The following is a 54,119-nucleotide window of genomic DNA, read 5'->3' as shown; positions in this document are numbered from 1 at the left end:
GGCAGGCGCCCTGCTTGGAATCAAGCCGATTATCACTCTGAAGGAGGGAGAAATATTTCCTTCGGGAATCGGTCGGGTGAGAAAGAAAACCATGCTGAAAACAATTGATCTGCTCCTTGCCTATCTGCATGAGAGGGCTGCGAATATCAGCCGCTATTCCATCGCCGTAGGTTACGGCTATGACATGGCGGAAGCGCAGGAGTACCGGGCGCTTGTCCTGGAACGCCTGCGCGGTGAATACGGCGAGGTGGCTCTGCCTGTTTACCAGATTGGGGCTACGATTGGAGTGCACACCGGCCCTTATCCGATTGGCCTTGGCATTGTGGAGAAAGCCCTGCTTTAAAGAGCGGCTAGAAAGCCGTGAGAGACGTAACAGGCATCTGGCCTGTTTGACGAATCGGGATGAAGGTACGTAAAAAAGAAAGGCATGGAGAAAATGAGTTCAATAAAAATTGTGGCGGACAGTACCTGTGATCTGTCATCTGAACTGATCCGGGATTATGGAATTACCATTCTTCCTTTGAATATTGTGCTGGATATGACAAGCTACAGTGATGGTGAAGAGATTTCCCCGGATGAGATTTATGTCTGGGCACAGGCCAATAAACGGACGCCGAAAACAGCGGCTGTCGCATTTGACAGGGCGCTTGCGCTTGTAAAGGGCATGAAGGAAAATCAGGAGGAAGTGATTTTTATCGGAATTTCCTCAGAAATGTCCACGACCTGCAATGTGATGCGGCTGGTAAAGGAGGAGCTGGAATATGACAGAATGTTTATCATTGATTCCAGGAACCTTTCCACAGGTATCGGCCTGCAGGTACTTCGGGCTGCGCAGCTGGCGCAGGAGGGCCGGAGCGCGGAAAAAATAGTAAAGGAAATCGAGGAAGCCCGTGACAAGGTGAGAGCAAGCTTTGTCGTGGAAAGACTGGATTACCTGGCAATGGGAGGAAGATGTTCCACTGTAACAGCCCTGCTTGGCGGAAAGCTGAACCTGAAGCCCAGGATTGAGGTCAGCCAGGGAAAAATGTCCGCCGGGAGGAAATACAGAGGCGCCCAGGATAAGGTCATCATGAAGTATGTTCAGGATATGCGTGACAACCTTCTGGCGGCGGACGGTCACAGGGTATTCATTACCCATTCCGGCTGCCCTGATGAGGTAATCCGGCAGGTACGGGATTTCCTGGAGGGGCTGGAGCATTTTGAAGATATCCGGGTGACCAGGGCTGGCGGCGTAATTTCCAGCCATTGCGGGCCGGGAACGCTTGGCGTTTTATATTATGAGAAATAGTTACGGTAAATAAAAATATGGCGCGATTTTTGCATTACATATGAATGAAATGTGCAAAAGGGGATACGGCTTCCGGGAAGGAAAACCATATCCCCTTTTGTAATACAACCTTTTGCACAACGGCATCAGCCATTGTTTGCAAATATGTAATTTGCCAGCCAGAACAGCAGGAAGGTATGGGCGGGATAGAAAACATAGAAGAAATATTTCAGCCCGGGCCCCTTCTGCCTGTTATATCGCAGCATGAATGGCAGCGCAATGATCATCATCCACTGGGTAGCATTTCCTGTTCCTGATGTAAACATTTCCGAACTGAACTGGTAAATGCAGAATATGCTGTATACAACGCAGAGCCAGTCTTTCTTTTCACGCAGGAAGTACATCAGGACTCCCAGGACAATAAAGTCAAAGCCGTATTCATTCAGAACGAGGCTGGGGATGATTCCTGTCAGGGTATCCCCGCTTAAATTACCGGCAAAAGGAATAATGAAAGGAATAGTGTAATACAGGAATTGCACAAGGAATATGGCGATGAGCAGAAGCGTTCCCTTTTTTCTGTCCCGGAGGAACAGCTCAATCGTACTGATAATGACCCCGGTCAAAAACAAGGGGAGGAAGATGTTATGATTGCCATAGCCGTTTTCCGTTACCATGAGACAGTTATCCAGGGCATAGCCAAAAACGGTCATGAAAATGCTCATCAGGTACAGGCGCAGCAGATAACGCTTCCTGTTTTTCGTATAGTGATATCCCCACACCATACAGAAAAGAAACAGGGGATAAGAGCCTCTCCCGAGCCACCGGAACCAAAAGGGGGCGGAAGGAAAATAATAACTGATGTGGTCGAGTACCATAAGGATTAAAGCAATCATTTTCAGTGTAAAGGTGGTCATGGCATCTTCTCCGATCTTTTTTCCGATGGCGGCAATCGCTGTATGAGATATTTTCACCGGTTTTTATTAGAGTATATCCCGGAAAAATGAAGAAGCGGCCCTGGAAAAACCAAAGAATTTCTAAAGAAACTCTTTGATTTTCCGGAAAATTGGAACAGGGCGGTCAGATATGTATTTTTTTTCGCAGTGCAAACAGTGCCAGCACATTAGGGAAGACCATGATTCCATTAATCAGATCCGTAAATCCCCAGACCAGATCCATGGGGAGCACCGCGCCGATATAAATCATGACTATATAGCACAGATGATAGGAGATAATCCCTGTCTCCCCGAACAGGTATTCCACGGCGCGCTCCCCGTAGTAACACCAGCCGATGAGGGTGGTAATGGCGAAGGCCACCAGAGCCAGGGACAAGAGCGGCGCGCCGCCGAAGGGAAGGTAGGTAAAGGCGGCGGAGGTGAGGCTGGCGGAGCCAAAGCCCCGGATGGATGCCGGGTTTTTCTGAATGTTGGTGACGATAACCAGCCCCGTAACCGCACACATGACTACAGTATCCCAGAAAACCGCCGTCATGGAAATCAGGCTTTGTCTTCTGGGATCCCTGGTTTCGGAGGAAGCGGCGGCAATGGCTGCGGTGCCGATGCCGGCTTCATTGGTGAACAGTCCCCTGGCAATGCCGAAGCGGGCGGCGCTTTGCAGCGTGCTTCCGATAAAACCGCCTGCGGCCGCTTTTGTCCGGAAGGCGCTGCTTACAATCAGCGATATTCCGGAGAGCAGGAAATCCCTGTTCAGGACAAGCAGATACAGACAACAGGCAATATAGAAGAAGCCCAGAGCCGGAACCATGCGGGTACAGAATTTGCCGATGGATTTGACACCGCCCAGAATGACCAGGCCGGCGGTAAATGCTGCCAGAATGCCAATGATATGCGGTGATACGGGAGCAATGGTGTTTACCGCCTCCGTGATTGCGGAGGACTGTGTGGTGCAGCCCACCCCAAATGCGGCAAAGAGGGCACAGAGGGCGTAAACAATTCCCAGCCCCCGGCAGTGCAGCCCTTTTTCCAGGACATACATGGGACCGCCCACATAGGTTTTGTCAGGCTTCTGCTTTTTAAAAAGTACGCTGAGATAGCATTCCGCATAGCAGGTAGCCATGCCAAGAATACCGGTTATCCAGCACCAGAACAGCGCGCCGGGGCCGCCGATGGCAATAGCGGTGGAGACGCCCACAATATTACCGGTTCCAAGTGTCGCCGCCAGTGTTGTGGCAAGTGCTGCAAAACCGGACAGATTGGCGCCCTTTCCCTCTTTTTCCGGGGTTACGGACAGGCGTATGGCCTTCAGGGTGAGTTTTTGGGGGAACTTCAGTTTCGTGGTAAAATACAGATGGGCGGAGGAGAGGAGTATAAGAACGGGAAAACCCCACAGCAGTTGATTGATGTATTCCAGAATGGAAAGCATACGGGCCTCACAGTTTTTTCTATACTATATGCGGCCGGGGACAGGGATATGTATGCAGGCTGAGCGGCGGGAGGGTCTGCCAAGCCACCCGCCTGATGAGGGCAGAGCCCATCCTACAGAAGGAAAAGGGCAAGACAGGTAAGGGCTGCCAGGAAAACAAGGTTCAGCCCGGTGAAATGGGAAAGGTAGCGTCCTTTTTCGCATCCTGGCGTCTGTGCATATTGTTTATAGGAAATCAGGCTGGCCAGGGAAGCGATAAGCGTGCCCAGCCCTCCGATGTTCACGCCTACAAGCAGAGGCAGATAATTTTTCGTAAAACCGGAAAGCAGGATGGCGGCCGGTACATTGCTGATGCCCTGGCTGGCAAGAATGGCCACAGGAAGCTCATGGCCGGAAAGCACTGTGCGCAGAAGGTCAACGATCACAGGCAGACGCCCCATGTTTCCGATGAAGATAAAGAAAAATACAAAGGTCGCAAGCAGTCCGTAATCAGCTCTGCGCAGAAGCCCGCGGTCAGTAAAAAGCAGTACAACGGTAACGATGACAAGAACCGCCTGCCAGCATATTAAATGAAGCACACAGCCAAGGCACAGGAAGAACAGCAGCGTATATGTGATCAGGGGCCGCCGCCGCATCGGCCCGGTTTCCGCGAAAATCTCCTGCACATAAACCTTTTCTCCCGGCTTTAGGAACAAGAAAAGAAGAAGCAGCAGCGCGGAAAGCAGTGTATAGGGAAGCATGATTCCCAGGAATTCGGAAAAGCTCATGCCGGACAGACTGTAAAGATAAAGATTCTGCGGGTTGCCGATAGGAGTCAGCATACTGCCCAGATTGGCTGCAATGGTCTGCAGGACGATGACAAAAACCATCAGCTTTTCCTGTCCTGTAATTGTGAGAATCAGCACGGTAAAGGGGACAAAGGTAATCAGAGACACATCATTCGTAATAAGCATGCTCATAAAAAAACACAGGAATACAAGGACGCCCGCCAGCTGCCTTGTATTTTCCGTTTTAGACAGTACAAATACGGCCAGCTTCTGAAAAAAGCCGATTTGCTGGAAGCCGTTCATCACGCACATCAGGGAAAAAAGAAGGGCGAGAACGCGGAAATCTATGTAGGAAAAATAGGCGGTGTCCGGAGGAACCAGAAATGCGGAGATTATGGCAAGAATACCGGATATGTAAAGTACAGGATCTTTTTTGAATGCAGTACGTATTTTTTTCATTGGGAAACCTTTCTTCTGCAGGGGACCGGGGCTTATCCATCCCGTTTTTTTCGTTAAAAATTACAGCTGCCTGGTTACTTCACAGTTACTGCGCCCGCATCCAGACAGTTGCCAAATATTTACCATTGCCAATCATAATCCACAGAGAAAGGTTCGTCAATCGGCTTTTTGCCGAAAAAGCGACCACAAATTTGACGCATCGCTTATGGACAGGGCAATCATTGTAACGTACAATAAAAAGAACAGGAGTTTCAGGCGTGGTAATGCATAAATATTCATATGAGCTGTGGTTGTACGCATGGCTGCATTCCTCGCCGGAACGCAGATAATGGGGGGAGAAGATGAAAAAGTACAGTAAGGAAAATATACAGACGGTGCTGAAAATGGCATGGCCGTCCGTACTGGAGTCGTTTTTTGTTGCGCTTGTGGGAATGGTGGACTCTTTGATGGTAAGCCGCGTGGGCGCGCATGCGGTGGCTGCGGTGGGGTTGACTACCCAGCCGAAATTTATCGGACTTGCCATGTTCATTGCGGTGAATGTTTCTGTATCCGCACTGGTTGCCAGACGCAAGGGGCAGAAGAACCGGAGGGGCGCCAATGAGGTTTTGTGCGCGGCGAGTGTGTTTGTTCTGGTGATGTCGGTGGTGGTCAGCCTGATCTGCGTGGCTTTTGCAGATCCGATCATCCGGCTGTGCGGTTCGGAGGAAGCTTCCCATGCGGAGGCCGTGCAGTATTTCAGAATCATTATGGGATTCATTATTTTTACTGTTGTCTCTCTGGTGGTTAACGCGGCGCAGAGGGGGGCCGGAAATACAAAAATTGCCATGAAAACCAATGTGGCGGCCAATGTGGTAAATGTTATTTTTAACTATCTGCTGATAGAGGGGCATTTCGGCTTCCCTGCGCTGGGAGTTTCGGGAGCGGCCATCGCCACGGTAATCGGCAGCGTGGTGGGCTGCGTCATGAGCCTTGTAGCCGCCTGCAAAGGGGACTTTATCAGTATTCCTTATATGTGGAAGGAGAAAATACGGCCGACGCTGGAATCCGCAAAGAGCATGATAAAAATCGGTTCCAGTGTCCTGGCGGAACAGCTTCTCGTAAGAGTCGGCTTCCTTTCCGTGGCTGTAATGGCGGCAAAAATGGGAACAGCTGCCTTTGCGGCCCATCAGGTGGGAATGAATGTAATGAGCCTTTCCTTTTCCTTTGGGGATGGCATGCAGGTAGCGGCTGTGGCGCTTATCGGCCAGAGCCTTGGGGCAAAGGACGTGGAGATGGCAAAAAAATACGGAGGGATCTGCCAGAATATCGGGCGGATGATCGCCGTTGTGCTGGCGGTAATCTATCTGTCCTGCGGCGCATTCCTGTACCGGCTGTTCTTTACGGAACCGGAGATCATTGCCATGGGAGTGGAAATCATGCGGGTTATCGTGGTAGTGGTGCTGCTGCAGATTGCCCAGGTTATCTATATGGGCTGCCTGCGGGGCGCGGGAGATGTGATTTATACCACCATCGCTTCCACCATCAGCGTAACAATTGTAAGGCCCATTGCCAGCTATCTGCTCTGCTATACCGCCGGGCTGGGAATTATCGGTATCTGGTTCGGTGTCTGCGCCGATCAGCTGGTGCGGTTTATATTGACGAGCCTGCGGTTTAGATCGGGGAAGTGGACGAAGATTAAGATATAGGAAAAAGCTGGTGAACCATGCTTTGGGAATTACAGGTGAAGCGGGTGAAGAGGCAGGTATAGGAAAAAAATATGGATAAATTCATTTCCCACGGTAATAATGTGAATCTGCGGCAAATCCGTGAAGCGGAACGCTTTTCTCATATAGAAGTTTATAAAAGCAGGGAATTATTCCGCGAAGGCTCGTGGCTGCAGAAGCCTGTCCGTACAATTACTGACTTATATCCCTGTTTTGAAACATGCAGGGATATCCGCATGCTGGATTTGGGCTGCGGTGTGGGCCGTAATTGCATCCCTTTTGCCATGAGGTTCCCTGAAACCTGTAAAATAGAAGGCGTTGATATCCTGGAAACAGCGATTACAATGCTTCATGAAAACTGCGTAAAATACGGGGTGGAAAAGAACATCACGGGCCATATCGCGCCGTTGGAATATTATCCTATCCGGAAAAACTCTTATGATTTTATTATTGCAGTTTCAGCATTGGAGCATGTGGAATCGGAAACGGCATTTACAGACATTCTCTGGAAAATCGGGAATGGAATTAGCAAAAATGGGATGGTTTGCCTGATTATAAATTCAGATATCACGGAAATTGATCTTGAAAGAGGATGCCAAGTGACTCCTCAGTTTGAAGTAAACATGAAAACAGAAACGTTAATAGAGTTGATAAATGCAGTATTCTGCGGCTGGAAAACGGAAAAATTGACCGAAAAACAGCAAAGCTATGAAATACCAAGAGCTTTTGGAACAGTACAATTGAATACGTGCGTTGTGACTTATGTGGGAAGAAGGATGGACTGATTAATTGGAAAATAAACCAACACAGGATGGGACATTTAAAAAATTGTATCATATTGATAATTTGCCGCAGGATGCCGTATGGAGGGACAAAATTGGCCTTTGTACCCGTTCCCTGGGGCAAGCGGCAGGCAGCAGGAACCTTTATGTGAATATAGACAGTGTGCCGCCTGGCGCTTACAGCACCCGTTTTCACAGCCATTCCCAGCAGGAAGAGTTTTTTCTGGTTCTGGAGGGATGCGGAACACTGCATCTTAATGATGATTGTATTCCGGTAAAGGCGGGAGATTTCTTTGCCAAGCCGGCGGGAGAGGGAATTGCGCATACATTTTACAATTCAGGGGAAAAACCGTTGGTTCTGCTGGATGTGGGAACTGTGGAAAAGGAAGATACCTGTATATATCCAAGGGATAATATGCTGATGCACAAGTCCAATGGCATAACAAGAGTTTTCCGCCTTGACAGCGAAGAACATACCTGGACTTCAGAACCGAATGAGGAAGTTGTAGATGAAAATGGCTGTACGACAGATTCTTTGCAGGTCCTAAAATGAACTTGCTGTCTCAGGTCTGCTATGATATCATGGCAGCAGGACAGACAAGGAATCAACAGGCAGGATTTGGGTAAAATGGTGATATACGCATCAGCTTTACTGTTACCCGAAATTGTATAATATAATCCTGATGAGCAATGGATAGACATTGCAATGATGTTTGGATTTGCAAAAAAAAAGCGGCGGGAATGTGGAAATTGCAAACCGTATTTTTGAGGTACGCCTGTATAACTATTTTTTAGCTACGGCAGAGGCACAAAGCAGTAAAATTGGTATCAGGGAAATACAACTCGGTGACAGGATTTTGATAGAGGCCGTGGTTTAACATATCTGTGAAAATCCTGGACCGTTACTACAGAAAAGAGGAGTCTGTTTTGGAAAAGAAATTTAAAGAGCTTTATCTTGCGGGAGAAATTGAATTTGAGGAAATCGATGATTATGTTGAAAAATGGAATAACAGTGACGAACCCTGTACGCTTCGTGAATACCTCGGACTGAATGCACAGGAAGAGGATGTATGGATTGAAGACAGCGACGAAGCGCTGCAGGAGCTTCTTGACAGTCAGAAAAAGGGAAGCAGAGCATGAGCTGGCTGGATTTGCACATGCATTCGGAAGTAAGCCTGGACGGGGAATATTCTCCAAAGCAGCTCGCCGGGCTTTGCCATGAGAAAGGCCTGAAGGTGGCGGCGCTGTCTGATCATAATTCAGTCAGGGGCGTGGAAGAAATGATGGTATCCTGCGCCCGTTTCGGTATCCGCGGGATACCGGCGGTGGAGCTGGACTGCACCTTTGACGGCGTGGACCTGCACCTGCTGGGTTATGGAATCGATTATCATGACAGCAGATACGCAGAACTGGAAAACAGGATACTTTCCCGGAAAAAGGAAAATTCCTTTCGTGCAATGAAGATACTGCGGGACATAGGGATTATTTTTGAGGAAGAAAAGGTTCTGGCCCTTTCCCGGAATGGAATTGTGGTGGGAGAAACTATTGCGGAAGCGGCACTGGCAGATGAACGCAATCTCAACAATCCCCTGCTTCTTCCTTACCGGCCGGGCGGTGAGCGGGGAGACAATCCCTATGTCAATTTTTTCTGGGATTTCTGTTCCCAGGGGAAGCCGGCCTATTTCCCGGCAGATTATCCTGCTTTTGAGGAAGCGCAGCAGCTGATAGAGGATACAGGCGGAATATCGGTGATAGCCCATCCGGTCAATACCGTAGGCAAAAACCGGGACAGAATACGCACGATGGTGAAAATGGGCGTATCAGGGCTGGAGGTCTACAGCAGCTACCATACTGCAGAGGATGTAACCTGGTTTCATCAGCTGGCAGAGGAACTGGAGCTGCTGGAAACGATGGGAAGTGATTTCCATGGAAAGACCAAGCCTTCTGTCGTATTGGGAGGGACAAATGCCAGGCTGCTGAAAACGAATGCGGCGCCGGGAGAGGAAAACGGTCCTTCTCAGGAAGAGCGCACGCTCGCTTTGCTGGATTATCTTCTGAAAATCCACGCCACCTTTCGGTAACCGGATGGAGTAAAGCTTCAGCCCCGTCTGAGCTGTTACAATAATTCAGTTACCGGAACGAACTGGCAGGAAAAAACATTGATTTTGTTTTCATAAAAATATTGACAAAAGAAAAAAAACTCATTACATTATAAATATCCTTTATAAAGTATCTTTTTAAAGTGCTGCCGAAAAATACAGGGTAAAGAATTAACCTCAGGGGCACGGGAATAAGAAGCAAAACAGATATTGGGAGAATGGATGAAGGCAGATACCAGATTAATGAAGCAACTGAATAAAAGTACGCTGCGGAACATCCTTTCACAGAAAAGGACGGCTACCAAGCCTGAGCTGGCAAAATACAGCGGCCTGAGCGTGGTGACAGTGAATGCCCTGCTCTCTGAAATGCTTTATAGCGGTGAGGTGCAGGAAGGCGGAAACGCGCCCTCCGGCGGCGGGCGTCCCTCCATGCAGTACCGCTATAATTACGATTACCGCACAGTAGCTGTGGTATACGGGCATCAATTGGAGGGGCGAAGCTACATACATACGCTGGCCGTTAATCTGGACGGTAAAAAGCTGTGGGAACGGCAGGAATACATGGAGGAGATCGGTCCTGAGAGCTTTGACTCCGCTCTGGATGAGGTATTTGCCGCCTTCGGCAATATCGGGCTGATTGCTTTTGGCCTGCCGGGGGAGGCGATTGGCAATGAGGTAATCATCAACGATTTCAAAGGGCTGGAGGGACGCGTATTTCTTCCCCGGATCAGGGAGCGCTATCAGGTTCCTGTCCTGTTTGAAAATGATATCAATGCCATGACCTACGGCTATTATCAGTCAAAATGCGCAGAAGGAGAAGCCTGTGTGGCAGGGATTTATTTTCCGCGATCCTTTTTTCCCGGGGCGGGCCTGGTCCTTAACGGCAGCATTTACTATGGCGCTTCACATTTTGCGGGAGAGATGGGAGCTATGTACACGCCGGTGCCGTGGGATAAGCTGGATTATTTTGATGGAGAGCAGGTGCTTCACCAGCTGGAGGAGGTCCTGGTTTCCTACAGCTGTATCGCCGCACCGTCCCGTTTTGTCCTGTATGGTGATTTTTTCACTGCTGATATGTCCCGCCTTCTGGAACAGCGTGTGGGAAGCCGGCTGGGCGGAAGCTTCCGCGTCCGTGTGGAGACCTCCGAAAAGCTGGAGGAGGATTACGAAACCGGCATGATAAGCCTTGCTCTGAAGCGTATCGTAGAGGATATGGATGCGCTGCAGGACAGGGAAGTAAAGCTTTAAAGGAGCTATAAAGGATAATCAGCAACCGGAAAAAGTTACGGTAAATTATAAGAAATGAGGATGGATACAGCGATGAATCAGAAGGAAAGAATGCTGGCCGGGCTGCCTTATAAGGCATGGCTGGACGGCCTGACGGAAGAACGTGAGGAGAATAAGAAGCGGATCTACCGCTATAACAATACGCCGCCGGAGCAGGGAGAAGAGCTCGGTGCGCTGATCAGGGAAATTATCGGAAAATGCGGGAAAAATATTTTCATTGAACCGCCGTTCCGCTGCGATTACGGCAGCAACATTGAAGTGGGTGAGAATTTCTTCGCCAACTATAACCTGACAATCCTGGATGTGGGAAAGGTGACCATAGGTAAAAATGCACAGATCGCACCCAATGTTTCAATCTTTACCGCAGGCCATCCCGTACATCCTGATTCCAGGAATTCAGGCTATGAATATGGCATCAGCGTGACCATCGGCGACAATGTATGGCTGGGAGGCAATACAGTGATCAATCCGGGCGTAACCATCGGGAACAATGTGGTAATCGGCGCCGGGAGCGTTGTGACAAAGGATATTCCTGATAATGTGATCGCAGTGGGCAATCCCTGCAGGGTGCTGCGCGCAATCACGGAGGAGGATCGAAAATACTATTTTAAAGACCGGGAATTTGACGTGGATGATTATAAACCGGAGTAAAAGGAACCGCAGATGAAACAGTCCAGACCCTTAAGAGAAAACAGAAAGCATGGAGATTTACTGTTCCCTGTCAGCGCATATGAGACAAAAATGGAAGAGGATTTCCAGATGCCGCTGAGCTATCACTGGCATCCGGAAATTGAGATTTTCTTCATTACTTCAGGCAAGGCCAATTTTCAGGTGGAGGCGGAACAGTTCGTGATTGAGGAGGGGGATGTGCTTTTAATTAAGCCCAATACCCTCCACGGCTCCCATGACTGCTTCGGGACAAAGCTGGAATTCAGGGCGGTGGTTTTTGACTACAGCTTCCTTTCCGGGATGGCCAATGACAGAATTGAACAGAAATATCTGCAGCCCTTGCTGGCGCAGGAGCAAGGCAGATATATCCTGCTGCGGGAGAAGAACAGCATTCAGAAGGCGCTGTTTGAAATGCTCAATAAAACCTTCTTTGTTTTCGATGAAAAGGAAAAGGGCTATGAGCTGCTTGTCCGCGCTTACCTTCTTCAGGTGGTTTACGATATTATCATGCTTCAGAAGGAAGAAATCCAGCCGGTGAAGGCCAATACGAGAAAGAGTGAAATGATCCGGAAAATTGTAGGTTTTGTGGAGGAAAATTATACCCAGCGCATCGTCCTGAACTCTCTGGCAGCCTACCTTTCCGTAAGCGAGGGCTATCTGTGCCGTTTCTTCAGGGAAAATTTCCATATGACCTTTGTGGAATATGTGCAGCGGGTCAGATTCCGGAAAGCGGAACGCCTTTTGAAGGAAACGGATGATCCGGTGGGAAAGATTGCGTTGGATGTGGGCTTTGGAAGCGGGAACTATTTCACCACAGAGTTTGGGAAGCTGTATCATACCACACCGCAGAAATACAGAAAAGGTCAGGATACTTAAAAAACTGGTCAATATACATAATGAATCCATAAAAAAGAATGAATATAATGGTGGCAGACAGGTGAACAGCCTGTTTGCCATTTTTTGGATCTGTCCAAGATATTGACAGTTCCTTATCCAAACAGAGGAGGATTTGCTATGTATACAATGAGTCAGGAAGGAAATGCCCTCGTTTACCGTTATGATGGTGAGGTGCTTTCCGTAGAGCCCTGGGGAGCCAACAGCTTCCGTGTCCGTTCCACGATTCTCGGAGAACTGGAGGATACGGATTATGCATTGCTTAAACAGGATGAAGTGAAAGCTGAAATAACCGTGGGTGAGTATCGTTCGGAAATTGTGAACGGGAAAATCCGTGCGGTCCTTGAAGTGAGCAACTGGTCAAAGAAGTGTGATATTTCTTTTTACAACCAGAATGGGAAGCTTCTTTTAAAGGAAGCGGGAGAGGGCGGCGCCCTGAATAAGAAAAACCGTTTCTTCAAACCCATCATCGGAGGAGATTTTCACCTGACCGTGACCTTTGCTTCCGAGCCGAAGGAAAAGCTGTTCGGTATGGGACAGTACCAGCAGGATATCCTGAATGTAAAAAACTGCAATCTTGAGCTGGCCCACAGAAATTCCCAGGCAAGCGTTCCCTTCGTGCTGTCGGATCAGGGCTATGGCTTCCTGTGGCACAATCCGGCTGTCGGCCGTGTGAGCTTTGCCTCCAACACCACAGAGTGGTATGCGGAAAGCACAAAGCAGATGGATTACTGGATTACCGCAGGGGATACGCCGGATGAAATCGAGCGTGCCTATGCGGATGCTACGGGCAAGGTGCCCATGATGCCTGAATATGGAATGGGCTTCTGGCAGTGCAAGCTGCGTTACTGGAATCAGGAGCAGCTGCTGGAGGTGGCCAGGGAATATAAAAAGAGAAATATTCCCATTGATGTCATCGTCTGTGACTTTTTCCACTGGCCGAAAATGGGTGATTTCCGTTTTGACGAGGAATTTTTCCCGGATCCGGACGCTATGGTCAGGGAGCTGAAAGACATGGGAATCGAGCTGATGGTTTCCGTATGGCCCCAGATCGACTGGAAAAGTGAAAACTATGAGGAAATGAAACAGAAGGGGCTTCTTGTAAAGGCGGAAAAGGGTGTGGACATCGCCATGCTTTACAATGGCAACAGCACCTTCTATGATGCCACCAACCCCCGTTCACGCGCATATGTATGGGACAAATGCAAGCAGAATTACTATGACAAGGGAATCAAGGTATTCTGGCTGGATGAAGCGGAGCCGGAATACAGCGGTTATGATTTCGATAATTACCGTTATTATCAGGGAACCAATGCCCAGATTGGAAACATCTATCCCCAGGCTTATGCGAGAACCTTCTATGAAGGACAGACGGAAGCCGGGCAGGAAGATGTGGTTAACCTGCTTCGCTGCGCATGGGCCGGCAGCCAGCGTTACGGCGCGCTTGTATGGTCAGGAGACATCCATTCCGACTGGGAGACCTTCCGCAGACAGGTATGTGCCGGCCTGAATATGGGCGTGGCGGGGATTCCGTGGTGGACCACCGATATCGGCGGCTTTTCCGGAGGAAACCCGGAGGACGAAAGCTTCCGCAGGCTGCTGGTACGCTGGTTTGAGTGGGGAACCTTCTGTCCGGTAATGCGTCTGCATGGTGACCGTGTCCCTTCTCAGAGAGTGATGAATCAGGCGGGAGAGGTGATGCAGCCCACCGGCGCTGATAATGAGGTATGGAGCTTCGGCGGTGAAAACTGTGAAACCCTGGTAAAATACATCCGTTTCCGTGAAGCCATGAGACCTTATACCAGAAAGCTGATGGAAGAGGCCCATACCCTGGGCAGGCCCGTAATGCGTACCATGTTCTATGAGTTCCCGGAGCAGGAGTGCTGCTGGGATATGAAGGAGCAGTATATGTACGGAAGCGACATGCTGGTTGCCCCGGTTATGTATGAGGATGCTGTGGAGCGTCAGGTATATCTTCCCGCAGGCGCAAAGTGGACGCTGGTTCATGACGGAACGGAATACGAAGGCGGGCAGACCGTTACTGTAAAGGCAGATCTGGATGTGATCCCTGTCTTTTTACGCGACGGAAAGCTTTCTGAGCTGGTGGGGCTGATTTAAAAAAGGAAACTGCGCAGCAGCCCAGTGTGGCTGCTGCGGCAGGAATTACGGCCATCCTGGCCCTGGCAGGCAGATGCCTGGAAAATAAAGCCGTAAGGAAGGTCACGCAGCCGCTTGCAGCAGTGCATTCTCTGTGCGCCCTGGCCTCCGTGCTTTAAGATCCCAGGTTCTCCTGCCGGTACTGGCTCGGAGACACGCCGTATTTCCTTTTAAAGGTCCGGCTCATGTGGAATTCGTCGCAGAAACCGAAATTCAGCGCTGTTTCATGAAGCTTGACCTCCGGCTGGCTTAACAGGAACTGGCGCACCATTTCCAGCTTTACATCCATCTGATAGGCATACAGCGTCTTGCCGTATGCCTTTTTAAATTGGTTGGAAAGCGTCCTTTCACATACAAAGAAACGATCTGCCAGGTCCTTCCCTGTAAAAAAAGTCTGGGGCGTCGTCTGAATCAGCCGTGATGCTTCTGCCAGAATATTGTGGGAGGAAGAGGCTGACACCGGCTTTTCCTGCTGCTCCTTCAGCTCGCAGAGAAGCAGGTTTATGAGAAGGGAAAGCTTATCCTCACGCAGAGAAGAGCCGTTCCACCGCAGGGAGATGATTTCCTGGAAAATCTCTTTTATCCGGGGATTATCCTGACAGTGAATCAGGGAATGAAATTCCGCCAGCCGGGAAGAGGAAGCATTCCCCATGCGTTCCGCCTCCAGCGGTTTTACATGAATATACATGTGTTTATTATTAGGGGTGCACAGCCCCTTCCCATAATGGTGCCTGCCTGCCGGCAGAATGAGCAAATCATCGGAATGCATTTCATAACAGGAGTTTTCCTCCATAATCCGCCAGCTTCCATCAAGCATATACAGGAAATCATGCTCGTCCATAACCCTGTCCGGATGAGACGTGGGGTTGATAAAGGTTATATAATTGGCCGAACTGACGCGCCGCGGGCTCATCAACTGAAAATAAGCGCTCATATTGCCCTCCGTTAACGGTTCATTCCCTTCACAGTTACTGTTAACAGCTGACTGAAGGGTTACCTTGCTTTTCCATATTATACATGCTGCTTTCCATAATAGCAATGGAAAAGCTTTGCTGTGCCTGTTAGGATAAATATAAATCAAGCGGCATTTGGAAAACTTCCCAAATGTGACGCAGCGCAGGAGGATAACAAATATGGAAAAAAACAGACAGAGCAGTCCGGTTTCCTTAAGAAAGGTACAGGTAACCGATGCATTCTGGAAGCATGAAATGGAGCTGGTACGCAGGGAAGTCATTCCTTATCAGTGGGAGGCGTTAAACGACCGCATTCCGGAGGCTGATCCCAGCTTCTGTATGCGCAACTTTAAAATTGCCGGAAAAATAACGGCGCAGAGAAAGGAAATGGGCGCGGATTATAAAGAAGTAAAGTGGCCTATTATTTTCCAGCCGCTGCCGGAGGATATGGAGCATATGGAGGATCGTTTTTACGGCTGCCTGTTCCAGGATAGCGATTTCTCCAAATGGATCGAGGCGGTGGGCTACTCTCTGACCCAGCATCCCGATGCAGAGCTTGAAAAGACAGCGGATGAGGCAATTGACATCGTATGCGCCGCACAGCAGGAAAACGGTTATCTGGATACCTATTACATCATCAATGATATGTCAAAGGTATTCACCAATCTTAAGGATAACCATGAGCTTTACTGCTTTGGGCACCTCACCGAGGGCGCCGTTGCTTATTACCAGGCGACAGGAAAGGATAAGCTTCTGAAGGCTGCGCAAAGATATGCGGATTATATCGCTTCCTGTTTCGGCCCCGAACCGGATAAGAAAAAGGGATATCCCGGCCATGAGATCGCAGAGATGGCACTGGTGCGTCTCTATGAAGCGACGGGCGATGACAAATATCTGAATCTGAGCCGTTTCTTTGTGGATCAGCGTGGAACCAGACCTTACTATTTTGATGCGGAGCATCCTGAAGCCGTGAAAAAAGGCCATGAGGATGAGCTGCGCTATCAGTACAACCAGGCCCACCTGCCTGTCCGGGAACAGGATGAGGCTGTAGGACATGCGGTGCGTGCGGTTTATCTGTATTCCGGTATGGCGGATATTGCCAGGCTGACAGGAGATGAAGCGCTCTATGCGGCCTGCGAGAAGCTTTGGGACAATATCACCCGCAAGAAAATGTACATCACCGGAGGTATCGGCGCCACCCATATGGGCGAGGCCTTTTCCTTCAATTACGATCTGCCCAATGATACGGCATATGCGGAAACCTGTGCTTCCATCGGACTCGTTTTCTTTGCAAGGAGAATGCTGGAAATCAAAGCAGACAGAAAATACGCCGACGTGATGGAACGTGCCCTTTACAATGGCATCCTCAGCGGCATGGCTCTGGACGGCAAAAGCTTCTTCTATGTGAATCCTCTGGAAAGCCTGCCGGAGGCCTGCCACAAGGACGAACGTAAATTCCATGTAAAACCCGTCCGCCAGAAATGGTTCGGCTGTGCCTGCTGTCCTCCCAATATCGCAAGACTGCTCAGCTCCATTGCATCTTATGCCTATACGGAAGCGGAGGATTCCCTTTATGTGCATCTGTATATGGGCAGCGTCCTGGAAAAGGACTGCGGCGGTAAAAAGCTGGATCTGCGAATTACTTCCGACTTCCCCTGGGACGGTAAGGTGACGGCTGAGGTCAATGCCGAGGCGCCGACAGCCTGCAGGATCGCTTTCCGCATTCCGGGCTGGTGCAGGGATTATACCATAAACGGGAAAAAAGGCCTCCGGGAAGGCGAGTCAGTAACCGAAAACGGTGAAACCAGAACGGTGAAAGACGGCTACCTTATCATCGACAGAGTATGGGAAGGCGGAGAAAAGCTGGAACTGGAATTCCCCATGGAGGTTCGCCTGATGCAGGCGGACGGCAGGGTGAGAGAGGACATCGGCAAGGCCGCCGTGATGAGAGGGCCTGTCGTTTACTGTATGGAGGAAGCGGACAACGGCAAAAATCTCCATCTGTGCTCCCTGGCAGCGGATCCTGCGCCGGAAGCAAAGGCGGAAGAGAAGCTTGGACAGCGCATGGTCACTGTGACAACAAAGGGAAAACGCCTTGTCATGCAGCCTGAGGAAGCAGGGGAGCTGTATCAGGAGTACAGCAGGCCTGAATATGAAGAAGTACAGCTTCAGTGGATTCCTTATTTTGCCTGGGCCAACAGGGGCGAGGGTGAAATGCAGGTATTTATTAAGGCGGAATAAACAGGTAAAGGTTTTGGATTCAAACCAATAATGTAGAAATATGCTGGATTTTCGGGAAGAAAAAAGATGCCTGTGGCGGACTTTTTCTTCCCTTTTTTTAAACATTATAATCTGCTGCAGGATTCGCCATGCCCCGTACAGCCCTGAAAAAGGCGGGTTTTCAGGTGATAGCCGCAGCTGCAAAGAAGACTGCCGGCTGCCTGAAGGCGCATTCTGTCAATTATCGCAGGAAGGGATTGCCTTTTCCTGAAAGTCAACGTATAATAAGGATGCTTGGTTGCAGGAAACTTGTTTTCGCAGAAAGGATTTAGTATGACGAAAAAAGTGAAAGGCAGGATACTGAAAGCGGCGCTGACGCTTGCAGCGGTATGTGCGCTGACGGTACCGTCCATGACAATACGGGCAGATAAAACGGCAGAGGCCGGAGATGATACACAGGTAATCCAGACGGCTGTACAGGTGCAGGATACGGTCCAGCCCTCCGGGACAGGACAGGCGGCCGGTGAAGAGGCGGTTCCCCTGCCTGTGGCAGATCCGGAAGAGTATACCGGACAGCTGCAGGACATCCGCCAGATTCTGCAGACGCAGCTGGAACAGGTACAGCTGCAGATCCAGACGCTTACCCAGCTTCAGGAAGCCTCCGTCATTGATGCGGCGCAGCTGCAGCTTCTGGGACAGCTGCAGGCGCTGGAGCAGACGCAGGTGCAGCAGATAGCCATGACGGATGCCCAGATTGAAGCGTTTATGGGACTGGCGGCCGTACAGGAAGAGCTTCCGGCAGGGCCGGAAATCATTTTCGTGGGAGATTCCAGGTTCGTGCAGATGAACAATGCGGTGGGCGACAACGGTTTTGTATGGATAGCCAAATCCTCCCAGGGTTATAAATGGTTTGCATCCGAAGCCATACCCCAGATCGATGAAGCGGTTGGCAATGGGACGAAGATCATTATTAACCTCGGCGTAAACGATGTGGCAAATGTGAATGCTTATGCCGAGCTGGTGAACAGGAAGGCCGCAGAATGGATGCAGAAGGGCGCAACCGTCTATTATTCCTCCGTGAACCCTGTGGAGAATGGAAAATACATAACCAAATCCATGGTAAGCAATTTCAACAGGAAGCTGCAGGCGCGCCTCAGCCCGGAAATCCACTGGATAGACAGCTATTCCTATCTTCAGGGGACAGGCTATACGCTTACGGACGGCCTCCATTTCAGCAATGGGACCTACAAGAATCTGTACCGTTATTATCTCTCTGCTTTGGGACGCGCATAATGTGGATGTTTTTTATTCCCGCAGGCAGTATGTTTAGACTAAAGAAGAAGGAAACAAGGTAAGGAAACACAAATGAAAATCATAATCGCCGGCTGCGGCAAAGTTGGATATGCCCTGGCCGAACAGCTGAATGAAGAGGGTCACGAGCTGACCATCATTGACATCAATGAAGAAAAAGGAAGGCTGGTGGGAAATGTGCTGGATGTTATGTGCATCCAGGGCAATGCCACCAGCTATCGCGTACAGGAGGAAGCGGGCGTTAAGGAAGCGGATCTCCTGATAGCGGTCACCAATAAGGATGAAGTGAATCTACTGTGCTGCCTGATCGCAAGAAAGGCGGGGCACTGCCAGACAATTGCCAGGGTACGCGACCCTGGCTATTATGCCGAAATAGGGTTTATTAAGGAAGAACTGGGGCTGTCCCTGGCCATTAATCCGGAGCTGGCTGCGGCTTCTGATATCGCCAGGCTGATCCGGGTGCCCTCCGCCATGGAGGTGGACGCCTTTGCCAAGGGAAAGGTGGATCTGGTGAGGTTCCGCATTCCGGAAAATTCTACCTGGGCGGATAAGAAGATCAGCGACGCAACAAAAAAGTTCGGCTTCAGCCTGCTGATATGTGTTGTGGAAAGAGACGGCAGCCATGACGTCATTATTCCGGACGGCAATACCATTCTTCATGAAGGGGACTATATTTCCGTAATCGTTTCCCCGGATAAAATGAAGGCGCTGTTTGCAAGCATCGGCATCGAGAGCAAAATGATTAAGGACGTCATGATAGCCGGTGGAGGGACTCTGGCTTATTATCTGGCAAGAAAGCTGCTGGAATCCAAAATTCAGGTGAAGATTATTGAAAATAACAGGGCCAGATGCGATGAGCTCAGCGAGCTTCTGCCCAAGGCAATGATTATCTATGGAGATGCCTCCGCGACGGATCTTCTCCGGGAGGAGGGGATTGAGAGCACGGATGCCTTTATTTCCCTGACAGGGCTGGACGAGGAAAACGTCATGCTTTCCTGCTATGTGGGAAAGGTGTCCAAAGCCAAGGTGATTACCAAAATCAACAAAATTAATTATGGCGGCATCATTGATAATTTTGATATCGGGAGCGTAGTCAGCCCCAAATATATTACGGCGGAGCATATTATCAAATATGTCCGCAGCATGCAGAATTCCATGGGAAGCGCCGTGGAAGCTGTTTACCGGATCATAGACAACAAGGTAGAGGCGCTGGAATTTTCCGTGAAAAAGGATTCCAGGGTGCTTGATGTTCCCTTAAGCCAGCTGAAGCTGAAGAAAAATCTGCTGCTGTGCAATATTATCAGAAGAGGAAAGATTATCCTGCCCTCCGGACAGGACATGATTAAGGCCGGAGATACCGTGATTGTGGTAACCACCCACAAGGGCCTGGATGATATCGACGATATTCTTGCCTAGAAGGAGCAATCGTAACCATGAATTACAAAAGTATTAGCTATATACTCGGCTGGATCATGAAGGTGGAGGGCGTATTCCTCCTCCTTCCTCTGGCCGTGTCTCTTCTTTACAGAGAAAAGACATGGCCGGTTTTTCTGGCCTGTGCACTGCTGTCCTTTATCCTTGGGACAGCTCTTTCCTTCAAGAGACCTGAAAATACGCAGTTCTATGCGAGGGAAGGGTATGTGGGAGTTGCGCTTGGATGGATTGTGATGAGCCTGATTGGCGCGCTGCCATTTTATTTTACGGGTGAGATCCCCAGTTTTACGGATTCCCTGTTTGAGATCATCTCCGGCTTTACCACAACGGGAGCCAGCATCCTGACCCGGGTGGAGGATCTGTCCCATGGTATCCTGTTCTGGAGAAGCTTTTCACACTGGATCGGCGGTATGGGCGTTCTGGTATTTGTTCTGCAGATCCTTCCTATGTCAAGCGGCCAGACAATGCATCTGATGCGTGCGGAAAGCCCGGGGCCTTCCGTGAGCAAGCTTGTGCCGAGAATACGTACCACGGCTTTTTTCCTTTATGGAATTTATGTGGCGCTCACCGTTTTGGAAATCGTGCTTCTTCTTTTAGGAAGAATCCCCATGTTTGATGCGGTCTGCACCGCCTTCGGGACGGCCGGTACCGGCGGCTTCGGCATCCGTTCGGACAGTATTGCAGGCTACAGCCCCTATATTCAGGTGATTGTCACCATTTTCATGATGCTGTTCGGAACCAACTTCGCTTTTTATTATCTGATCATTGCCAAAAAAGTGAAGGATGCCTTCTGCATGGAGGAGGTAAAAGCCTATTTTGCAATCTTTACGGCGGCCACGCTTCTGATAGCGTTTAATATCCTTTCCCAGATGGGAAATGTTGGGGACAGCCTCCGGCATGCGGCCTTCCAGGTTGCCTCCATCATGACCACCACAGGCTTTGCCACCACGGATTTTGACCAGTGGCCCGAATTTTCCAGGACGCTTCTTGTGATGCTTATGTTTATCGGAGCCTGCGCCGGCAGCACGGGCGGCGGCATTAAGGTTTCCCGAATCCTGATGTATATGAAAACCATCAAAAAGGAACTGGGGATCCTGATTCACCCCAGAAGCGTAAAGATTGTAATGATGGACGGGAAAAAGCTGGATCACCCGGTGGTGAGGGCGGCTAATATATTCCTGATTTCCTATGCGGGAATCCTGGTGGCGTCCATCCTTCTGCTGACCATAGACAATTTTGATTTTACAACCAACGTTACGGCGGTTATTTCAGCGCTTAATAATATCGGCCCCGGCCTGTCGCTGGTGGGGCCTGCCGGAAATTTCGCTTTCTTTTCCGGCTTTTCCAAATATGTGCTGATGTTTGACATGCTTGCAGGAAGACTTGAAATTTTCCCCATGCTGCTTCTGTTCGTTCCTTATACCTGGAAAAAATAGATTGCATATTGTGTGGAAAGAATGCTATAATTTATTCAATCACGGATAGGCCGGGCAGTCTGAAAAAAGACTGCCCGAATTAAAGGGGAAAAGATGGATGATACAATAAAAAAACAGCTGACTGAAGCTGGCGTGGATTTGGATAAGACAATGGAACGCTTTATGAACAACGAGGCATTATACCTGAAGTTCCTGAAGCGTTTTCCCGAGGATCCCAATTACGCGCAGCTGAAGGAGCATATAAGCACCGGAGATTACGAAGAAGCGTTCAGGGATGCACATACCCTGAAGGGCGTTGCCGGCAACCTGGGGCTGGATCCTTTCTATACGGTTGTGTCCGCACTGACTGAGGAGCTGCGGAGCCGGAAGTATGACCGGCTGGATGAATTTGTACAGGACGCAGAAGAAAATTACGAATTGCTGACACAGATAATCCGACAGCTGTAGGTAGACACAGGTCTGCAGGAAAGGTAAAAGTCGTGAAGGATAAGATACTTGTTGTCGATGATATGGAAATGAACCGGGAGATACTGCGGGGTATCTTTGAGGATGATTACGAAGTAATCCTGGCGGAGAACGGCAGAGAAGCAGTGGAGTATATTAATCTGAACAGAGGGAAGCTTGCTGCGATTCTTCTGGATATTGTCATGCCGGAAATGGATGGGTTCGGAGTCCTTGATTATATGCATGAGCAGGAGCTTATGATGTCTGTCCCGGTGATCCTGATAACCAGTGATACCTCAAGTGAATCCAGGAAGAGAGGCTATGATCTCGGTGTTTCCGATATCGTATCCAAGCCCTTTGAGGTACCTATTGTCAGAAGGCGTGTCAGCAATCTGGTGGACCTTTACCATCATAAGAACAATCTGGAAGCCATGGTGGAGAAGCAGACCGAGGAAATCAAGGAAAAGAACCGGGAACTGACGGAGATGAACTATCATATCATCGATACGTTGGGAACCATTGTGGAATTCCGGAGCATGGAGTCTGGCAACCACATATACAGGGTACGGTCCTTTACAGCGATTCTGTTAACCTATGTCATGAAGTACTATCCGGAGTACGGCGTGGACGAGGACATGGCTGATATTATTTCTCATGCGTCCACCATGCATGATGTGGGAAAGATTACGGTACCGGATTCCATTCTGTTAAAGCCGGGGAAGCTGACGCAGGAGGAGTTCGGGCTGATGAAAACGCATACCACGAAGGGTGCGGAAATCATAAAGGAAATTTTTGTTACAGATAACAGAGTATTCAAGGAATTCTGTTATAACATAGCGTTAAGCCATCATGAAAAATGGGATGGAAAAGGATACCCCCATGGACTGAAGGGGGATGAAATCCCGCTGGCCGCCCAGGTGGTTTCCATTGCTGATGTTTATGACGCGCTGGTGAGCGACAGGGTTTATAAGCCGGCCTTTTCCTATGATGTGGCCTATCAGATGATACTGGACGGGGAATGCGGCCAGTTTAATCCCAAGCTAATGGACTGCTTCCGGATGGCCCGGAAGGAATTTGAAAAGAAAGCAAAGGCTCTGCAGTAGTCCTGCGGATCTGTGAGCGTGCCGTAGCACGCAGATAGGAGCGTATTATAATGAAAAGAATTTTACTGAAATTGAGCGGAGAAGCTCTGGCGGGAGAAGAAAAGCAAGGCTTTCATGAGCCTACTGTAAGAAAGGTGGCCCTTCAGATAAAGCAGCTGGTGGAGGAAGGCGTCCAGGTCGGCGTTGTTATCGGCGGCGGCAATTTCTGGAGAGGACGCACCAGTGAAAATATTGACAGGACAAAAGCGGATCAGATCGGAATGCTGGCAACCATCATGAACTGCATTTATGTCTCCGAAATATGCAGGGCGGAAGGAATGCAGACGGCAGTGCTGACACCTTTTGAATGCGGCTCCTTTACCAAGCTTTTTTCCAAGGACAGGGCGAATAAGTATTTTGACAGGGGCATGGTTGTATTCTTTGCCGGTGGTACGGGACATCCGTATTTTTCCACCGATACCGGCGTTGTGCTGCGGGCTGTGGAGGTGGAAGCCGAGGTTATCCTGCTTGCCAAGGCCATTGACGGCGTATATGATGACGATCCCAAAAAGAACCCTGCGGCCAAGAAATATGATGAAGTGACCATTGATGAAGTCATCGCAAAGAACCTGCAGGTAGTGGATATGACAGCGTCCATCCTTGCCAGGGATAATAAAATGCCGATGTTGGTATTTGGCCTGAATGAAGAAAACAGCATTGTAAATACAGTAAAAGGTAAATTTAACGGAACCAAGGTTACCGTATAAAAAACAGGGAGGATATATCGATGAACGAAAAATTACAGCAGTTTGAAAACAAAATGAGCAAGGCCTATGAATATCTGGCTGCAGATTTTGCAACAATCCGTGCCGGACGCGCAAATCCCCATATCCTGGACAAGATTAAAGTGAACTATTACGGAAGCCCTACCCCGATTCAGCAGGTAGGCAATATCACGGTTCCCGAACCGAGGATGATCCAGATCTCACCCTGGGAGAAATCCCTGATTAAAGAGATCGAAAAGGCGATTATGGCATCCGATGTGGGAATTACACCCAACAATGACGGCAGCGTTATCCGTCTGGTAATTCCGGAGCTTACGGAGGAACGCAGAAAAGAGCTGGTAAAGGAAGTAAAGAAGAAAGGCGAGGAAGGCAAGGTTGCAGTCCGCAATATCCGCAGGGACGGCAACGATACCTTTAAGAAGCTGGCTAAAGAGGATGTTTCTGAGGATGAAATCAAGGAGCTTGAGGAAGCCCTTCAGAAGCTGACCGATAAATACGTAAAGGAAATCGACAAGCTGGTTGAGGAAAAGGCAAAAGAAATCCTGACCGTTTAAACAAAACAGGGATTACAATTGAAATAAGAGGGGCAGGCGTTACTTGGCTTGTCCCTTTTTACCAGTTTCAGGAACAGGACAGGAGAGATAGCAGATTATGAACATACCAAATCATGTGGCGATAATATTGGATGGAAACGGCCGGTGGGCCAAGGCCAAGGGGATGCCCAGGAATTACGGGCATGTGCAGGGGGCTAAGAACGTGGAGGTAATCTGTGAGGAAGCATACCGGATGGGAATCCAGTACCTGACGGTTTATGCTTTTTCCACGGAAAACTGGAAACGTCCCCAGGACGAAGTGGATGCTCTGATGACCCTTCTGCGCAATTATATGAAGACCTGTCTGAAAACCGCTGCGAAAAACAATATGTGCGTGCGTGTTATCGGTGACAAGGAAGGGCTGGATGAGGATATCCGTTCCAGAATCAATCAGCTGGAGGAAGCGACGAAGAACAATACCGGCCTGCATTTCCAGATCGCATTGAATTACGGCGGGAGGGACGAGGTCCGCAGAGCTGCGCAGAAGCTGGCCAGGAAAGCCGCGCAGGGAATTATAAATCCGGAGGAGCTGACGGAGGAGGATTTCAGCAATGCGCTGGATACCGCAGGGCTGCCTGATCCGGATCTGCTCATCCGTACCTGTAATGAACAGCGGATTTCCAACTTCCTGCTGTGGCAGCTGGCCTATACGGAGTTTTATTTTACGCCGGTTGCCTGGCCTGATTTTACAAAAGAAGAATTGTTGAAAGCCGTAGAAGCATATAATCATAGAGACAGAAGGTTCGGGCTGGTAAAGGACGTATAGCGCGGAAGGGTCCGCTTTAGCACCGGCAGAGGCCGGGCTGAGGCGCAAGGCTTCTTTGCGGATAATCATGGAGGTTAATTATGTTTGGTAAAAGATTGATGAGCAGCGTGGTGCTGGTGATTCTGGCGCTGGTTCTGCTGCTGACCGGAGACGGCGTACTCGCACTGGGGATGCTGATACTGTCCCTGATAGCTTTCCGGGAGCTGACGAAGGCCTGCGGCGTTATCGCAGAGGGACAAAAGAACAATGCGCTGGAGGCGGTGGGCTATGCAGGCATTGTCCTCTATTATCTGGTAGTATACGGTTCCGAGAACCCGGTTTACTGGGTGGGCATGCTGGCCCTGATTTTTCTGGGAATGATGTTCGTTTATGTTTTTTCTTTTCCCCGGTTCAGGGCGGAGCAGGTGATGACGGCTTTTTTCTGCGCTTTTTATGCGCCTGTGCTGTTTACCTTTATTTTCCTTACACGAAACCTGCCGAACGGTATTTACATGGTCTGGATGATTTTTATCAGTTCGTGGATTTGCGATACCTGCGCTTATCTGACAGGTATGGCTATTGGGAAGCATAAGCTGGCGCCCGTGCTCAGTCCCAAGAAATCCATTGAAGGGGCCGTGGGCGGTGTCGTGGGTTCCGCACTGGTGGGTGCAGCTTTTGGTTATTTTGCGCTGGAAAGAGTGTTTGCGGATCAGAATGTGACATGGATCGCCGCGCTTATCTGCGGCGTGGGAGCAGTTATTTCCCAGGTGGGGGATCTGGCCGCTTCAGGGATAAAGAGAAACCATGACATTAAGGACTACGGAAAGCTGATTCCCGGACACGGCGGTATTATGGACCGCTTTGACAGCGTTCTTTTTACGGCGCCTATCATTTATTATCTGGCTATACTGCTCATACATTTTGAATAACAGTTGTAACTTGGCGTAACGGTTCTGGCTTCCGGGTGGTTCAGGCTTCCGGCTATAGCTTCCGGACGGTTATAAAAAGTTACGGGAAAGGATACGGCATGAAAAAAATAGCGATTCTCGGATCAACCGGATCCATAGGAACCCAGACCCTGGAAATCGTCAGGGATAATCCGGATTTACAGGTAATGGGGCTTGCGGCGGGCAGCAATGCAGCGCTGATGGAAAAACAAATCAGGGAGTTTCATCCTGCCCTGGCGGTTATGTGGAGTGAAGAAGCAGCGAAGGAGCTGCGCGGCCGCACGGCGGATTTGCCGGTAAAGGTTCTTTCTGGCATGGAAGGCCTGTTGGCGCTTGCCTCAGATGCTTCCTATGAAATACTGGTGACGGCAATTGTGGGCATGATAGGCATCCGTCCCACAATTGCGGCAATTGAAAGCGGAAAAACCATAGCTCTGGCTAATAAAGAAACCCTGGTGACAGCAGGACATCTGATCATGCCTCTTGCGAAGAAGCACAAGGTTCCCATCCTGCCTGTTGACAGCGAACACAGCGCTATTTTTCAGTCCATGAACGGAGAAGACAAAAAGCAGGTTTCCAAAATCCTGCTGACGGCCTCCGGCGGACCGTTCCGCGGCAGAAGCAGGCAGGAGCTGGCAGGCATGCGGGCGGAGGATGCGCTGAAGCACCCTAACTGGTCCATGGGCCGTAAAATTACCGTAGATTCCGCAAGCCTGGTGAACAAAGCGCTTGAGGTGATGGAGGCGCGCTGGCTTTTCGATGTGGAGCTGGACAGCATCCAGGTAGTCATCCATCCCCAGAGCATCATTCATTCCATGGTGGAATATGTGGACGGCGCGGTGATTGCGCAGCTGGGAATGCCGGATATGAAGCTTCCGATTCAATACGCTCTTTTCTATCCGGAAAGAAGGCCGATGGCCGGAGAGCGGGTTGACTTTTTCAAGCTGGGGCAGATTACCTTTGAACGGCCTGATACGGAGGTCTTTACGGGGCTGAAGCTGGGAATGCAGGCGGCGCGCACGGGCGGGAGCATGCCCACGGTATTCAATGCGGCGAATGAAAAAGCGGTGGCGATGTTCCTGAATCACAGCATAGGCTTTCTGGAAATACCGGAGCTGATTGAAAAATGTATGAATCATCACCGGGTAATTGAGAATCCTAATGTCAATGAGATTTTACAGGCTGAGGCAGAGACTTACGAATATATTGAGCATATAAAGGAGAACTGAATCAATTGACTATTGTGTTATTTGTCCTGATATTTGGAGTGATTGTGATCGGGCATGAGCTGGGGCATTTCCTTCTGGCGAAGGTCAACGGGATCACGGTAGTGGAGTTCAGCGTGGGCATGGGACCGAAGCTGCTTCACTTTAACAAGGGGGGAACGGAATATTCACTGCGCCTTTTTCCTATCGGCGGCGCGTGTATGTTCGAAGGAGAAGACGGGCTTGATACTGACAAAGGGACTCCGTCGGAGGGCGCTTTCCCCAATGCCAGTGTCTGGGCAAGAATTTCCACTGTGTTTGCAGGACCCTTTTTCAACTTCATCCTGGCTTATATCCTGGCCATGATTGTAGTCGGCTATACGGGCAGCGACCGTCCGGTGCTGAACGGTCTGATTGACGGTTATCCGGCACAGGAAGCAGGGATGCAGCCGGGGGATCTTATTACCAGAATGAATGGGGAACGTATTTATGTAGCCCGTGAAATCTGGCTGAATACCTATGTGGGCGCGGGAGAAACCATGAACATCGAATTCCTGCGCGACGGGGAAAAGCACACGGTTACCCTGACACCCAAATACAATGAAGAAGAAGGACGGTATCTGCTGGGCTTTAACGGCTATGGAGAGTACGTGGACTGCCGGAATGCAGGAATTTTCAAATACAGCTATTATGAGGTACGCTACAGCCTTCGGGCAACCATCAAGAGCCTGGGAATGCTGATTCAGGGAAAAGCCACAAAGGATGACATATCGGGACCTATCGGCGTGGCGCAGGTAATCGGCGAGGTGAAGGAACAGGCGGAGCCTTACGGTATCTGGGTGGTAATTCTGAATATGATCAACATTGCGCTGCTTCTGAGCGTGAACCTGGGTGTGATGAATCTGCTTCCGCTGCCTGCTCTGGACGGCGGACGGCTTGTATTCCTTATTATCGAAGCGATCCGTGGGAAACCGGTTCCTCCTGAAAAGGAAGGCATGGTGCATTTCGCCGGCTTTGTGGTTCTGATGATACTCATGGTATTTGTGATGTTTAATGATATTTCCCGGTTCTTCCGGTAAAAGGAATATTACAGGAGAAGGCTCCCTGTCTATGGTACATCGGCAGGGAGTCTTGATTATTTTAGTGTGGTTTTTATGAAAATAGGAGGGCTTATGGAAAAAACAGATAAATTAAGCGTCTTCATCAGCCTTGTTTTACGGCATAAACCGGAGGCTGCCAATATTCAGCTGGATGAGCATGGCTGGGCGGAGGTGGACGCTCTCATTGAGGGTATCAGAAATACGGGGCGCAAAATCGATTTTGACATTTTGAAAGAGATTGTACGCACCGATGGGAAGCAAAGGTATTCTTTTAATGAAGACTGTACTTTGATAAGGGCCAATCAGGGACACAGCGTGCCTGTGGATGTGGAATTGGCGGAAGCGGAGCCGCCGGAATTTTTATATCATGGAACCGCTGAGCGTTTTTTGGAAAGCATAAAAAAGGAAGGGCTGAGGCCCATGAGCCGTTTGTATGTTCATTTATCAAGGGACGAAGCAACAGCGCTAAAGGTGGGAAAACGGCATGGAAAACCTGTGGTTCTGAAGGTTAATGCGGGGAAAATGCAACAGGACGGGTTCCGTTTCTTCCTTTCTAAAAATGGGGTATGGCTGACGGATAAAGTGCCGGTCTCCTATCTTTCTTTTTGAGGGAAAAAGCGGTGAGACAGCAGCGCATTCTGCCATTATATGTAAGAGGGCGTATGAGGGAATTCTTCCTTCAATCTTTTCATAATATCGTTAAAATTACCTGGCGATGCCGGATGGGGGTATAATTTCAGCTATTACTACAGATTGCCCCGGTAAAAAGGACATATTTTTAATGAATTGCGTTTTTTGACGGATGGGGAGCGGCGTGAATTATGAAATTATACATAATTTTCTGCCGGCACAGTTTTGAATCCTGATTATTTCGGAAAATTACAGGCTTGTCATTCGGATTTCCCTTTCACAGATTAGCACGTTAAAACGGAAACACTTGACAACTCACCTTAATTGTGCATAATATTATAAGAAAAAATGCTGTCGACCGCCAAACAGGATTCGCTGTTTGGGTTGTGGGGGCTGATTGAATGAAATCAGCTTCTTTTTATAATCATGAGGAGAAAAGGAGAAGTGGAATGAAGGCGTACAAAGACAGAAGTAAGGAAGAACTGCTCACTCTCAAAAATGAACTGGAAGCGGAATACAGAAAATTCCAGGATTTAGGCCTGAAGCTGGATATGTCCAGGGGAAAGCCGTCAGCTGAGCAGCTTGATATTTCCATGGGAATGATGGATGTTCTCAACAGCACCACCGATTTAAAGTGCCGTGAGGGTATTGACTGCAGAAATTACGGCGTTATCGACGGTATTCAGGAAGCCAAGGAACTGCTGGCGGACCTGATTGAGGTGCCTGCCGATAAAATCATTATTTATGGAAATTCCAGCCTGAATGTTATGTATGATACCGTAGCGCGTTCCATGACTCATGGCGTGATGGGAAGCACTCCCTGGTGCAAGCTGGATAAGGTGAAGTTTTTATGCCCGGTTCCCGGCTATGACAGGCATTTTGCCATCACTGAATATTTTGGTATTGAAATGATTAACGTACCCATGACCCCCGAAGGGCCGGATATGGATATGGTAGAGAAGCTGGTAAGCGAGGACGCGGCGATCAAGGGCATCTGGTGTGTGCCTAAGTATTCTAATCCTCAGGGCATTACCTATTCTGATGAAACGGTCCGCCGTTTTGCAAGGCTGAAGCCCGCGGCAGAGGATTTCCGGATTTACTGGGACAATGCGTATAATGTACATCATCTTTATGAGGATGACCAGGATACGATTCTGGAGATTCTGGAGGAATGTGAGAAGGCCGGAAATCCGGATATGGTATACAAATTCAGCTCCACTTCCAAAATCAGCTTCCCCGGATCCGGTGTTGCGGCAATTTCCGCTTCCTATAATAACCTGAAGGATATTAAAAAGCAGATGGCCATCCAGACAATCGGACACGATAAGCTGAATCAGCTGCGCCACGTGAGATATTTTAAGAACCTGGACGGCATCAAATCACATATGATGAAGCATGCGGCTGTTATGCGTCCCAAGTTCGAAGCAGTTCTGAATATCCTTGAACAGGAGCTTGATGGACTGGAAATCGGTTCCTGGTTAAAGCCCAAGGGAGGTTATTTCATTTCCTTTGATGCGCTGGACGGCTGTGCCAGGGCAATTGTGGCGAAAGCTAAGGAAGCCGGTGTGGTAATGACCGGTGCCGGCGCAACCTATCCTTACGGCAGGGATCCTCATGACAGCAATATCCGTATTGCGCCGTCATTCCCTCCTATGGATGAGCTGATCCAGGCGACAAAGCTTTTTGTCCTTTGTGTAAAGCTGGTAAGTATTGATAAAATTTTGGAAAGTAAACAGTAATTGTGATGCAGCCAGACATTTGCTGCAAATAAAAATTTTTGCCGGGAAATATGGAATGCCATAATTCCCGGCATATTTATAAATAAAACGGGGTGAGATTTATGAGGCTCTGCATTGCAGCAGCCGGAATAGTTAACGGTAAATAAAAAATCAGCAGGAGGATTTTAAAATGACTATTCCGGAACAAAAAATATATCCCAGAACCGGGGACAGGCAGACGGTTTACTTAAAAGCGGTGATTACTGATCCGAATATTTCGGTAGGGGATTACACCATGTATAATGATTTCGTAAAGGATCCGGTTCTGTTCGAAGAAAATAACGTATTGTATCATTATCCGATAAATCATGACCGGCTCATCATCGGAAAATTTTGTTCGCTGGCCTGCGGGGTGCGTTTCCTTTTTAACAGCGCCAACCACAGTATGAAATCCCTTTCTACGTATCCGTTCCCGCTTTTTTTCGAAGAATGGGGACTTGATAAAAAGGATGTCGCCGCTTCCTGGGACAATAAAGGCGATATTGTGATAGGAAATGATGTCTGGATCGGTTATGAGGCAGTGGTTATGGCTGGCGTGACCATCGGGGACGGGGCGGTTATCGGCACCCGTGCGGTGGTGACAAAGGATGTCCCTGCCTATACCATTGTGGGAGGAATTCCGGCAAAAACCATAAGAAAGCGCTTTCCCGATGAAACGATTGACGCACTTCTTGCGCTGAAGTGGTGGGATTGGCCGGAGGAGAAAATCGCTGAAAATATCGGAGCGATACAAAATGGCCGTATCGATAAGCTGAAAAATATCTGACAGAATAACGACAGCCGGGGAATGAAAGCATCCTACTTTTTCCCCGGTTTTTAACTGGGGAAATATATGTAAAAATTACACCTCGTTTGTAGAGTAACTGTGAACGACCTCCCTCCGCCGCAGGAAAAGATGTCATTTTATATAAAGACTGTGGGAGTGATACCTGCTATAATTACAGTCAAAAGAGCAAAGGAGCGACAGCATTGGACGAAAAACAGATAGCTGAGGCGGTGGCAGCATACGTGGAGGATAATCTGCATGAGGATTTATGTCTGGAAAGTATAGCGGATAAGCTTGGCTATTCCAAATTCCATATCAACAGGGTTTTCGCAGTTGTCACGGGCTGTACCATATATAAATATATTCAGATGCGCAGGCTGACGGAGGCCGCAAGGCAGCTGGTGGAGACGGAAAAACCCATTGTGGAGATAGCCTATGAGGCTCACTATAATTCACAGCAGGCCTTTACGCTGGCATTTCACAGGGAATATCAATGTGCTCCGGGCATTTATCGGAGAAACGGCGTATTTTATCCGAAGAAAACAAGGGCTGTGATTGAAAACCGGCTTTACAGGGCGGAGAGCTCCTTCATGGGCAGCAACTGGAAAGAGAGGGCTGCCGCATGAGTTATGTACCTTATGTTATAGAGAAAAATGATCGGGGTGAGAGAAGCTATGATATTTTTTCAAAGCTTCTGACAGATCGGATTATTTTCCTGGGAGAAGAGGTGAGCGATGCATCGGCGGAGCTGATTATTGCGCAGCTTTTGTACCTGGAGGCGGAGGATCCGGAAAGGGATATCCAGCTGTATATCAACAGTCCGGGCGGATCCGTGTCGGCCGGCTTTGCCATATATGACACCATGCAGTTTATCAAATGTGATGTGTGCACGCTGTGCATCGGTCTGGCGGCAAGCTTTGGTTCCTTCCTTCTTGCCGGAGGGACGAAGGGAAAGCGGATGGCGCTGCCCAATGCCGAGATCATGATACACCAGCCTGCGGTAAGCGGCGGCATCCAGGGACCTGCGAGCGATATCCGAATCATGTCGGAGCATATACAGCGCAGCAAACGCCGCCTGAACCGTATCCTGGCCCAAAACTGCGGCAGAACGGAAGAAGAGGTGGAAAGGGATACGGACAGGGATCATTTCATGACAGCCCAGGAGGCTAAGGAATATGGCCTGATAGATAAAATAATCACAGGAAAGCGCCAAAGTATACAGTGAAGCAGTCGGCTGGAAAAGCTTTCGGGGAAGGATGAAATATCCGGAACCGGAGCTTTTTTATTATGCCGGTTTTTATTCCTGTTATTTCTGTTAATATAAAACCTGGTGGCATGCCGCAGGGGAGTGTGCTAGAATAGGTATGTTGAGCCTGAAGGATTGAAAAAGTTTGATTTTTAGTAACTGTGAGGGTATTGGACAGTTACGATTTTACTGATGAAGAGATATATTATCCGCAAAAAGATGTATAATAACAGGGATTGGCAGATTGCGGGGCAGGAAAAAATGCCCTGTCTGCAGGAATGGAGGCATTATGGCGAAAACCTTATATTACGGCGGCCCGATTCTCACAATGAAGGCCGAAAATGATTATGTGGAAAGCCTGGTGGAGGAAGGCGGAAAAATTATTTATACAGGCAGCCTGGAGGGTGCAAGAAAGCTTTGCGGGGACGGGGCGGAGGAAACAGATCTGCAGGGGAAAACCCTGATGCCGTCTTTTATCGATCCCCACGGACATATATCCATGGTGGCGCAGTTTACGTCACTGGCGGATCTTTCGGAATGTACGGATTTTGATGGTATAGTAGAAACACTGAAGGCCTATCAGGCCGAAAAGCAGATAGGGCCGGATGGTATCATCATGGGGTTCGGTTATGATCATAATTTCCTGAAAGAACAGCGGCATCCTGATAAATCGGTGCTTGACAGGGTTTCTGAAGAAATACCGATTTATGTGCTGCATACCTCAAGCCATATGGGCGCAGGTAATTCCGCCATGCTGAAGCTGGCGGGAATCAGCAGCAGCACTCCGGATCCCGAAGGGGCGAGATTCGGACGGGTGGCGGGAACGATGGAGCCTGACGGTTATGCGGAGGAGATGGGAGCCATCGGACAGATGCTGATGGCTGCGGCTCCCAGGCTGAAAATGGATGTGGACGCGCAGATCGTCAGCGCACAGGAAACCTATCTTAAAAATGGAATTACCACCTGCCAGGACGGAGCCGCCGGCGCCGGCGATATCAAGAACTTCGCCCGGGCTGCCAGCCAGGGGAATCTGGTTATCGATGTGGTTTCCTATCCGGTCATGGATGATAATACAGGTGATTTGCTGAAGGAATATGCGGATTATGACAAAACCTACCGGAACCATTTTAAAATCGGCGGTTTGAAAATCGTGCTTGATGGTTCGCCTCAGGGAAAAACAGCATGGCTGAGCAGCCCTTATGAGGGGGAAAAGGATTACCGCGGATATCCTGCGAAAACGGATGAAGAGGTTTTCAAATATGCAAAAGAGGCCATAGCCAGAGATGAACAGCTTCTTGCCCACTGCAATGGCGACGCCGCATCGGAGCAGTTTCTTGATTTCTACGAAAAAGCGCTGTCGGAAAGCGATAATCCCCATAAAAATCAGCTGCGGCCGGTGATGATACACTGCCAGACCGTACGTGATGATCAGCTGGACCGGATGGCTGAGCTCTCCATGATACCATCCATTTTTGTGGCACATACCTATTATTGGGGAGATATTCATCTGAAAAACCTGGGAAGGGTGAGGGGAAGCCGGATAAGCCCGGCACGTTCTGCTTTTGACCGTGGGCTGAAGGTGAACTTCCATCAGGATCCCCTTGTGGTGCAGCCGAAAATGCTTCATACCGTATGGTGCGCAGTCAATCGTATTACAAGAAACGGCGTTGAAATCGGCCCGGAGCAGAGAGTCAGCGTTTATGAAGCGCTTCAGGCGGTTACGGTCAACGGAGCCTATGCTTATTTCGAAGAGGACAGGAAGGGAACACTGGAGGAGGGCAAGCTTGCCGACATGGTGATCCTGAGTGATAATCCCATGGCTGTTGATCCAGGGAAAATCTGCGATATCTGTGTACTTGAGACGATCAAGGAAGGTGTGGTAAGATATACGAAGCAACAGGCAGACAGTAACGGGCAAATATAAAATAAATTTCAGGAATAATAAAAGAATCAGGACGGAAAGGAATGTAACGACTGTGGAACAAAATACAAATGAAACCCTGGATTTGCTGATGAGAAGAAAATCGGTGCGCGTTTTTGAGGAGAGGGAGATTGCGGAGGCTGACAGGCGCCGGATACTGGAGGCCTCCCTGCGCGCCGCCACTGCAGGAAACATGACGTTGTATACAATTATTGATGTAAAGGAACAAAAGCTGAAGGACAGGCTGGCGGTTACCTGCGACAACCAGCCGTTTATTGCAACGGCGCCGCTTGTCCTGGTCTATTGTGCGGATTACAGAAGATGGTATCAGGCGTTCTGTCAGGTGGAGGAGAGGGTTCGCAAGCCCTCCTACGGCGATTTCCTGCTGGCGGCGGAGGATACCATAATAGCCGCCCAGACAGCTGTAACCGCCGCGGATGCCCTGGGGCTTGGAACCTGCTATATCGGGGATATCCTTGAAAACTATGAGGAGCACCGCAGGCTGCTGGGGCTGCCGGATTATGTGGCGCCGGTTGCCATGGTGGTGGGCGGCTATCCTACAGCACAGCAGGCGGCGAGAAAACAGACTCCCCGTTTTGCACTGGAGGATATTGTCCATGAAAACAGATATGATCTTCAGAAATCCGACAACATGCTCAGAATGCTTGAGGATAAGGAAAACTGGCATGGAGAGGAGTTGGAGCGCCGTTTACGTGCTTTCTGCGAAAGGAAGTGGAACTGCAGCTTCAGCGAAGAAATGTCCCGCTCTGTGAAAGCGATGCTGGATGCATGGGCCGGCGCGGGTGGACAGCAATAAGGTTTTATTATTTTTATTTATAAACGGATAGGAAAGGATATGGAAAATGGCATCGGGAAACTGTGAATGCTGCATCAATTATAAATTTGATGAGGATTATGACTGCTACATATGTGATATGGATCTGGACGAGGATGAAATGGTGCGTTTTTTAAGTGCATCCTTTGACAATTGTCCCTATTTTCAGCTGGATGACGAATACCGCATTGTGCGCAGGCAGATGTAGCCGGGAGACAGAAGAATGGAAGAGACAGCAACGGCAGTTACATCACAAAAATCACAAATACCGCAAAAGGAAACTGCGGAAAATACCCAAAGGAGCCTGGTTCTGGAATGCGCCATGCAGGCGGGGAATATCCTGCTGCAGAACGGGGCGGAAATTTTCAGAGTGGAGGAAACCATAACGCGGATGTGTGATCATTTCGGTGTGGAATCCGAAAGCGCTTTTATTTTAAGCAACGGTATTTTTATTACGGCGGGCAATGAGAAGAAATCCGTTTACGCCCAGGTGCGCCATATTCCTGTGCGGGGAGCGCAGCTGGACAGGGTGGCGGCGGTCAACCAGCTTTCCAGAGAAATTGTGGAAGGACGTTATACGATAGAGGAAGTACGGGAACAATTAAATCAGATAGAGAATATGCCGCGTAAAACAAAGCAGATGCAGATATTGGCCTCTGCGGTAGGCAGCGCCTGCTTCTGCATCATGTTCGGCGGAAGCTTCCGGGACAGCCTGGGGGCGTTTATCGCCGGTTTCCTCCTGTATGTGTATGTGCTGGAACTGAGCCAGCCGCGGATGTCAAAAATTATAGGTAATATCGGCGGCGGCGCACTGGTTACACTGCTGTGTATTTTCATGTATAAAATCCATCTGGGGGATGCGCTGAACCACATGATAATCGGCGCCATTATCCCGCTTGTCCCGGGAATCCCCTTCACGAACGGCATCCGGGATATTGCGGACGGGGATTATATTGCCGGTGCGGTTCGGATGCTGGATGCGATCCTGGTATTCCTTTGCATTGCAGTGGGGGTTGGAGTGGTCATTACCGTTTATCACAGGCTGACGGGAGGTATGCTGCTATGATTGTAACTCAGGTTCTTGCTGCGGCGTTGGGAACCGTGGCTTTTGCCCTGCTTTTCGGCGTCCCGAGAAAGTATTATCCCTACTGCGGCCTTATCGGGGGAGCCGGTTGGCTGATGTACTGTCTTCTGGAGCCGGTGCTGAATGCTGCGGAAGCTACCTTTTTTGCTTCGGTGCTGGTGATATTCCTTTCCCGGATGGGGGCTGTGAGGGAGAAATGTCCGGTTACCATTTTTCTGATATCGGGAATCATACCGCTGGTGCCGGGAGCCGGTATTTACTGGTCCGCGTTTTATATGGTGACGGATCAGCTGACAGAAGCCGGGGAGGCCGGCTTTGCCGCTGTCAAAGCGGCGGTTGCCATTGTCCTTGGAATTGTATGTGTGTTCGAACTGCCGCAGGGCGTTTTTAATTTCGTCCGCAGGGACAGGAAAGAGCTTCGCACACAAAAGAGCAGGGAAAACGGCTGATGCCGTTGAAGCCTGCTCTTATAGCGATCTTTATGAAGTTGATATACGGATACTAAATCTGTGCTTCCCGATCCGAATATTCCGCCCTCAGCTTTCTGTTGCGCTTATGCGTCTTGACAAGGGTGAAAAATTTGTTGTAGAACCAGAAGGAATAAACGAGTACGGTATTTACCTTGCCAATCCGTTCCTTGGTTGTCCTGCGGTAGAGCGATCCGCCGCAGCCGATAACCTCCTGTGCACGGATACAGTTAATAAGGTCGGTTTCGGTCTGCACCGTGTCGGGAACCTCTGTATAGGCCAGTCCCACACAGTCGGTTTTGTGAGAGTCGCTTCCGCCTACGCCTGGTTTATGGTATTTGTCGGCAAGACGGCAGGCTGTTGCATTGGATTCTTCATCCTCACACGCGTTGAAAACCTCCACAAAGTCAAACTGTTCCACAATTTTCGGGTCACGCCGGTAGGTTCTTGTGTTGCGGAAGCTCATATATTTTTCCCCGCAGGGATGAGCCGGACCGAGCACACCGCCATAGGAATGTACGATGGAAATCAGGATATTAAGAGGCAGGCCGCGCAGCTCCAGAATGCGCAGCTTGATCGTCTCCGGGACGATAACAAGAATATGCCCGGCGCCGATGGTGTCATATTCGATTCCTTTAAAAACTTTAAAGTCCGTATATTTTTTATCCTTCAGATTTTTCTTCCAGAAACGGTAACCGTTGTAGGTGTCGTGGTCTGTGATGACCATGCCGCCGAAGCCTTTTGACTGAAGAAGCTGTATATATTCCTCCATGGAAACCCTGCTGTCAATAGAGCCTTCCTTTACATGGCAATGCATGTCGATTTTCATAACAGGCATACCTCCTTTAACATTATTATTGTAGCCTTTTTCGTTGGATTTGAAAAGGGCAAAACCGATTTTTATTGAAATATATCATTCCATTTTGGACATGTTAATGATAGAATATGTAAGAATGGCCAGAACATTCAATCTTTACAGAAAGGTATCTGAAACAGATGATAAATTTTATCGCCGGAGAAGCCGGAATCAAGACCACAGCATTTATTGGGATTTTATTTGCCTTTGCGGCAACGTGCCTCGTAATGTGGAAGGGAATGGGAATGCTTCCCAGAGATCAGGGAAGGAAATTTGCAGTAGACGGGAAAAAATCCGCCGGTAAACCGAGAGGAGCCGGATTTTTATTTGTCCTGGTATTTATTGCGGCGGCACTTCTTTTTGGACAGGTAAACAGGGAGATGGTGATTTACCTGATACTTACAGGAGCGGCGATGATTACAGGTTTTCTTGATGACTGCGCCAAGACTCCATGGGGAGAGTATAAAAAAGGGTTCCTGGATTTGGTGATTGCGGTTATGGTAGCCGTAACCTTCCTTAACTTTAATTCCAATGATATTACCATCCTTCTTACGGGAACTGCGATAACCGTACCGCCTGTCCTGTTTGGCATTCTAACTGTGGTGCTCGTATGGGTGTCCATTAATGTGACGAACTGTTCGGACGGCGTGGACGGATTATCCGGAACGCTGACCATTATTACGCTGATGATAATATATCTGGTGGATTTGCTGCAGAGCAGGGGCGATAGTTTTTCCTACCTGATTTTACTGTTCTGTGTGTGCATTCTGGGATATCTGTGGTACAATGCCACGCCCAGCAGGCTGATGATGGGGGATGCCGGATCCCGGGCCATGGGGCTGTTTATCAGCATTGCGGTGCTGAAAACAGGAAGCCCTCTTTTGTACATCCCGGTAGCTCTTGTGCTGATCCTGGACGGCGGGCTGGGACTGGTGAAGGTTTTCCTGCTCCGCTTTCTCAAAATCAGAATCCTTACCAGGGTAAGGACCCCGCTTCATGATCAGGCCAGGAAGGTATGGGAATGGTCCAATACGCAGACAGTGTTCCGTTTTGCCATCATTCAGATTATGCTGGGAGCGGCAGTGATTTTTATTGCCCTTTAAAAGATTGCCGGAAGATTGCCCTTTAAAAAGATTGCGCTGTCAGAAGAAGAATGGTAGAATAGCAGATAAGCTTTTTTGGCAGTTTGAAGAAAAAGCCGGTAACTGATGGATAGTCTGCATAAAGGAAGGAAGAAACATATGAAGAATGAGTTATTTTCCATTGGCCCATTTACTGTTTATGGGTATGGACTGATGATAGGAATCGGTATCATTGCGGCATATCTGACGGCGGAAAGCCGGGCAAAGAAGCTGAAGCTGGATCCGGAGAAAATATTCGGGCTGGTGTTGTGGTGCCTTATTTTCGGTTATCTTGGTTCTAAAATACTTTACTGTATTACCGTAATTGATGAAATTATTGCCGATCCGGCTTTTATCCTGCATTCCCTTCAGAACGGCTGGGTGGTTTACGGCGGCCTGATAGGCGGTATTCTGGGCGGATATCTGTACTGCAGGCATAAGAAGGTGAACTTCCTTTCCTACTTTGACCTGGCGGTGCCTTCCGTTGCTCTGGCACAGGGCTTCGGCCGTATCGGCTGTTTCCTGGCTGGCTGCTGCTATGGACGAGAGACTGAAAGTCCTCTGGGAATTACCTTTACCCATTCGGATTTTGCACCGAACGGCGTAGCCCTGATTCCCACGCAGGAAATATCCAGCCTGCTGAATTTTGTAAACTTTTTTATACTAATTAATATTGCAAAAAGGAAGAAGGCGGAAGGGCAGGTCGGCGCGTTTTATCTGATTTTTTACAGTATAGGCCGCTTTATCCTGGAATTTTACCGGGGAGATCTGGGCAGAGGAAGTGTAGGCAGTCTGTCTACCTCTCAGTTTATCGCTATTTTTACCCTGATTGCAGGCATTATCCTGGTAATCGTTTCCCAGATGCTCGCCAATAAAGGGGTCAAGGCCTTTAGGGTCGGCCCTGGTGGAACTGCCTGGCAGGCAGAGCCTGAGAGCGCTGAAGCTGGAGAGGCTGCTTCAGCCGCGGAGAATAAAACGGACGATGAACATCCGGAATCAGATAATACATCAGAGCCGGAAAAGGAAGATGCGCCGGAGGATGCCGCAGAAGATTCCGGAAAGGAATAGAACGGGAACGGCAGACGGTTTTTGGGCAGTATTGAGAATGGACGGACAGTTTTTTTAAGCTGCCGTCCCTTTTTAATGAACTGCCGGATATGGGATTGGAATCGAAGCAGAACTATACGAATATAGATGAATTGCAGGACCGTGGTATGAAAGCTGGTATCTTTTCAGCTTTGCAGCATACTGCGGGGGAATAATTGGATATTTTTACCGGCCAAAATAAAACAGGCGCATGGAAGGTATGCGCGGAAAGGATATGACATGAGAATTGCAGACATGCACTGCGACACCATATCGGAACTGCTGGAGATAAGAAGAAAGGGTGATCCGGAGGAAATCAGGGAGAATACCTTAAGACACAACAAATTACATATTGATCTGGAAAAAATGAAAAAGGGTGGTTACCTTTTTCAGAATTTTGCATTATTTGTGCATCTTCGCGGCTGTGAAAATCCGCTGGAAGAGGTTTTGGAGCTGGCCGATTTATATTATGAAGAGATTGGGAAAAATTCAGATTTGATTCTGCCCGCCTTTTCCTATACGGATATTGAGAACAACAGGGCTGCAGGAAAAATGTCTTCTGTTCTGACAATTGAGGAGGGCGGCGTCTGCAAGGGAAATCCGGCTTTTTTAAGAGATTTATACCGTCTGGGCGTCCGTATGCTTACCCTTACCTGGAACTATCCCAATGAACTGGGGTGGCCCAATCTGGAACAGCCGGAACAGGGAGTTGACAGAGAAAGCTTCCGCCCGGATTTCAGAAAAGCCAATACTACGCAGGGGCTGACGGAGACCGGGATTGCTTTTGTTGAGGAAATGGAGCGGCTGGGCATGATCGTTGATGTGTCCCACCTGTCCGATGCCGGCTTTATGGATGTGCTGCGTGTTTCAAAAAAACCTTTTGTCGCCAGCCATTCCAACGCCCGTTCCGTCTGCAGCTGGGTGAGGAACCTGACGGATGATATGATCCGCCTTCTGGCGGAAAAAGGCGGTGTGACAGGTCTTAATTTTTGCCCTGCATTTCTGACCGACGTTCCGGATGGCGAGGCTACCTATGGTTCGATTGACTCGATTGTAGAGCATGCGAAGCACATTGTGAAGGTGGGAGGGATTGACTGCCTCGGTCTTGGAACTGATTTTGACGGGATCAAGACGCATGATGAGCTGCCGGATGCTTCCTGTATGCCGTTGCTTGTGGACGCATTTGAAAAGGGAGGCTTCCGCGCATCTGAGATTGATAAGATTCTTTCCGGGAATGTACTGAGGGTGTATAAAGAGGTGCTGGGATAAGTATCTTACAGGATTTATAAAAATAAGCAGAAGATATATGAAGGTTTTTGCCCATATGTCTTCTGCTTTCATAGTTAGTTATTTTCATAAATTTAATTGACGTCACCAATAATACAATATAAAGCATTCATTGCTTCATCAGATAATTCAGCAGGAGCGCCCTGATTAGAGCAGGACCAACGAAGACTTTCAATAAATTCATACCACCCTGGGAGAGTAGAAGAATCATTACGAAGGGTTACAGGAAGTTTGCTGCTGGTAAAATATTTTTCATTATTATCTGCAGGAGGAAATAAATACTGAAAGTAATGCATATAACGCTTGGAATTTATTTTATCTTCCTCTGGAAGCCGCGTCCACTCTTCAATTTCAAATGTATCATCACTTAAATCACAATAATACCCTTTTTTTACTTTTAAAATATCTAAACCTGTAAATTTCCATTCTGTTTCAGGATATAATTGCCTTCCCTTCACTCCTTCTCCATATTTAAAATTATAAGCAAAAATTACAGTATCCCCTGCTGTTATGTCCAGAATATTTTTCATAACAGTCTGTGCATTACTGTATCTGAAGGCCCATACTCCCTTGCTGCGTCCACGCAGTACATAATCATTCAGACTGTCACCATCGTTTCGGCCAGCAGAAGGAAGAAAGATGAGCCAGCATTTACTTGCTCTTGATTCATACTCTGAGAGATAATTACCTATTGTGCCATCTACTATATGTTTTGCTTTTTTTAGAAACCAGTAAGAAAAATCAATAGCATCCAATACAGATATATTATCCGAATCTATGAAGGAATCAGCTTTTCGATCATTACTGACAACCAGTATAAATCCCTTCGTGCCGCTGTAGGCATAATCATAAACTTCTTTACCATGATTAAATCTTGATACCTGCCATTCAACTTCGATATTAAGGTAAGAAAGGTCAGTAAATATTATACGGAAATCCGTAATGTGTTTATTGTGTCCATTATAGGAAACAGGATATTCAGGAATTATAACCTTGACTTTTTTCTGTGCTAATCCCTTAAATTTCTCAGGAAACAGGGATAAGAATTTCTTCTTGCTGCCATATGTTAATATTTCATAAATATATCTCTGTAAAGTTTTTTCGTTTATTAATTTTTGATTTTCCATACAGCGTCCTGACATAATCATCCTCCTTAAACGCAAAGCAATATTATGATTATAGCATTGAAAGGTATACTTGTCATACAAATATGATATCTGCAATAAATTTTGTTGCTTTAAAGAGAAAGATGTACTATCATCTATTTAGTTGATGGTACATCTTTATAGCAATATCTTTACTCTTAAAAAATAGTACTAATCAAGAGGATAAATATGGATGCAACAAAAAGGCAAATCACTAAAATCGCAAGAGAAGTAAATAAACTGACTTTGCATACAATGAGGGAGTCAGGTATTGGGACGGGAGAATTTGATCTGATTCATCTGGTAAGACATGAGCCTGGGATTTCCCAGAAGGAAATCAGCTGTCGTTTGAACATGGATAAGGGCGCGGTGGCAAGGAGGGTGGCGAGCCTGGAACAGAAAGGATATCTTATCCGGAGAGGAAACCCTGCAGACGGCCGGAGCCAGCTGCTTTACGCCACTGATAAGGCGGATACTCTTAAAAATTCCAAGTCCTCGGTGGAAGCCGCTTTTTATGAATGGCTTATAGAGGAACTGCCGGAACAGGAGAAAGCGGATTTTTTACAGATTCTTGAGCTTCTTTACCTGCGTTCCAAAACAGAAAGCAGAAATGGCTTTCCCCATGTTACAAAACGGCTGAAGGATGAAGGGGGACAAGCGGAGCATCCCGGACCGGAAACGCTTTCCGGCGGGGAGGAGGACTGAGCATGGAGGGGGATTCTCGGAGAATTGAAAAGCCGGAGCGGATTGCGACCTATTTTCATATGGAAAAATGGACGTTGGCCGTCATAACGGTCACCGGTATTTTTTACAACGTGGGTATGACGGCAGGCCCCTGGTTTGAAGGTCAGCTGGCTCAGCGTCTGTGTGATATTATTCTGGGGAAAAAAGTTTTTGCGGATATGGTGGGGCTGGCATTGCTCTATGTGGCCGTTATCCTTGTGGTGCAGACCATGCGTTATATGAAACGGCTGTTTGTCAGGCGGTTTGCAAACCATATTAACCGGGACATGAAGCAGGTCCTTTACCGCAGCCTGGTGCATAAGAAAAAAGAAGAGCTGGAGAAGGAAAGCGCAGGCGCCATGATGACCAGAGCGATTTCCGATGTGGATGTCTGTGTGGAAGGGATGAGGAAATTCACGACGGAAATTTTTGACACGGGCGTGGTCATGGCGGCTTATCTCGTTATGCTGTTTATTTATGACTGGCGCCTTACATTGCTTTCCATGTGTTTTCCTCCGGCCGCATATTTCATTGCGGAGAAGCTGAAAAAGACAGTATCACGCTGTGCTGCGGCCGGAAAGGAAAGCGCAGGGCGTTTGAATGAGGCCACGCTTGATCGTGTGGAAAACGCATTGACCTACCGGGTCTACGGACAGGACGAGAACAGGAATGCCGACTATGAAATCTGCCTTGCTGATTATGAGAAAAAAGCAGTGAGTGCGAATATCTGGGAAAACGCCATGCAGCCTTTGTATCAGATCATATCCATGATGGGAGCTGTTTTTATTCTGTGGTTTGGCGGCAAAAATGTGCTGGGCAGCGGCTGGACCGCCTGGGACATCGCGGCATTTACCACATTTCTTTCCTGCTTTACCAAGCTGGCTGCCAAATCCTCCAAGGCGGCCAAGCTGTTTAATTCGGTGCAGAAGGCACAGGTGTCATGGAAACGGATTCAGCCTTTTATGCAGGATGCGGAGCCGGAACAGGATATAACAGCAGGGAAGCCGGCGGGTCTTGTGGTATCCGGACTGTCCTTTTCCTACCAGGGCGGCCCTCCGGTCTTTCAGGAGGTTTCCTTCTCAGCCGGCCCGGGTGAAATCATTGGCGTAACTGGTCCGGTCGCCTGCGGAAAATCCACCCTGGGAAGAGTGTTCCTTCAGGAGTCCGCTTACCAGGGAAGCATCCGTATTGGCGGGCGGGAACTGTCCGGAATGACGCAGGAGGAGCTCAGCGGCATGGTAGGATACATGGGACATCAGCCGGAGCTTATCAGTGCGGATATTGAAGAAAATATCCTGCTGGGCGATGAAGAAAATGCACTAAAATATCTGCGTGCGGTCCGTATGGAAGAAGAAACTGCCAAAATGCCGGATGGAATACATACGCTTGTGGGAAACGGCGGTGTGCGTCTGTCGGGAGGACAGCAGGCGAGAATCGCACTGGCAAGGACGCTCTGCCACAGAAAGCCGGTAATGATACTGGATGATCCTTTTTCCGCAGTGGACACAGAAACGGAAAAAGAAATTATGAAAAATCTAAGGGAATTGGCCCGCGACAGCATTGTCCTTCTTCTGACACACAGGCTGGCGCTTTTTCCTGAACTGAATCAGGTGCTCTGGATGTCCGATGGCAGGGTTACCGTATCCTGCCATGAGGAGCTGATGAGAACGAACGCTGATTATGCCGATTTATATCGGATGCAGGAGAAGGGAGGCGGACACCATGAAGCATAGAAGCCCGGTATTTTCCTCCGCTCTGGTTACGATAAGAGAACATTCCTTGCTTACCGCCGGCCTACTGTTTACAATTGCAGGAGCGACTATTCTGGGAATCTTACCGCCGCTGGTTCTGGAGACATTGATTAACCGGCTGACAGAAGGCAGGACCTTTTCGACGTTCCTTGTATTTTTCTATTTTTTTCTCCTGACTGCCGCCGGCCTCTTTGACGCATCCAAAGAAAGCCTGATTACGGTTTTCGGGCAGAAGATTACCCGGAGGCTGCGCCATGAGATGTGTGCCAAGCTTTCCAGGCTTCCTGCCGCTTATTTCCAGAAGAACGAACCCGGCGTTACGACTTCCCGTTTTGTTAATGACGTAGATACGGTGGAGGCGCTCTTTACCTCCGGAATAATCGGCATGGCCGCAGATCTATGTAAGGTAATCAGTATTCTTGCCGTTATTTTCGTTAAAAGCAAAGGCCTGGGAATCCTGATGATGCTCGTTACCCCGCTTTTATATGTGTTGACGCGCCTGTTTCAGAAGCGTATGCTTTCCGCCCAGCTGGTCAACCGGGCGGCGGTTGGACGGGCGAATAATCATGTGCCGGAAACGATAAAAAATATCAGAATGATCCGTTCCTTCCATAAAGAAGCTTTTATGGAAAAAAAGTACGGCAGCTATATACAGCAAAGCTACCATGCGGTGGAAAAAGCCAATTTCTATGACGCAGTCTATTCTCCGATAGTCATTACGATAAGCTCGGTATTGATTGCGGTTATGATGATTTTTGCTGCAAAAGGGGGAGCGATGCAGGCTTTTTTCGGTATGTCTGCCGGAACGGCGGTCGCGGTTATCGCCTATGTGGGAAAAGTATTCGAACCATTGGAAAGCATCGGCATGGAAATACAGAATATTCAGTCTGCGGTGGCCGGCGTGTACAGAATTAATGAATTCCTGCGGGAAGAAGAACGGAAAATGCCGCCGGAGGATATAGAACTGCCAAAGCTCCGGAATATCCAAAACAGTTATTCCGCCCACTTCGGCGCACCCCCTGGCGCCGGAACCAATATGCCTGCGGCGGAGCTTGATAAGGTAAGCTTTGGCTATGAAAGGGAACAGGAAATACTTCATGACGTGGATTTGACGGTGATGCCCGGAGAGAATGTAACTCTTATCGGCCGCACCGGCGCGGGGAAAAGTACAATTTTCAAGCTTTTGCTGGGGTTGTACCGCCCCCGGAGCGGCCGGATAAGGATATTCGGAATGGACGCGGATCAGATTCCGGACAGGCAGAAAAGAAAGCTTTTCGGATATGTGGAGCAGTCCTTTCCCGTAATTCCAGGTACCATAGCAGATCAGATTACGCTTAAAAGCCCGGATATTTCCGCGGAACAGATAGAAAAAGCGCTGAAAACAGCAGGCCTGTGGGAATCTGTCAATGCTTTGGAAAAGGGCTGGGATACTCCTTACAAGCCCGGCCTGTTCTCTCAGGGACAGCTGCAGCTGCTGTCCATTGCAAGAGCGGTAGCGGCTGATCCGGCTATACTTTTGCTGGACGAAATTACCGCCAATCTGGATTCAGTTACCGAAAAAAAAGTCCTGGCAGCGCTGCAGGAGGCATCAAAACGGCGTACTGTAATTTCCATATCACACCGCCTGTATCAGCAGACGGGCGACAGAAGATTCCGTGTGGACGGGAAAAAGGGTGGCTGGGAAAACGAAGATATGTTAAACTGACGATGTAAAAGGAAAGCAGGAGGTGAGGCATTGAAAATTATAATTGAGGAGCCGAAGGAATCTGAAGAAGAACAGATTATTTTCAGATGCCGTGAAATGACTCCTGAGCTTCTCCAAATCATAGCCCGCCTTAAAGCGCAGGAGGGACTGGTTGTAAACCTTGGGACGCAAATCCACCGCATCCGGCCATCCGATATTTATTATATTGAAGTGGTGGAGAATAAAACCTTTTTTTACTGTAAAGAGGCAGTGTATGAGTCAAAACAGAAGCTTTACGAGCTGGAGGAATCCCTGGCCAACAGTGATATGCTGCGGATATCAAAATCTGTGATGCTGAATCTGAGTAAAATAAAAAGCCTCAGCCCTGCGCTGAACGGCAGGTTTGAAGCCATTCTGGATAATGGGGAACGGGTTATCATTTCCAGACAATACGTTGCCGGCCTGAAAAAGAGGCTGGGGATTTAGGAGGGATATATAATGCCTGTCAGGGATCTGCTGAAAGTGATGTTCCAATCTTTTTTTGTCATAGTGACAGGGGTGACCCTGGCCATGTATTTGTCCTGCCTGATTTTTTATCCGGAGGCGGTTTTTTCGCCTGTTGATATTGGCGGGATTCTGCTGGTGGGCCTGCTCAGTGACGCCACCTTTCTTGTATTCTGTTCCCGGAAGGAGCTTGGTAAAAAGAAAATGCTTCTGCGTTTCTGTATCCATATTCCTCTGGTGGTGGCCGTTGTGCTGTGGTTTGCATGGCGATGGAACTGGATTAATATACACAGGGCGGCGGAGGTTGCTGTATATATTCTTCTTATACTGGGGGTGTATGCCATTACGCTGGCCGTTTCCTTCTATCAGGATAAAAAAACGGCAGACAGGATGAATGACAGCCTGAAGGAGCGGTATCATACAGAATAAGAATGTGGTTTTCCAGGCCGGATGTACGGTGTTTTTCCTATTCTGCTGATACTGCCGGCCGGAAGTGTTTTTGTACAGGAATGTTTTTCCATAATGGATTTTTATGGGACGGGGCGAAGCTTACCGTCCCTTTTTTGCATCTTACCTCCATAATTCTGCAGGATACGATATCGCTGGTTGCCGGGACAGGCAGCAAAGCTTTATACTGACCAGACAGGAAAATTTCAAACTGTTTTTCAGGATAAGAGAAGCAGCCGGAGTAAAAAGTGCCTGCAGGTGCGGCGGATAGGAGCAGAAATGAAAAGGAACGGCCGAAAAAAGAACATGGTCTGGATTGTACTGATAATAGTTGTGGTACTGGTTTTGCTGGCAGCAGGGGGAGCGTGGCTTGCGTTCCGGGAGGAACTGGCGATTACAGGGAGTATCCGGAAGGAATCGGAGGAACTTCAGGTCTATTACATGGAAGTAAACGGAGACTATCATTTTCAGGAATTCCTGGAAGCGGGCGGGGCTTCTTCCGACGATGAAGTGGCTGCCTTTCTTACCCAATATATATCAAAAGGCTTTTACTCTGTTGAAATAGAAGAGAGCAGCCCCGGATGCAGCGTAATCTCCGCAATGGATGAAAATGGGAAGCATGTGTGGGGACGCAATTTTGACTGGACAGAAACTGTGACGGTTCTTGTAAAATGTGTTCCTGATGACGGCTATGCTTCCATATCCACCTGTGATCTGCAGAATATTACAAACAGCACGGAGCTCAGGCCGGATAATCTTATGAATAAAATGCTTACGATAGCGGCTCTTTATGTCCCCATGGACGGAATTAATGAGGCGGGGCTCTGTGTCGCTGATTTGGAGGTCAATGAAGGCGGTATGACAGATATGGATACCGACAGGCCGGATCTGACTATGACAACAGCAACCCGGCTGCTGCTGAATCAGGCAGCAACGGTTGACGAGGCGATAGCGCTGCTTGAAAAATATGATATCCATGCATCGGGCGGCATCAGCCATCATCTGGCTGTTTCCGATGCCACGGGAAAATCCGTTGTACTGGAGTTTATGGACGGGAAGATGATCACTGTGAACGCCAGCTGCGCCACCAATTTTAATCTGGCGAAGGGCGACAGCTCTGCCGGCGGGGAAAACGCGCAGAAGCGCTATGAAGAACTGTGCTCCGCTTATGAAGCAAACGCAGGAGTAATGACGAGACAGCAGGTGACGGAGGTTCTCAGGCGGACTGCGCAGGAGGGGGAATGGAAGACGCGATGGTCCATGGCGTACGATCAGGAAACACAAAGCATCAGCTACTGGTTTGACGGCGATTTCGGTAATGAATATCAGATATCGCTGGAGCATGCCTCTGCCACATACTGAAGCGACAAAACTTTAGTTCCGGTTTTAGTAAAAAGGCGTTTGACCAGGATGTTTTATCCAATTATGATATTATCAATTTGTTTGATTATTACCGGCCTTTCATATAATCACTTTTCACGCGAATTTTCTTTTTGTCATAAAACATTCATAATTTCTTAAGTTTTCCTTATATGGACAATAAATACTGCTTATGCTATGATTAATTGCATGGGACAATACAATTAAGATAATTTGCCGCAGCTGTGCGTAAACGGAACAGCTGCTGCTTATTTTATATATACAGGAAGAAGTGAAGAATGAATATGGATAACAGAAGAAGAAATCCTTCGCATTACAATAACCGTCACAGGAAAAGAAGAAAACGGAAAATAAGCCCGCTGGAATACCCGTCAATGCTCGTAAAGTGGATGATTAAGAATAAAGCCATGTCCGCAGTGCTGGGAGTTCTGCTGGCAGTTGTGATTGGAACCATTATTTTAGTCAGCTGGGGCATGAGTAAAGGGAAAACGGAGAAGGCTTCCGGTGAAGCGGAAGGCTCTTCACAGGAAACAGCTTCCCAGGAGGAAAGCGGACAAACAGGAGAATCACAGGAGGCTGCGGAACCGCTGCTTGAAAATGCCTACCCTGAGGTAAATGAACTGATAACCCGTTATTATGCGGCGCTGCAGTCCGATGATCTGGATACAGTAAAGTCTCTGCTTGATTATTCGGAGGATAAGGAACTTCTTCGTATGCAGGAGAACAGCTCCCACATTGAGTCCTATAACAATATTGTCTGCTATACGAAATCCGGTTTGGAACCGGACAGCTATGTGGTATACGCCTGCTATGATGTGAAATTCGAAGGTTTTGATACGCTGGTTCCCGGACTTACGCCTTTTTATGTAAGCAAAAACGCGGAAGGAAGCTTCTATATTCATGACTGGGAGCACGATCCCGAGGCGGCCGCCTATTCCAACGAAGTTACGGCGCAGGCGGATGTCACTGCACTGTACGACAGAATCAGGACCGGAGCGGAAGAGAAGAAAGCGGGGGACGAAGCGCTTTCCGCATTCCTGGCAGGCTATGTGGATGATATGAAGGTAGCTGTTGGAGAAGCGCTGACGGAACAGAAGAACGCACCGGAAAGCCCGGAAGCGTCTGCAGAGAATACACAGTCTCAGGAAGACACGTCAAAGGGAGACACGTCAAAGGGAGGCACGGGTATGCCATCTTCAGAGCCAGAACCGGCACCTACACCCTCTCAGCCAGCTGCCAATTCCGGCAAGGTGCCTAACAGTGGTGAATTTACGGTTTCGGAAACCGTAAACGTAAGAAAGAGCGCCAATGAAAATTCCGACAGAATCGGAGTGTGTTATTCAGGAGAGAAGCTTGAAATACTGATGAAACAGGCAGATGGCTGGACACGCGTTAAGTTCCAGGGCGAGACTGGATATGTAAAATCAGATGTTTTAAAATAAACCGTGAATTATCTATACAGTAAAAAAGGAAGGGAATTCCTGTATGATACAGGAAAATCCACTTCCTTTTTTTACTTTATGCCGCCAAACAGCTTTTTGCCGATATAAATAAAAATGCATGCACCCACTACGGATACAATCAGGTTTGCAAGAAAACCATGAGCATAAAAACCAATCAGGCCGAAGAGGAAGCTGCCAATCATACCGCCGACGATACCTGTAATGATATTGCGGAGAGTACCGCCTGTTGTTTTCATGATTCTGCTGGAAATCCAGCCGGCAAGAGCCCCATATAAAATGGATAATAAAAAGGATATCATTCGTTACCTCCTGTGTTTCATTCGTATTTGTCTATCTATCATAATCAATTCCCGCAGAAAAAGCAAGAAACTTATTCGGCAGGGGTGGCAAAGTTGATTCAGCGGGTTCTGTAACCGCCTCTGGCCTGGTAATTTTGTATTATCCTGCGCAGCGAAGAGGCTGTTTTTCACCGCGTCCAAAAAGGGGAACAGCCTCTTGGCCGTTCCCCCTGCAAGTTTTATTTCTGAGAAAGAAGCCTGATAATTTCCCGGTTGCATTTTCCCCTGAAAGAAAGCAGCCAGGAGGCTTCGCGCGGATACTGTTTGAAGGTAACGGGCGTATCCAGGCCATCCTCCATAAGGGCAATAACCGTATCCCTGTCGGTCAGCTCTTCCAGCAGCTGCAGAACCCTCATATCCTGAAGACCCTCCATCAGCACCTCAGCCCGTATGGAAGCCACCGGGCCGTCCTCGCCCGGATAAACAAGGAAGGCATCGCCGGAAGGAAATGCGCAGGCAGCGTCGGTAACGCAGTAAGGATTAATGCGGTAGCGGGAAAGCGAAGCATTCCAGAAATTAAAGCCCCACTGCAAAAAGCCCCGGATACTGAATTTATAAAGCTGGATACCGAGAATCCTGTTTCTCTGTGACGGCATACAGAAGAAGCGGTTGGACACCTCCTGATACTGCCCGCAGCAATAGTAGGTCCAAAGGCCGGGAACCTTATTCTCCAGAAATGGTTCAATATGGTTATTGCTGCATACAGGAACGCCCACCAGCCCCTGGGCATAAAATTCATAGTCCGACAGCGCATCCATAATGGGAAGGCCGTCAATCTGGGACTCCAGAAGCTTTTTCGCATACAGGTAGGCGGGAATATGCTGCCTGGAGGGCTCGTCTGAAACATGGAAATAGCAGCGACCGCGCAGCTGATGCCCATCAATGAATTCCATCAGCCCAGGCAGAAATGCTTCCAGAAATTCCCTGTACTCATCACTCGCCGCATCCGTAGCCCAGCCGAATATCTGCTTTACCGTCTCTTTTCCCTGCATCCCTTCCCCTGTGTTTGCAACCTTTGCCATAATTTTAGGCGCATGTCCTGCTCCCCACTGTGTGAAAAGATGGGAGAACTCCATATAACGGATACCGCTGCGTTCACAAAGGGAAAGCCAGCGTTCCAGTTTTTCGAAATTGAAGGTATAGGTACCGTCCGAAAGAGATACATCTATCAGCTGCACCGTTGTGCGTTCTCCTCCCGGAGCCGTATCCAGCGGAGGGGTGAAAAGAGGCGTCAGAAGCATGTTGACACCATATTTTGCAGCTTCCTTCATGTATTTTTCCACAAGCGTCCAGTATTCTTCACTGAAAACAGGAGTTTTGTACCAGTCAGCAATACAGTCTGTATGGAACCATTCCGTATGAAGCAGCGTCTGCTCCGGAAGACGGGCATCCAGACGTTCCACAGTAAAGGTACAGCTCCCGAGAACAGCTCCATCATCACAGGTAAAGGTGATAGTAAGATCATAGCTTCCTGCCGGAAGCATGCATTCTGCCGGAACCGTAAACCACAGGCCACGCCATTGACCGGGTATCAACGTGAGAGGCTCCTTTACCGGATAGAGAGGATCCGGATACAGTCCGGGCGTGGTACGCAGCAGAAAATCATCCGCCTCCGGAAAAATCGGAAGCTCACTGGGTACAAGCCCTGTCTGTCTGAATACAACTTCATCCTTCAGGGAACCGGACAGCGCCACGTTTGCGTGAAGAATCTGCGGGCCTTCCAGGCAATAGGCGGCCTGAAAAGAAAAACGCTCATTCAGAAACATGGCGGCGCCGGTACATGGAGTCTGCGGCTGGAACGGCTCATCCGGAAAAATTTTATCCAGAGAGCTGACTATAAGTAAAGTAAATTTTGTGTCGCTCATATATAATCCCCCTATATTAATAATTATGGCATAAGAATAGCAAAATTTCTGAAAAAACTCCATAGTGGTACAGTAAATGAAGCAGAATGTGCAAAGAAAAGTGCCAATATGGATACAGGTTGTAAGAAGTCATGATATATTGTCAGTAAACTAATAAAAAAACACTTTCAGAACATTCTGTTTGTATATTTTCTGTTGGGGTATCCGATAGTTTCCCATAATGTTTTCGTAAAACGGCCGGGACTGGAAAAACCGCAGTTTCAGCATATTTCCGTTTCCTGCTGGAAATATTAAATACGAAAGCTTCTGCTTTTTAAAGCAGAGGCATGCGGACATCGTCCGGGAAAGGACACAAACATGCATCTCACCTCCAAACATTCCCATCTCATCTGTGTAGATTCCGACGGCTGTGCTATGGATACCATGGATATCAAGCATTTTCGGTGCTTCGGGCCTGCCATGGTGAAAGAGTGGTCCCTTACCCCCTGGCAGGAGGAAATCCTTCAACGCTGGAACAACACGAATCTGTATTCCATGACCCGTGGAATCAACCGTTTCCAGGGGCTTTCGATAGCCCTGGAGGAAGCGGACCGCAGCTATCGGCATATTCCCGGAATTGACAGGCTGCTTTCATGGACCGCTTCTTCACACGAGCTTTCCAACAGGGCGCTGGAAAAGGAAATCGCGGACAGCAGGGGAAAAGAAGACCAGAAAGAAATTCAAATACTGGAAAAAGCACTTTCCTGGTCGCGAAAGGTAAACGAACAGATTGCAGCCCTGCCTCTGGACGAGCTTCAGCCCTTTCCCGGAGTAAAGGAAGCGCTGGAGGCGGCTCACAGGGAAGCGGATATTGCCGTCGTATCTTCTGCCAACAAAAAAGCGGTGGAGGAAGAATGGCAGCGCTGCGGGCTTGCCCCCATGACGGATGTCCTCCTCACGCAGGATGACGGTTCCAAAGCCTTCTGTATCGGCGAACTCATAAAAAAAGGATATTTTCCGGAAAATGTCCTGATGCTGGGAGACG

The 54,119-nt window shown here is 48.6% G+C and carries 54 protein-coding genes (1 of these 54 only partly in view); 46 read left to right on the top strand and 8 right to left on the bottom strand.

The annotated features are described in order from the left end of the window. Together HMPREF1548_RS09930 and HMPREF1548_RS09925 are read left to right on the top strand one after the other, a co-directional pair. On the top strand, positions 1 to 343 hold a 343-nt coding region (locus HMPREF1548_RS09930; RefSeq protein WP_021635900.1), incomplete at its 5' end, for a DegV family protein. A gap of 93 nt (positions 344 to 436) precedes the next feature. Then, positions 437 to 1,288, top strand: a complete 852-nt coding sequence (locus HMPREF1548_RS09925) for a DegV family protein (RefSeq protein WP_035321666.1) — start codon at positions 437 to 439, stop codon at positions 1,286 to 1,288. A 125-nt stretch (positions 1,289 to 1,413) separates the two neighbouring features. Here HMPREF1548_RS09925 and HMPREF1548_RS09920 read toward each other — a convergent pair whose 3' ends face one another. The 3 genes from HMPREF1548_RS09920 to HMPREF1548_RS09910 form a co-directional block, all read right to left on the bottom strand. Then, positions 1,414 to 2,181, bottom strand: a complete 768-nt coding sequence (locus tag HMPREF1548_RS09920) for a TraX family protein (protein ID WP_035321665.1) — start codon at positions 2,179 to 2,181, stop codon at positions 1,414 to 1,416. A 163-nt stretch (positions 2,182 to 2,344) separates the two neighbouring features. Then, positions 2,345 to 3,646 carry an alanine/glycine:cation symporter family protein gene (locus HMPREF1548_RS09915; RefSeq protein ID WP_021635897.1) on the bottom strand — a complete coding sequence of 434 codons (1,302 nt, stop codon included), beginning with the start codon at positions 3,644 to 3,646 and terminating at the stop codon, positions 2,345 to 2,347. Between the two features lie 113 nt (positions 3,647 to 3,759). Next, a complete protein-coding gene (locus HMPREF1548_RS09910; RefSeq protein WP_021635895.1) occupies positions 3,760 to 4,872 on the bottom strand; it encodes an SLC13 family permease in 1,113 nt (370 codons plus the stop codon). A gap of 341 nt (positions 4,873 to 5,213) precedes the next feature. On the opposite strand from HMPREF1548_RS09910, the gene HMPREF1548_RS09905 reads away from it, so the two are divergent. The 11 genes from HMPREF1548_RS09905 to HMPREF1548_RS30460 all read left to right on the top strand — a co-directional run bounded on the left by HMPREF1548_RS09905 (position 5,214) and on the right by HMPREF1548_RS30460 (position 14,582). After that, positions 5,214 to 6,557: an MATE family efflux transporter gene (locus HMPREF1548_RS09905; RefSeq protein WP_021635893.1), complete on the top strand. Its 1,344-nt coding sequence runs from the start codon at positions 5,214 to 5,216 to the stop codon at positions 6,555 to 6,557. 71 nt (positions 6,558 to 6,628) lie between these two features. Then, a complete protein-coding gene (locus tag HMPREF1548_RS09900) occupies positions 6,629 to 7,360 on the top strand; it encodes a class I SAM-dependent methyltransferase (RefSeq protein ID WP_021635892.1) in 732 nt (243 codons plus the stop codon). A gap of 4 nt (positions 7,361 to 7,364) precedes the next feature. Next, complete coding sequence (locus HMPREF1548_RS09895) at positions 7,365 to 7,910, top strand: cupin domain-containing protein (protein ID WP_021635891.1); 546 nt, start codon at positions 7,365 to 7,367, stop codon at positions 7,908 to 7,910. Positions 7,911 to 8,100: 190 nt separating this feature from the next. Beyond that, a complete protein-coding gene (locus HMPREF1548_RS30465) occupies positions 8,101 to 8,235 on the top strand; it encodes a hypothetical protein (RefSeq protein ID WP_286137916.1) in 135 nt (44 codons plus the stop codon). Positions 8,236 to 8,284: 49 nt separating this feature from the next. Beyond that, entirely contained in the window at positions 8,285 to 8,497 is a 213-nt protein-coding gene (locus HMPREF1548_RS09890) for a hypothetical protein (RefSeq protein ID WP_025489746.1), read from the top strand. Continuing rightward, positions 8,494 to 9,438 (top strand): PHP domain-containing protein, encoded by a 945-nt coding sequence (locus HMPREF1548_RS09885; RefSeq protein ID WP_021635887.1) that lies wholly within the window; start codon positions 8,494 to 8,496, stop codon positions 9,436 to 9,438. The genes HMPREF1548_RS09890 and HMPREF1548_RS09885 overlap by 4 nt, the downstream gene beginning before the upstream one ends. Positions 9,439 to 9,678: 240 nt before the next feature. Beyond that, a complete protein-coding gene (locus HMPREF1548_RS09880) occupies positions 9,679 to 10,704 on the top strand; it encodes an ROK family protein (protein WP_021635885.1) in 1,026 nt (341 codons plus the stop codon). Positions 10,705 to 10,776: 72 nt separating this feature from the next. Beyond that, on the top strand, positions 10,777 to 11,394 hold the full coding sequence (locus HMPREF1548_RS09875) for a sugar O-acetyltransferase (protein ID WP_025489749.1): 618 nt from the start codon (positions 10,777 to 10,779) through the stop codon (positions 11,392 to 11,394). 12 nt (positions 11,395 to 11,406) lie between these two features. Beyond that, positions 11,407 to 12,288, top strand: coding sequence for an AraC family transcriptional regulator (locus HMPREF1548_RS09870; protein WP_021635883.1), 882 nt, complete (start codon positions 11,407 to 11,409; stop codon positions 12,286 to 12,288). Positions 12,289 to 12,426: 138 nt separating this feature from the next. Further along, entirely contained in the window at positions 12,427 to 14,424 is a 1,998-nt protein-coding gene (locus HMPREF1548_RS09865) for a glycoside hydrolase family 31 protein (protein WP_021635882.1), read from the top strand. 26 nt (positions 14,425 to 14,450) lie between these two features. Then, positions 14,451 to 14,582, top strand: a complete 132-nt coding sequence (locus HMPREF1548_RS30460) for a hypothetical protein (RefSeq protein WP_021635881.1) — start codon at positions 14,451 to 14,453, stop codon at positions 14,580 to 14,582. Here HMPREF1548_RS30460 and HMPREF1548_RS09860 read toward each other — a convergent pair. Further along, positions 14,579 to 15,397 (bottom strand): helix-turn-helix transcriptional regulator, encoded by an 819-nt coding sequence (locus HMPREF1548_RS09860; protein WP_021635880.1) that lies wholly within the window; start codon positions 15,395 to 15,397, stop codon positions 14,579 to 14,581. The genes HMPREF1548_RS30460 and HMPREF1548_RS09860 overlap by 4 nt on opposite strands. Positions 15,398 to 15,596: 199 nt before the next feature. Between HMPREF1548_RS09860 and HMPREF1548_RS09855 the strand changes: the two genes are divergently transcribed. The 22 genes from HMPREF1548_RS09855 to HMPREF1548_RS09745 all read left to right on the top strand — a co-directional run bounded on the left by HMPREF1548_RS09855 (position 15,597) and on the right by HMPREF1548_RS09745 (position 37,427). Continuing rightward, a complete protein-coding gene (locus tag HMPREF1548_RS09855) occupies positions 15,597 to 17,657 on the top strand; it encodes a glycoside hydrolase family 127 protein (RefSeq protein WP_021635879.1) in 2,061 nt (686 codons plus the stop codon). Positions 17,658 to 17,969: 312 nt separating this feature from the next. Next, positions 17,970 to 18,929 (top strand): SGNH/GDSL hydrolase family protein, encoded by a 960-nt coding sequence (locus HMPREF1548_RS09845; RefSeq protein WP_021635877.1) that lies wholly within the window; start codon positions 17,970 to 17,972, stop codon positions 18,927 to 18,929. A 72-nt stretch (positions 18,930 to 19,001) separates the two neighbouring features. Further along, positions 19,002 to 20,363 carry a Trk system potassium transporter TrkA gene (gene trkA, locus HMPREF1548_RS09840; protein ID WP_021635876.1) on the top strand — a complete coding sequence of 454 codons (1,362 nt, stop codon included), beginning with the start codon at positions 19,002 to 19,004 and terminating at the stop codon, positions 20,361 to 20,363. Positions 20,364 to 20,380: 17 nt separating this feature from the next. Beyond that, positions 20,381 to 21,817, top strand: a complete 1,437-nt coding sequence (locus tag HMPREF1548_RS09835) for a TrkH family potassium uptake protein (protein WP_021635875.1) — start codon at positions 20,381 to 20,383, stop codon at positions 21,815 to 21,817. Between the two features lie 93 nt (positions 21,818 to 21,910). Beyond that, positions 21,911 to 22,264 carry an Hpt domain-containing protein gene (locus HMPREF1548_RS09830; protein ID WP_021635874.1) on the top strand — a complete coding sequence of 118 codons (354 nt, stop codon included), beginning with the start codon at positions 21,911 to 21,913 and terminating at the stop codon, positions 22,262 to 22,264. Positions 22,265 to 22,296: 32 nt separating this feature from the next. After that, entirely contained in the window at positions 22,297 to 23,364 is a 1,068-nt protein-coding gene (locus tag HMPREF1548_RS09825) for an HD-GYP domain-containing protein (protein ID WP_021635873.1), read from the top strand. A 44-nt stretch (positions 23,365 to 23,408) separates the two neighbouring features. Continuing rightward, positions 23,409 to 24,110, top strand: coding sequence for a UMP kinase (gene pyrH, locus HMPREF1548_RS09820; RefSeq protein ID WP_353612047.1), 702 nt, complete (start codon positions 23,409 to 23,411; stop codon positions 24,108 to 24,110). A 20-nt stretch (positions 24,111 to 24,130) separates the two neighbouring features. Next, entirely contained in the window at positions 24,131 to 24,682 is a 552-nt protein-coding gene (frr, locus tag HMPREF1548_RS09815; protein WP_021635871.1) for a ribosome recycling factor, read from the top strand. Between the two features lie 97 nt (positions 24,683 to 24,779). After that, positions 24,780 to 25,487, top strand: a complete 708-nt coding sequence (gene uppS / locus HMPREF1548_RS09810) for an undecaprenyl pyrophosphate synthase (RefSeq protein WP_021635870.1) — start codon at positions 24,780 to 24,782, stop codon at positions 25,485 to 25,487. Between the two features lie 80 nt (positions 25,488 to 25,567). Beyond that, the gene (locus HMPREF1548_RS09805; RefSeq protein WP_021635869.1) at positions 25,568 to 26,395 is read left to right on the top strand and encodes a phosphatidate cytidylyltransferase; all 828 of its coding nucleotides are present in this window, start codon (positions 25,568 to 25,570) and stop codon (positions 26,393 to 26,395) included. Between the two features lie 98 nt (positions 26,396 to 26,493). Next, complete coding sequence (dxr, locus tag HMPREF1548_RS09800) at positions 26,494 to 27,642, top strand: 1-deoxy-D-xylulose-5-phosphate reductoisomerase (protein WP_025489758.1); 1,149 nt, start codon at positions 26,494 to 26,496, stop codon at positions 27,640 to 27,642. A 14-nt stretch (positions 27,643 to 27,656) separates the two neighbouring features. Further along, positions 27,657 to 28,697 carry an RIP metalloprotease RseP gene (rseP, locus tag HMPREF1548_RS09795; protein ID WP_021635867.1) on the top strand — a complete coding sequence of 347 codons (1,041 nt, stop codon included), beginning with the start codon at positions 27,657 to 27,659 and terminating at the stop codon, positions 28,695 to 28,697. Positions 28,698 to 28,790: 93 nt separating this feature from the next. Further along, complete coding sequence (locus HMPREF1548_RS09790) at positions 28,791 to 29,327, top strand: RNA 2'-phosphotransferase (RefSeq protein WP_035321663.1); 537 nt, start codon at positions 28,791 to 28,793, stop codon at positions 29,325 to 29,327. Positions 29,328 to 29,797: 470 nt separating this feature from the next. After that, positions 29,798 to 31,087 carry an aspartate aminotransferase type Ic gene (locus tag HMPREF1548_RS09785; protein ID WP_025489761.1) on the top strand — a complete coding sequence of 430 codons (1,290 nt, stop codon included), beginning with the start codon at positions 29,798 to 29,800 and terminating at the stop codon, positions 31,085 to 31,087. Between the two features lie 169 nt (positions 31,088 to 31,256). Next, positions 31,257 to 31,892 (top strand): CatB-related O-acetyltransferase, encoded by a 636-nt coding sequence (locus tag HMPREF1548_RS09780; protein ID WP_021635863.1) that lies wholly within the window; start codon positions 31,257 to 31,259, stop codon positions 31,890 to 31,892. A 203-nt stretch (positions 31,893 to 32,095) separates the two neighbouring features. Continuing rightward, positions 32,096 to 32,518 carry a helix-turn-helix domain-containing protein gene (locus HMPREF1548_RS09775; RefSeq protein WP_021635862.1) on the top strand — a complete coding sequence of 141 codons (423 nt, stop codon included), beginning with the start codon at positions 32,096 to 32,098 and terminating at the stop codon, positions 32,516 to 32,518. Next, a complete protein-coding gene (locus tag HMPREF1548_RS09770) occupies positions 32,515 to 33,117 on the top strand; it encodes an ATP-dependent Clp protease proteolytic subunit (RefSeq protein ID WP_021635861.1) in 603 nt (200 codons plus the stop codon). The genes HMPREF1548_RS09775 and HMPREF1548_RS09770 overlap by 4 nt, the downstream gene beginning before the upstream one ends. Positions 33,118 to 33,427: 310 nt before the next feature. After that, the gene (locus HMPREF1548_RS09765) at positions 33,428 to 35,062 is read left to right on the top strand and encodes an amidohydrolase (RefSeq protein ID WP_021635860.1); all 1,635 of its coding nucleotides are present in this window, start codon (positions 33,428 to 33,430) and stop codon (positions 35,060 to 35,062) included. Between the two features lie 52 nt (positions 35,063 to 35,114). After that, on the top strand, positions 35,115 to 35,876 hold the full coding sequence (locus tag HMPREF1548_RS09760; RefSeq protein WP_021635859.1) for a nitroreductase family protein: 762 nt from the start codon (positions 35,115 to 35,117) through the stop codon (positions 35,874 to 35,876). A 46-nt stretch (positions 35,877 to 35,922) separates the two neighbouring features. Beyond that, the gene (locus tag HMPREF1548_RS09755; RefSeq protein WP_021635858.1) at positions 35,923 to 36,102 is read left to right on the top strand and encodes a DUF6472 family protein; all 180 of its coding nucleotides are present in this window, start codon (positions 35,923 to 35,925) and stop codon (positions 36,100 to 36,102) included. A 15-nt stretch (positions 36,103 to 36,117) separates the two neighbouring features. Further along, positions 36,118 to 36,960 (top strand): threonine/serine exporter family protein, encoded by an 843-nt coding sequence (locus HMPREF1548_RS09750; protein ID WP_021635857.1) that lies wholly within the window; start codon positions 36,118 to 36,120, stop codon positions 36,958 to 36,960. Beyond that, on the top strand, positions 36,957 to 37,427 hold the full coding sequence (locus HMPREF1548_RS09745; RefSeq protein ID WP_021635856.1) for a threonine/serine exporter family protein: 471 nt from the start codon (positions 36,957 to 36,959) through the stop codon (positions 37,425 to 37,427). The genes HMPREF1548_RS09750 and HMPREF1548_RS09745 overlap by 4 nt, the downstream gene beginning before the upstream one ends. A gap of 52 nt (positions 37,428 to 37,479) precedes the next feature. Here the strand turns inward: HMPREF1548_RS09745 and HMPREF1548_RS09740 are convergent, their stop codons facing one another. Next, positions 37,480 to 38,274: a PHP domain-containing protein gene (locus tag HMPREF1548_RS09740; RefSeq protein ID WP_025489767.1), complete on the bottom strand. Its 795-nt coding sequence runs from the start codon at positions 38,272 to 38,274 to the stop codon at positions 37,480 to 37,482. Between the two features lie 167 nt (positions 38,275 to 38,441). Here HMPREF1548_RS09740 and HMPREF1548_RS09735 point away from each other — a divergent pair, with 167 nt between their 5' ends. The 3 genes from HMPREF1548_RS09735 (at position 38,442) to HMPREF1548_RS09725 (ending at position 41,777) form a co-directional block, all read left to right on the top strand. Then, entirely contained in the window at positions 38,442 to 39,404 is a 963-nt protein-coding gene (locus HMPREF1548_RS09735) for an MraY family glycosyltransferase (RefSeq protein WP_021635854.1), read from the top strand. Between the two features lie 138 nt (positions 39,405 to 39,542). Continuing rightward, complete coding sequence (locus HMPREF1548_RS09730; protein ID WP_051358356.1) at positions 39,543 to 40,490, top strand: prolipoprotein diacylglyceryl transferase; 948 nt, start codon at positions 39,543 to 39,545, stop codon at positions 40,488 to 40,490. 258 nt (positions 40,491 to 40,748) lie between these two features. After that, a complete protein-coding gene (locus HMPREF1548_RS09725; RefSeq protein ID WP_021635852.1) occupies positions 40,749 to 41,777 on the top strand; it encodes a dipeptidase in 1,029 nt (342 codons plus the stop codon). 92 nt (positions 41,778 to 41,869) lie between these two features. On the opposite strand, the gene HMPREF1548_RS09720 is transcribed toward HMPREF1548_RS09725, so the two are convergent. Next, on the bottom strand, positions 41,870 to 42,937 hold the full coding sequence (locus HMPREF1548_RS09720) for a hypothetical protein (protein WP_035321662.1): 1,068 nt from the start codon (positions 42,935 to 42,937) through the stop codon (positions 41,870 to 41,872). 192 nt (positions 42,938 to 43,129) lie between these two features. Between HMPREF1548_RS09720 and HMPREF1548_RS09715 the strand changes: the two genes are divergently transcribed. The 7 genes from HMPREF1548_RS09715 to HMPREF1548_RS09680 all read left to right on the top strand — a co-directional run bounded on the left by HMPREF1548_RS09715 (position 43,130) and on the right by HMPREF1548_RS09680 (position 50,871). Further along, on the top strand, positions 43,130 to 43,645 hold the full coding sequence (locus HMPREF1548_RS09715) for a MarR family winged helix-turn-helix transcriptional regulator (protein WP_021635850.1): 516 nt from the start codon (positions 43,130 to 43,132) through the stop codon (positions 43,643 to 43,645). A gap of 2 nt (positions 43,646 to 43,647) precedes the next feature. Beyond that, complete coding sequence (locus HMPREF1548_RS09710) at positions 43,648 to 45,396, top strand: ABC transporter ATP-binding protein (protein WP_021635849.1); 1,749 nt, start codon at positions 43,648 to 43,650, stop codon at positions 45,394 to 45,396. After that, complete coding sequence (locus HMPREF1548_RS09705) at positions 45,386 to 47,119, top strand: ABC transporter ATP-binding protein (RefSeq protein ID WP_021635848.1); 1,734 nt, start codon at positions 45,386 to 45,388, stop codon at positions 47,117 to 47,119. The genes HMPREF1548_RS09710 and HMPREF1548_RS09705 overlap by 11 nt, the downstream gene beginning before the upstream one ends. Before the next feature lie 30 nt (positions 47,120 to 47,149). Further along, positions 47,150 to 47,584 (top strand): LytTR family DNA-binding domain-containing protein, encoded by a 435-nt coding sequence (locus HMPREF1548_RS09700; protein ID WP_021635847.1) that lies wholly within the window; start codon positions 47,150 to 47,152, stop codon positions 47,582 to 47,584. Between the two features lie 12 nt (positions 47,585 to 47,596). Continuing rightward, on the top strand, positions 47,597 to 48,031 hold the full coding sequence (locus tag HMPREF1548_RS09695) for a DUF3021 family protein (RefSeq protein ID WP_021635846.1): 435 nt from the start codon (positions 47,597 to 47,599) through the stop codon (positions 48,029 to 48,031). Between the two features lie 297 nt (positions 48,032 to 48,328). Continuing rightward, a complete protein-coding gene (locus HMPREF1548_RS09685) occupies positions 48,329 to 49,411 on the top strand; it encodes a linear amide C-N hydrolase (RefSeq protein WP_035321710.1) in 1,083 nt (360 codons plus the stop codon). A 296-nt stretch (positions 49,412 to 49,707) separates the two neighbouring features. Beyond that, complete coding sequence (locus HMPREF1548_RS09680; protein WP_051358355.1) at positions 49,708 to 50,871, top strand: SH3 domain-containing protein; 1,164 nt, start codon at positions 49,708 to 49,710, stop codon at positions 50,869 to 50,871. Positions 50,872 to 50,942: 71 nt separating this feature from the next. On the opposite strand, the gene HMPREF1548_RS09675 is transcribed toward HMPREF1548_RS09680, so the two are convergent. Together HMPREF1548_RS09675 and HMPREF1548_RS09670 are read right to left on the bottom strand one after the other, a co-directional pair. Next, on the bottom strand, positions 50,943 to 51,191 hold the full coding sequence (locus HMPREF1548_RS09675; RefSeq protein ID WP_021635842.1) for a GlsB/YeaQ/YmgE family stress response membrane protein: 249 nt from the start codon (positions 51,189 to 51,191) through the stop codon (positions 50,943 to 50,945). Between the two features lie 218 nt (positions 51,192 to 51,409). Then, positions 51,410 to 53,095 (bottom strand): DUF4091 domain-containing protein, encoded by a 1,686-nt coding sequence (locus tag HMPREF1548_RS09670; RefSeq protein ID WP_035321660.1) that lies wholly within the window; start codon positions 53,093 to 53,095, stop codon positions 51,410 to 51,412. A gap of 357 nt (positions 53,096 to 53,452) precedes the next feature. Here HMPREF1548_RS09670 and HMPREF1548_RS09660 point away from each other — a divergent pair, with 357 nt between their 5' ends. Then, positions 53,453 to 54,119 carry the 5' portion of an HAD family hydrolase gene (locus HMPREF1548_RS09660; RefSeq protein ID WP_035321658.1) on the top strand. It continues 191 nt past the right edge of the window, so only the first 667 of its 858 coding nucleotides appear in the window; the start codon lies at positions 53,453 to 53,455; the stop codon falls past the right edge of the window.

This window comes from Clostridium sp. KLE 1755 (assembly GCF_000466465.2).
Taxonomy (GTDB): Bacteria; Bacillota; Clostridia; order Lachnospirales; family Lachnospiraceae; genus Eisenbergiella; species Eisenbergiella porci.
Note: the sequence above shows the minus strand (reverse complement) of the source record. Positions and strands in the feature narration are given on the sequence as shown.

Bases quoted from the DNA above. Each gene is read 5' to 3' on its own strand.
- HMPREF1548_RS09925 (WP_035321666.1), top strand. From the start codon at position 437: ATGAGTTCAATAAAAATTGTGGCGGACAGTACCTGTGATCTGTCATCT.
- HMPREF1548_RS09920 (WP_035321665.1), bottom strand. From the start codon at position 2,181: ATGACCACCTTTACACTGAAAATGATTGCTTTAATCCTTATGGTACTC.
- HMPREF1548_RS09915 (WP_021635897.1), bottom strand. From the start codon at position 3,646: ATGCTTTCCATTCTGGAATACATCAATCAACTGCTGTGGGGTTTTCCC.
- HMPREF1548_RS09910 (WP_021635895.1), bottom strand. From the start codon at position 4,872: ATGAAAAAAATACGTACTGCATTCAAAAAAGATCCTGTACTTTACATA.
- HMPREF1548_RS09905 (WP_021635893.1), top strand. From the start codon at position 5,214: ATGAAAAAGTACAGTAAGGAAAATATACAGACGGTGCTGAAAATGGCA.
- HMPREF1548_RS09900 (WP_021635892.1), top strand. From the start codon at position 6,629: ATGGATAAATTCATTTCCCACGGTAATAATGTGAATCTGCGGCAAATC.
- HMPREF1548_RS09885 (WP_021635887.1), top strand. From the start codon at position 8,494: ATGAGCTGGCTGGATTTGCACATGCATTCGGAAGTAAGCCTGGACGGG.
- HMPREF1548_RS09880 (WP_021635885.1), top strand. From the start codon at position 9,679: ATGAAGGCAGATACCAGATTAATGAAGCAACTGAATAAAAGTACGCTG.
- HMPREF1548_RS09875 (WP_025489749.1), top strand. From the start codon at position 10,777: ATGAATCAGAAGGAAAGAATGCTGGCCGGGCTGCCTTATAAGGCATGG.
- HMPREF1548_RS09870 (WP_021635883.1), top strand. From the start codon at position 11,407: ATGAAACAGTCCAGACCCTTAAGAGAAAACAGAAAGCATGGAGATTTA.
- HMPREF1548_RS09865 (WP_021635882.1), top strand. From the start codon at position 12,427: ATGTATACAATGAGTCAGGAAGGAAATGCCCTCGTTTACCGTTATGAT.
- HMPREF1548_RS09860 (WP_021635880.1), bottom strand. From the start codon at position 15,397: ATGAGCGCTTATTTTCAGTTGATGAGCCCGCGGCGCGTCAGTTCGGCC.
- HMPREF1548_RS09855 (WP_021635879.1), top strand. From the start codon at position 15,597: ATGGAAAAAAACAGACAGAGCAGTCCGGTTTCCTTAAGAAAGGTACAG.
- HMPREF1548_RS09845 (WP_021635877.1), top strand. From the start codon at position 17,970: ATGACGAAAAAAGTGAAAGGCAGGATACTGAAAGCGGCGCTGACGCTT.
- trkA (WP_021635876.1), top strand. From the start codon at position 19,002: ATGAAAATCATAATCGCCGGCTGCGGCAAAGTTGGATATGCCCTGGCC.
- HMPREF1548_RS09835 (WP_021635875.1), top strand. From the start codon at position 20,381: ATGAATTACAAAAGTATTAGCTATATACTCGGCTGGATCATGAAGGTG.
- HMPREF1548_RS09830 (WP_021635874.1), top strand. From the start codon at position 21,911: ATGGATGATACAATAAAAAAACAGCTGACTGAAGCTGGCGTGGATTTG.
- frr (WP_021635871.1), top strand. From the start codon at position 24,131: ATGAACGAAAAATTACAGCAGTTTGAAAACAAAATGAGCAAGGCCTAT.
- uppS (WP_021635870.1), top strand. From the start codon at position 24,780: ATGAACATACCAAATCATGTGGCGATAATATTGGATGGAAACGGCCGG.
- HMPREF1548_RS09805 (WP_021635869.1), top strand. From the start codon at position 25,568: ATGTTTGGTAAAAGATTGATGAGCAGCGTGGTGCTGGTGATTCTGGCG.
- dxr (WP_025489758.1), top strand. From the start codon at position 26,494: ATGAAAAAAATAGCGATTCTCGGATCAACCGGATCCATAGGAACCCAG.
- HMPREF1548_RS09790 (WP_035321663.1), top strand. From the start codon at position 28,791: ATGGAAAAAACAGATAAATTAAGCGTCTTCATCAGCCTTGTTTTACGG.
- HMPREF1548_RS09785 (WP_025489761.1), top strand. From the start codon at position 29,798: ATGAAGGCGTACAAAGACAGAAGTAAGGAAGAACTGCTCACTCTCAAA.
- HMPREF1548_RS09780 (WP_021635863.1), top strand. From the start codon at position 31,257: ATGACTATTCCGGAACAAAAAATATATCCCAGAACCGGGGACAGGCAG.
- HMPREF1548_RS09770 (WP_021635861.1), top strand. From the start codon at position 32,515: ATGAGTTATGTACCTTATGTTATAGAGAAAAATGATCGGGGTGAGAGA.
- HMPREF1548_RS09765 (WP_021635860.1), top strand. From the start codon at position 33,428: ATGGCGAAAACCTTATATTACGGCGGCCCGATTCTCACAATGAAGGCC.
- HMPREF1548_RS09755 (WP_021635858.1), top strand. From the start codon at position 35,923: ATGGCATCGGGAAACTGTGAATGCTGCATCAATTATAAATTTGATGAG.
- HMPREF1548_RS09750 (WP_021635857.1), top strand. From the start codon at position 36,118: ATGGAAGAGACAGCAACGGCAGTTACATCACAAAAATCACAAATACCG.
- HMPREF1548_RS09745 (WP_021635856.1), top strand. From the start codon at position 36,957: ATGATTGTAACTCAGGTTCTTGCTGCGGCGTTGGGAACCGTGGCTTTT.
- HMPREF1548_RS09740 (WP_025489767.1), bottom strand. From the start codon at position 38,274: ATGAAAATCGACATGCATTGCCATGTAAAGGAAGGCTCTATTGACAGC.
- HMPREF1548_RS09735 (WP_021635854.1), top strand. From the start codon at position 38,442: ATGATAAATTTTATCGCCGGAGAAGCCGGAATCAAGACCACAGCATTT.
- HMPREF1548_RS09730 (WP_051358356.1), top strand. From the start codon at position 39,543: ATGAAGAATGAGTTATTTTCCATTGGCCCATTTACTGTTTATGGGTAT.
- HMPREF1548_RS09725 (WP_021635852.1), top strand. From the start codon at position 40,749: ATGAGAATTGCAGACATGCACTGCGACACCATATCGGAACTGCTGGAG.
- HMPREF1548_RS09720 (WP_035321662.1), bottom strand. From the start codon at position 42,937: ATGTCAGGACGCTGTATGGAAAATCAAAAATTAATAAACGAAAAAACT.
- HMPREF1548_RS09715 (WP_021635850.1), top strand. From the start codon at position 43,130: ATGGATGCAACAAAAAGGCAAATCACTAAAATCGCAAGAGAAGTAAAT.
- HMPREF1548_RS09710 (WP_021635849.1), top strand. From the start codon at position 43,648: ATGGAGGGGGATTCTCGGAGAATTGAAAAGCCGGAGCGGATTGCGACC.
- HMPREF1548_RS09705 (WP_021635848.1), top strand. From the start codon at position 45,386: ATGAAGCATAGAAGCCCGGTATTTTCCTCCGCTCTGGTTACGATAAGA.
- HMPREF1548_RS09695 (WP_021635846.1), top strand. From the start codon at position 47,597: ATGCCTGTCAGGGATCTGCTGAAAGTGATGTTCCAATCTTTTTTTGTC.
- HMPREF1548_RS09685 (WP_035321710.1), top strand. From the start codon at position 48,329: ATGAAAAGGAACGGCCGAAAAAAGAACATGGTCTGGATTGTACTGATA.
- HMPREF1548_RS09680 (WP_051358355.1), top strand. From the start codon at position 49,708: ATGAATATGGATAACAGAAGAAGAAATCCTTCGCATTACAATAACCGT.
- HMPREF1548_RS09675 (WP_021635842.1), bottom strand. From the start codon at position 51,191: ATGATATCCTTTTTATTATCCATTTTATATGGGGCTCTTGCCGGCTGG.
- HMPREF1548_RS09670 (WP_035321660.1), bottom strand. From the start codon at position 53,095: ATGAGCGACACAAAATTTACTTTACTTATAGTCAGCTCTCTGGATAAA.